The sequence below is a fragment of the Pseudomonas sp. NFACC14 genome (assembly GCF_900106885.1).
In the GTDB taxonomy this organism is placed as follows: domain Bacteria; phylum Pseudomonadota; class Gammaproteobacteria; order Pseudomonadales; family Pseudomonadaceae; genus Aquipseudomonas; species Aquipseudomonas fluorescens_AA.
The window spans coordinates 294,765-345,391 of the sequence record NZ_FNOA01000004.1 but is presented as its reverse complement, the minus strand read 5'-3'; the positions used below and the strand labels follow the sequence as shown (position 1 = coordinate 345,391).

47 protein-coding genes (1 of these 47 only partly in view) are annotated in these 50,627 nt (G+C 62.4%); 26 read left to right on the top strand and 21 right to left on the bottom strand.

Translation table 11 applies throughout. From position 1 onward, the window contains the following. Positions 1 to 143: 143 nt before the first annotated feature. From BLU85_RS10095 to BLU85_RS10075, 5 genes are all read right to left on the bottom strand, one after another. Positions 144 to 1,601 (bottom strand): amidase, encoded by a 1,458-nt coding sequence (locus tag BLU85_RS10095; protein ID WP_092198547.1) that lies wholly within the window; start codon positions 1,599 to 1,601, stop codon positions 144 to 146. A gap of 17 nt (positions 1,602 to 1,618) precedes the next feature. Then, complete coding sequence (locus tag BLU85_RS10090; protein ID WP_092198544.1) at positions 1,619 to 2,875, bottom strand: MFS transporter; 1,257 nt, start codon at positions 2,873 to 2,875, stop codon at positions 1,619 to 1,621. 12 nt (positions 2,876 to 2,887) lie between these two features. Beyond that, a complete protein-coding gene (locus BLU85_RS10085; RefSeq protein WP_092198541.1) occupies positions 2,888 to 3,820 on the bottom strand; it encodes a SphA family protein in 933 nt (310 codons plus the stop codon). Between the two features lie 69 nt (positions 3,821 to 3,889). Next, positions 3,890 to 4,882 (bottom strand): helix-turn-helix domain-containing protein, encoded by a 993-nt coding sequence (locus BLU85_RS10080; RefSeq protein WP_092198538.1) that lies wholly within the window; start codon positions 4,880 to 4,882, stop codon positions 3,890 to 3,892. A gap of 111 nt (positions 4,883 to 4,993) precedes the next feature. Then, complete coding sequence (locus BLU85_RS10075) at positions 4,994 to 6,001, bottom strand: ABC transporter substrate-binding protein (protein ID WP_092141298.1); 1,008 nt, start codon at positions 5,999 to 6,001, stop codon at positions 4,994 to 4,996. A gap of 204 nt (positions 6,002 to 6,205) precedes the next feature. Here BLU85_RS10075 and BLU85_RS10070 point away from each other — a divergent pair, with 204 nt between their 5' ends. The 8 genes from BLU85_RS10070 to BLU85_RS10035 all read left to right on the top strand — a co-directional run bounded on the left by BLU85_RS10070 (position 6,206) and on the right by BLU85_RS10035 (position 14,232). Next, positions 6,206 to 7,216, top strand: coding sequence for a GlxA family transcriptional regulator (locus BLU85_RS10070; protein ID WP_092198566.1), 1,011 nt, complete (start codon positions 6,206 to 6,208; stop codon positions 7,214 to 7,216). Positions 7,217 to 7,541: 325 nt separating this feature from the next. Further along, a complete protein-coding gene (locus BLU85_RS10065; RefSeq protein WP_092198535.1) occupies positions 7,542 to 8,993 on the top strand; it encodes a sensor histidine kinase in 1,452 nt (483 codons plus the stop codon). Beyond that, positions 8,990 to 9,649 (top strand): response regulator transcription factor, encoded by a 660-nt coding sequence (locus tag BLU85_RS10060; RefSeq protein ID WP_092198532.1) that lies wholly within the window; start codon positions 8,990 to 8,992, stop codon positions 9,647 to 9,649. Before BLU85_RS10065 ends, BLU85_RS10060 begins: the two co-directional genes overlap by 4 nt. A gap of 101 nt (positions 9,650 to 9,750) precedes the next feature. Next, positions 9,751 to 10,290 (top strand): kinase inhibitor, encoded by a 540-nt coding sequence (locus BLU85_RS10055; protein ID WP_092198529.1) that lies wholly within the window; start codon positions 9,751 to 9,753, stop codon positions 10,288 to 10,290. A 5-nt stretch (positions 10,291 to 10,295) separates the two neighbouring features. Further along, positions 10,296 to 11,114 carry a helix-turn-helix transcriptional regulator gene (locus BLU85_RS10050; protein WP_092198526.1) on the top strand — a complete coding sequence of 273 codons (819 nt, stop codon included), beginning with the start codon at positions 10,296 to 10,298 and terminating at the stop codon, positions 11,112 to 11,114. Positions 11,115 to 11,301: 187 nt separating this feature from the next. Continuing rightward, complete coding sequence (locus BLU85_RS10045; RefSeq protein WP_092198523.1) at positions 11,302 to 11,676, top strand: response regulator transcription factor; 375 nt, start codon at positions 11,302 to 11,304, stop codon at positions 11,674 to 11,676. A gap of 231 nt (positions 11,677 to 11,907) precedes the next feature. After that, positions 11,908 to 13,110 (top strand): NAD(P)/FAD-dependent oxidoreductase, encoded by a 1,203-nt coding sequence (locus BLU85_RS10040; protein ID WP_092198520.1) that lies wholly within the window; start codon positions 11,908 to 11,910, stop codon positions 13,108 to 13,110. A 210-nt stretch (positions 13,111 to 13,320) separates the two neighbouring features. Then, a complete protein-coding gene (locus BLU85_RS10035) occupies positions 13,321 to 14,232 on the top strand; it encodes a LysR family transcriptional regulator (RefSeq protein WP_092198517.1) in 912 nt (303 codons plus the stop codon). 154 nt (positions 14,233 to 14,386) lie between these two features. On the opposite strand, the gene BLU85_RS10030 is transcribed toward BLU85_RS10035, so the two are convergent. From BLU85_RS10030 to BLU85_RS10005, 6 genes are all read right to left on the bottom strand, one after another. After that, the gene (locus tag BLU85_RS10030) at positions 14,387 to 15,427 is read right to left on the bottom strand and encodes an ABC transporter substrate-binding protein (RefSeq protein WP_092198514.1); all 1,041 of its coding nucleotides are present in this window, start codon (positions 15,425 to 15,427) and stop codon (positions 14,387 to 14,389) included. A gap of 181 nt (positions 15,428 to 15,608) precedes the next feature. Further along, positions 15,609 to 16,778, bottom strand: coding sequence for an acetylornithine deacetylase (gene argE / locus BLU85_RS10025; RefSeq protein ID WP_092198511.1), 1,170 nt, complete (start codon positions 16,776 to 16,778; stop codon positions 15,609 to 15,611). Further along, a complete protein-coding gene (locus BLU85_RS10020) occupies positions 16,771 to 17,445 on the bottom strand; it encodes a DUF1028 domain-containing protein (RefSeq protein WP_092198508.1) in 675 nt (224 codons plus the stop codon). The genes argE and BLU85_RS10020 overlap by 8 nt, the downstream gene beginning before the upstream one ends. 10 nt (positions 17,446 to 17,455) lie before the next feature. After that, positions 17,456 to 17,866: a RidA family protein gene (locus BLU85_RS10015; protein ID WP_003182257.1), complete on the bottom strand. Its 411-nt coding sequence runs from the start codon at positions 17,864 to 17,866 to the stop codon at positions 17,456 to 17,458. After that, on the bottom strand, positions 17,866 to 19,191 hold the full coding sequence (locus BLU85_RS10010) for a flavin-containing monooxygenase (RefSeq protein ID WP_092198505.1): 1,326 nt from the start codon (positions 19,189 to 19,191) through the stop codon (positions 17,866 to 17,868). Before BLU85_RS10010 ends, BLU85_RS10015 begins: the two co-directional genes overlap by 1 nt. Before the next feature lie 224 nt (positions 19,192 to 19,415). Then, positions 19,416 to 20,330 (bottom strand): LysR family transcriptional regulator, encoded by a 915-nt coding sequence (locus BLU85_RS10005; RefSeq protein ID WP_092198502.1) that lies wholly within the window; start codon positions 20,328 to 20,330, stop codon positions 19,416 to 19,418. Between the two features lie 123 nt (positions 20,331 to 20,453). On the opposite strand from BLU85_RS10005, the gene BLU85_RS10000 reads away from it, so the two are divergent. From BLU85_RS10000 to BLU85_RS09965, 8 genes are all read left to right on the top strand, one after another. Beyond that, entirely contained in the window at positions 20,454 to 21,293 is an 840-nt protein-coding gene (locus BLU85_RS10000) for a pirin family protein (protein ID WP_092198499.1), read from the top strand. A 50-nt stretch (positions 21,294 to 21,343) separates the two neighbouring features. Next, the gene (locus BLU85_RS09995) at positions 21,344 to 22,429 is read left to right on the top strand and encodes an alkene reductase (protein ID WP_092198496.1); all 1,086 of its coding nucleotides are present in this window, start codon (positions 21,344 to 21,346) and stop codon (positions 22,427 to 22,429) included. 181 nt (positions 22,430 to 22,610) lie between these two features. Further along, positions 22,611 to 23,033: a nuclear transport factor 2 family protein gene (locus BLU85_RS09990; RefSeq protein WP_092198493.1), complete on the top strand. Its 423-nt coding sequence runs from the start codon at positions 22,611 to 22,613 to the stop codon at positions 23,031 to 23,033. Then, on the top strand, positions 23,030 to 23,785 hold the full coding sequence (locus BLU85_RS09985; protein WP_092198490.1) for an SDR family NAD(P)-dependent oxidoreductase: 756 nt from the start codon (positions 23,030 to 23,032) through the stop codon (positions 23,783 to 23,785). Before BLU85_RS09990 ends, BLU85_RS09985 begins: the two co-directional genes overlap by 4 nt. Before the next feature lie 3 nt (positions 23,786 to 23,788). Next, entirely contained in the window at positions 23,789 to 25,036 is a 1,248-nt protein-coding gene (locus tag BLU85_RS09980) for an NAD(P)/FAD-dependent oxidoreductase (RefSeq protein ID WP_092198488.1), read from the top strand. Next, on the top strand, positions 25,033 to 25,848 hold the full coding sequence (locus BLU85_RS09975; protein WP_092198485.1) for a DUF1365 domain-containing protein: 816 nt from the start codon (positions 25,033 to 25,035) through the stop codon (positions 25,846 to 25,848). The genes BLU85_RS09980 and BLU85_RS09975 overlap by 4 nt, the downstream gene beginning before the upstream one ends. Beyond that, positions 25,820 to 27,082 carry an SAM-dependent methyltransferase gene (locus tag BLU85_RS09970; RefSeq protein WP_092198482.1) on the top strand — a complete coding sequence of 421 codons (1,263 nt, stop codon included), beginning with the start codon at positions 25,820 to 25,822 and terminating at the stop codon, positions 27,080 to 27,082. Before BLU85_RS09975 ends, BLU85_RS09970 begins: the two co-directional genes overlap by 29 nt. A gap of 6 nt (positions 27,083 to 27,088) precedes the next feature. Further along, positions 27,089 to 27,577: a DUF2878 domain-containing protein gene (locus tag BLU85_RS09965; RefSeq protein WP_092198479.1), complete on the top strand. Its 489-nt coding sequence runs from the start codon at positions 27,089 to 27,091 to the stop codon at positions 27,575 to 27,577. Positions 27,578 to 27,597: 20 nt separating this feature from the next. On the opposite strand, the gene BLU85_RS09960 is transcribed toward BLU85_RS09965, so the two are convergent. The 4 genes from BLU85_RS09960 to BLU85_RS09945 form a co-directional block, all read right to left on the bottom strand. Then, positions 27,598 to 27,903 (bottom strand): DUF6482 family protein, encoded by a 306-nt coding sequence (locus BLU85_RS09960; protein ID WP_092198476.1) that lies wholly within the window; start codon positions 27,901 to 27,903, stop codon positions 27,598 to 27,600. Further along, the gene (locus BLU85_RS09955; protein WP_092198473.1) at positions 27,900 to 28,439 is read right to left on the bottom strand and encodes a DUF3833 domain-containing protein; all 540 of its coding nucleotides are present in this window, start codon (positions 28,437 to 28,439) and stop codon (positions 27,900 to 27,902) included. Before BLU85_RS09955 ends, BLU85_RS09960 begins: the two co-directional genes overlap by 4 nt. Then, positions 28,384 to 29,001 carry a chalcone isomerase family protein gene (locus tag BLU85_RS09950; RefSeq protein WP_092198470.1) on the bottom strand — a complete coding sequence of 206 codons (618 nt, stop codon included), beginning with the start codon at positions 28,999 to 29,001 and terminating at the stop codon, positions 28,384 to 28,386. Before BLU85_RS09950 ends, BLU85_RS09955 begins: the two co-directional genes overlap by 56 nt. A 121-nt stretch (positions 29,002 to 29,122) precedes the next feature. After that, complete coding sequence (locus BLU85_RS09945; protein WP_092198467.1) at positions 29,123 to 29,581, bottom strand: metallophosphoesterase family protein; 459 nt, start codon at positions 29,579 to 29,581, stop codon at positions 29,123 to 29,125. Between the two features lie 127 nt (positions 29,582 to 29,708). Between BLU85_RS09945 and BLU85_RS09940 the strand changes: the two genes are divergently transcribed. The 3 genes from BLU85_RS09940 to BLU85_RS09930 all read left to right on the top strand — a co-directional run bounded on the left by BLU85_RS09940 (position 29,709) and on the right by BLU85_RS09930 (position 35,484). Further along, complete coding sequence (locus BLU85_RS09940) at positions 29,709 to 31,277, top strand: sensor domain-containing diguanylate cyclase (RefSeq protein ID WP_092198464.1); 1,569 nt, start codon at positions 29,709 to 29,711, stop codon at positions 31,275 to 31,277. Positions 31,278 to 31,395: 118 nt separating this feature from the next. Next, positions 31,396 to 33,396 (top strand): peptidase U32 family protein, encoded by a 2,001-nt coding sequence (locus BLU85_RS09935; RefSeq protein WP_092198461.1) that lies wholly within the window; start codon positions 31,396 to 31,398, stop codon positions 33,394 to 33,396. 348 nt (positions 33,397 to 33,744) lie between these two features. Continuing rightward, complete coding sequence (locus BLU85_RS09930; RefSeq protein WP_092198458.1) at positions 33,745 to 35,484, top strand: dipeptidase; 1,740 nt, start codon at positions 33,745 to 33,747, stop codon at positions 35,482 to 35,484. A 207-nt stretch (positions 35,485 to 35,691) separates the two neighbouring features. Here BLU85_RS09930 and BLU85_RS09925 read toward each other — a convergent pair whose 3' ends face one another. The 3 genes from BLU85_RS09925 to BLU85_RS09915 all read right to left on the bottom strand — a co-directional run bounded on the left by BLU85_RS09925 (position 35,692) and on the right by BLU85_RS09915 (position 39,953). After that, a complete protein-coding gene (locus BLU85_RS09925; protein ID WP_092198455.1) occupies positions 35,692 to 36,876 on the bottom strand; it encodes a porin in 1,185 nt (394 codons plus the stop codon). 390 nt (positions 36,877 to 37,266) lie between these two features. After that, on the bottom strand, positions 37,267 to 38,541 hold the full coding sequence (locus tag BLU85_RS09920; RefSeq protein ID WP_092198452.1) for a glucarate dehydratase family protein: 1,275 nt from the start codon (positions 38,539 to 38,541) through the stop codon (positions 37,267 to 37,269). After that, positions 38,538 to 39,953, bottom strand: coding sequence for an MFS transporter (locus BLU85_RS09915; protein WP_092198449.1), 1,416 nt, complete (start codon positions 39,951 to 39,953; stop codon positions 38,538 to 38,540). The genes BLU85_RS09920 and BLU85_RS09915 overlap by 4 nt, the downstream gene beginning before the upstream one ends. Positions 39,954 to 40,043: 90 nt before the next feature. Between BLU85_RS09915 and BLU85_RS09910 the strand changes: the two genes are divergently transcribed. Beyond that, positions 40,044 to 40,940, top strand: a complete 897-nt coding sequence (locus BLU85_RS09910; protein ID WP_060742062.1) for a LysR family transcriptional regulator — start codon at positions 40,044 to 40,046, stop codon at positions 40,938 to 40,940. A 200-nt stretch (positions 40,941 to 41,140) separates the two neighbouring features. Then, positions 41,141 to 41,575, top strand: coding sequence for a nuclear transport factor 2 family protein (locus BLU85_RS09905; protein WP_092198446.1), 435 nt, complete (start codon positions 41,141 to 41,143; stop codon positions 41,573 to 41,575). 97 nt (positions 41,576 to 41,672) lie between these two features. On the opposite strand, the gene BLU85_RS09900 is transcribed toward BLU85_RS09905, so the two are convergent. Continuing rightward, positions 41,673 to 42,596, bottom strand: coding sequence for a LysR family transcriptional regulator (locus BLU85_RS09900; RefSeq protein WP_092198443.1), 924 nt, complete (start codon positions 42,594 to 42,596; stop codon positions 41,673 to 41,675). A 128-nt stretch (positions 42,597 to 42,724) separates the two neighbouring features. On the opposite strand from BLU85_RS09900, the gene BLU85_RS09895 reads away from it, so the two are divergent. Next, positions 42,725 to 42,931 (top strand): tautomerase family protein, encoded by a 207-nt coding sequence (locus tag BLU85_RS09895; RefSeq protein ID WP_092172994.1) that lies wholly within the window; start codon positions 42,725 to 42,727, stop codon positions 42,929 to 42,931. Positions 42,932 to 43,238: 307 nt separating this feature from the next. Beyond that, positions 43,239 to 43,973, top strand: coding sequence for an SDR family NAD(P)-dependent oxidoreductase (locus tag BLU85_RS09890; RefSeq protein ID WP_092198440.1), 735 nt, complete (start codon positions 43,239 to 43,241; stop codon positions 43,971 to 43,973). 387 nt (positions 43,974 to 44,360) lie between these two features. Here BLU85_RS09890 and BLU85_RS09885 read toward each other — a convergent pair whose 3' ends face one another. Further along, positions 44,361 to 46,502, bottom strand: coding sequence for a TonB-dependent siderophore receptor (locus BLU85_RS09885; RefSeq protein WP_092198437.1), 2,142 nt, complete (start codon positions 46,500 to 46,502; stop codon positions 44,361 to 44,363). 240 nt (positions 46,503 to 46,742) lie between these two features. Continuing rightward, positions 46,743 to 48,134, bottom strand: coding sequence for an aminotransferase-like domain-containing protein (locus BLU85_RS09880; protein ID WP_092198434.1), 1,392 nt, complete (start codon positions 48,132 to 48,134; stop codon positions 46,743 to 46,745). 137 nt (positions 48,135 to 48,271) lie between these two features. Here BLU85_RS09880 and BLU85_RS09875 point away from each other — a divergent pair, with 137 nt between their 5' ends. From BLU85_RS09875 to BLU85_RS09865, 3 genes are all read left to right on the top strand, one after another. Continuing rightward, positions 48,272 to 49,438, top strand: coding sequence for an MFS transporter (locus BLU85_RS09875; protein ID WP_092198431.1), 1,167 nt, complete (start codon positions 48,272 to 48,274; stop codon positions 49,436 to 49,438). A 106-nt stretch (positions 49,439 to 49,544) separates the two neighbouring features. Next, on the top strand, positions 49,545 to 50,216 hold the full coding sequence (locus BLU85_RS09870) for a GntR family transcriptional regulator (protein WP_060742054.1): 672 nt from the start codon (positions 49,545 to 49,547) through the stop codon (positions 50,214 to 50,216). 112 nt (positions 50,217 to 50,328) lie between these two features. Continuing rightward, on the top strand, positions 50,329 to 50,627 hold the 5' end (the start) of the coding sequence (locus BLU85_RS09865) for a 4-hydroxyproline epimerase (RefSeq protein WP_092198428.1). 634 nt of this gene lie beyond the right edge of the window; 299 of the gene's 933 nt are visible here — the first part of the coding sequence; the start codon lies at positions 50,329 to 50,331; its stop codon lies beyond the right edge, outside the window.

The window sequence follows — 50,627 nt, the reverse complement described above, 5'->3', positions numbered from 1 at the left end:
CCCGCAATCCCTTGTGGGAGCTGAGCTTGCTCGCGATAGCGGAGCGTCAGCAATGATGATGCCGACTGACCCAACGCCTTCGCGAGCAAGCTCGCTCCCACAGTTTTTCCGAGTCGTCCAAGGCATCCGCGACCACCACAGTTTCACCGCTGGCAGGCGTTGACCGCTGGGACGCGGCCGCGCCAGGGTTGGGCGCGTTCCAGTTGGGCGGCCAGGGCCAGCAAGGTATTTTCCTCGCCAAAGCGTCCGGCAAAGTGCGCCCCCATCGGCAACCCATAGGCACTCCAGGACAACGGTACTGACATCGCCGGCTGGCCGCTGGCATTGAACAGCGCGGTGAATGGCGAATAGCTGTGGTAGCGCTCGATCAGTTGATCCAGGCTCATGCACACATCCTGCAGGTCCAGCTCGCCAATCAGCACCGGCTCGCGAGTCAGGACCGGGGTCAGGATCACGTCGTAATCCTGCATGAACACCGCCAACTGCCGGCCGAGGGCATGAATCCATTCCACCGCCGCGGCATATTGAGCGCCGCTGACGTTGCCCTTGTCCCGCAAGATGATCCGGGTGCGCACCTCCAGTTCTTCGGCCTGCACGGCAAACCCACGCATCTGGCCCAGCAGGTCGACATAGTGACGAGAGCTGGCGCCAATGATGGTGAACACGTGGTCGAGAAACTCCAGCAACCCCACCGGCAGGCTCACCGGTTCGACACGATGCCCCAGGGCCTCGCACAACCGGGCCGCCTCGCCCACGGCCTGGAGACTTTGCGGCGTGGTGGGCCAAGGGCCGAGCTGTTCGACCAGGGCAATGCGCAGCGGCTTGGGATCGGCTTGCACCGCCATCGCATACGGCAACGCCTGGATCGGCGCGGCATAGGGCGCGCCCAGGTCCATGCCGGCGGTGGCGTCCAGCAACGCCGCACTGTCACGCACCGACAAGGTAATCGCATGGGGCGTGCCCATGCCCGCCCAGCCCTCGCCCACTATCGGCCCCGACGGCATCAGGCCACGGCTGGGCTTGAACCCGAACACACCACAGCAAGACGCCGGCACTCGCAATGAACCGCCGCCGTCGTTGCCATGGGCGAACGGCACCACGCGGGCCGCCACCAACGCCGCCGCGCCGCCACTGGAACCACCGGCGCTGTGCTCGCTGCTCCAAGGATTGCGGGTAGCACCAAAGCGCGCGGACTCGGTGGAGTACGACGTGCCGAACTCCGGCGAAGTGCTGGTGCCCATCACTTGGCATCCGGCACGGCGCAGGCGCGTCACGACTTCCGATTCGAAATCCGCCCGAAAGTCGCCCAGTGCGCGAGAGCCGTTGGTCATCGCCGCGCCGTGGACCGGCGAAAACAGGTCTTTGATCAAGGTCGGCACACCGGCGAGCAGGCCTTGGCCAACTTGTGGCGTGCGCGCTACTTGCCGGGCCGAATCGTACAGCCGCTCGGCCACCGCATTGAGCTGCGGCTCGACCCGCTCCAGGCGTTCGATAGCGGTTTCCAGCAGTTCGCCGGGCTGGACTTCGCCACGCCTGACCCACTCGGCCAGCGCCGTGGCGTCTTCACTGTCCATCAGATGGTGGATGTCTTGCATACCCATGTTTCAGATTCCTTATGTCACGACGATTGATGTGATCCGACGGTGCTCGCCTGCCCCTGGCCCCGTGCGCGCAGGCCGGCAATGACCCAGGGCAGTGCCAAGGCAAAACTGGCCAGGGCCAGCCACTGAATGGCGTGACGCAGGTCACCGGCGAAGACAACCACCAACGCCACCACCAGTGGACTGACGAATTGGCCGATGTACAGGCACGAGGTAAACCCGCCCAAGCCCCGGCCGCGGGTGCTGGCGGTCAAGGCATTCATCACCGGCGCCATCACGTTGGGCACCAGCAACCCGGCCCCCAGGCCCTGGATGAACACCGCCACCAGCACAGCGTTGTAGCTTTGCCCGCGCATCAGTAACCACAGCCCCACGCCCATCAGGCCGAGCAACAATGCGTTGCAACCGGCGATGCCGAAGCGACGGCGCAGCAACGGCCACATCAGCGAACCACCCAAGGTCGCCAACAGGCTCAGTCCCGCCGCCAGGCCGATCATCGTGCTGGAGGTGATGCCCAAGCTGACCAACAGCGTCGGCGCCTGGATCGGCATGATGAACGTCAGGACCATGCCGCCCAGGATCATCAGGTAGCCGACCAGCAGTGGTAGTACGGCGACCTTCGCCGCAGCCGACTCATCGACGTGCTGCTCGATCTTCTGCCGCTTCGCCACCGGCGGTTCCCAGAGCACTTTCATCATGGCCGGCACCAGCAGCAGTGGCAGCAGATACAACAGGAATGGCGCACGCCACGAGTGCTCCCCGAGCACACCGCCCACCACGAAAAACAGCGCCCCCACCAGGCCGATCGTCACCACCTGCCGGTTGACGTAGCGCAGTCGCTCCTCGCCCTGCCAATAGTCGGCGATCAGCGTCGCGCAGCAGGTCATCACCGCCGCCTCCGTGCACCCGAACAACAGCCGCACACCGACAATCGAAGGCAGGTTATCGAGCAGGGCCGGCAAGGCGCCGAGCAAGGCGTAGAGCACCGTGGCAATCACCAGCAAAGCCTTGCGTCCAACCCGGTCGGCCAACCAGCCAGCCAACGGCGCGCACACGGCAATCGCCAGGGCCGGACCGGTAATCGCCAACGGCACCAACAGATCGCCGCGCGGTTCCAAGGGACCGAATTCGGCACCCAACCGGGGCAGGATCGGCGTGACCATCACCGCGCCCATGATCGTCAGGCTGCTGCCCAGCATCAGCACCCCGCCTTCGCGCCAACTGGCCTGGCGCGACGGGATGGCCGCCGTTGAAACGGAACTTGATTGGTTCATGACGAGCCCCTTTTAGAAACTGTGGGAAATACGCAGCGCCGCGGTATAGCCCTCGGCGCGGTTGCGCGCATCGAGCTCCTTGTAGACATGCAGCCACACCGGTGGAATGCCGGGTTTGAAGTAGCTCACCGCCGGCCCGACGGCCAGCACCCGGGCGCGATTGCCGGTTTCCAGCCCCGGCGCGTCATCATCGGTGAACTGACGGTAGTAGTACCCGCCCACGCCCAAGGTCCATGGCCCGACGTGCTGGCCCACGGCAAATTCGTGACGGTACTCGACGCCGTTCTTGTAGTCGGTGGCGTGGTTGCGGGTGTTGATGTCGGCTTCAAAGCTCGAAGACACCTCGAAGCCGCTGTCGGAGATGTATGTGGCGTTGAGGATCGGCGAAAAGGTCCAGTGGTTGAGACCCGGCGAGATCAAGCGATCCTGGTCGTAGTCGCCGGTGGGCGCCTGGATCTGGAACTGGGCATTGACGAACAGGTTCGGCGAAAGGGTCCACTGCAGGATCACCGGCAGCACCTGCATGTCGGCCATGCGAAACGGATCGGCCTCCAGGTTCAGTGGGCCGACAGGAGTCTGCACCTGTAGCGACGCGTCCATCTGGAAGAACGGTACGACGGCACCGAAGCCATACTTGGCGCCCAGCACGGTGTAATCGGTCATGCGCATGTAGGCGACGCCGATGGACAAGACATCCAGGGAGAAATTGTTGTCCACGGACTTGCCGTGGCGATCCTTCTGCACGTTGGCCGAATAGAACGCAGTACGCAGGCCGACGGTGCCAAAGGGCGTGGCCGGCGGCATCATGCCCGCGCCGAAATCATAGACCCCGACCGCCGTGGTCGGCGCGCCGTTTTCGGTGCCATGGGCAGCGGTGCAGGCACCGATCAGCCCCAGGGTCAACCACGTACAGTGCCAGACGTTTGTTTTTTTGTTTTGGTACATCGAATGCCCCTCCGACCATGTGGTGTTGGGGTCATCCTAGGGAGCCGGTCGGTCAGCCGTTATCCGTTTTCAGCACAGATGCGTGCGACGCAAGGTGTGTGACGGGGTTTCACCAAACAGGGTCCGGTAATCACTGGAAAACCGGCTCAAATGCCAGAACCCCCAGCGTGCCGCCACCTCCTGCACCCCCAGCCCCTGATCGCCATTGCGCAGCTCACGGCGCACCGCATTGAGGCGCAACGCCCGCAGATAAGCCACCGGATTGATGCCCAGGGTCTCTTGGAAGCAATACTGCAGTTTGCGTCGGCTGGCACCGATGTGGTTGCACAGGTCGAGGATCGACAGCGGCTCATCGACATGGGCCAGGGCGTACTCCCGGGCGCGGTCGACCATGCGTTTGCGCGCCGTGGGACTGAGCGGCGGCGCCTCGTCCGGCGCCACCAGTTCCAGTATGTGCAGCATCACCGTGTCACGCAGGCCCCGGCGAATCGACTCGTACCCCAGCAACGAATCACGCCCCTGCTCGCCCCCTTCAAGCTCATCGAACAACGCCGCAAGCTCGGCGGGCAGCGTCGAGTTGCCAAGACGGTAACACTTGGGAAGATCGGTAATTCGAAAGCGACTGCCTTGCCGCTCCAGCACATGCTCCAACGCCTGCTCGTCGATGGCGACACCGAGCAGATCCAGATGCTGGGGCGTGCGCAACTCAGGCAGGTTATGCCCATGGGCGACCAATAGGCTGGGTTCGACAATCGGGTGCCCGGAGCAAAAGACCGGCCCATCCGCACTCAGTGGCACGCTGAAGGTGATGGCGCCCTCCCAGGCCATGCCTTGCTTGGTCAGGGCCTGATTAGAGCGGTCGCGCACCAACTGCATCCAATCCGAGCGGAACTCGATCAACTCGCCGTCGAAGCGACCGGGGGTCAACTGGTCATAGCAAACCTGCCAGCCCCCCATGTTGCGGGCGTGCTCGTCGATGTCCGTGGTACGAAACCGATTGATCGGCAGCATCGGCAACCCATCCGACGAGACCGCTGGCTGCGCCATGTTGTCATTGTTCATTGACCCGACCTTTGATGATTCCAGGGCTTATGGGTCAAAGCTCAGGCAAGTTCCATTCCGCCCCGTGGAGCGGTCGTGCAATTGTGCCAAAAACGGATAACCGGCCCGGATTCAGCTGCCGGCGTCGGCATGGGCCTCTTCGAAGAAATAGTCCTTCCAGCTGTCGGCCTTGTTTTTCAACACGCCCAGTTCATGCAGTTTTTCGGCATAGATGTAGGTGCGTTGCGGAACGACGGTGAAGTCGATTTCGGGGTCGGTGACGATTTTTTCCACCAGCGCCAGCGGCAACTTGGACTGTTCTACGCGGATGTAGGTCTGGGCAGCGGCCGGCTTGTCGGCCTTGATGATGCCCTGCGCCTCCACCAGGGCATCGTAGAACGCCTTGTAGGTCTTGGGGTTTTCGTCGTGGAATTTTTCCGTGGTGTAGAGCACGTTGAACGTCGCCGGCCCGCCCAGCACATCATAGGAACTGAGCACCTTGTGCACGTTGGGGCTTTGCAGGGCCTGGTACTGGAACGGTGGGCTGGAGAAGTGCGAATTGATCTCCGACTGGCCGGCGATCAGCGCCGCCGTCGCATCCGGGTGCGGAAGGCTGACCGAGATGTCGTCGAATTTCTTGAAGTGATCGTTGCCGAACACCTTGGCGGTTTCGATCTGCAACGTGCGCGACTGGAATCCGACCCCTGCGGCCGGGACAGCGATCCGGTCCTTGTCGGTGAAGTCCTTGAGGCTCTTCACGTTCGGGTTGTTGGTCAGCAGGTAGTTGGGCATCGACCCCAGCGAGGCGATGGCCTTGACGTTCTGCTTGCCGCGGGTCCGATCCCAGATCGTCAGCATCGGTGGAACGCCTGCCGACACCACATCCAGGGCGCCGGTCAGCAAGGCTTCGTTCATCGCCGTCGCGCCGGAAATGCTGTTCCAGTCCACTTTGATATCCAGGCCCTGGGCCTTGCCATGCTTCTCGATGAGCTGCTGGTCACGCACCACATCCAGGATCAGGTAGCCGATACCGAATTGCTGGGCGATGCTGATCTTGCCCTCGGCGTGGGCCAAGGGATTGAGCAGCGCGGTGGCCGCCAGGGAAACCAACAAGGTGAGCGCAGGACGCTTGAAAGCCATGGTCTGGTGAACCTCACAGTAGGTGAAAGACTGAAGACTACGACTTTAAAGCTATAAGAATATTAATTTAAATACCTTAATAGCATATCAATAGCACCTAAATGTCCGGCATCCGAGCCCATGAATCGCCCTCATGGGCACGTTCCCTTGATAACCTTGCAGACCTCCCCTGACGAACACCAGCGCGAAGCGAACATGAACGAGATGAGCCTGGATATCGGCATCGCCGCCGAGTCCGTTTCCCAGCCGCGCACCCTGGTATTCCTGGCTTACCCGCAGATGGGTTTGCTGGACCTGACCGGGGCCCAGACCGTGTTCTGGGCCGCCACCAAAGCCATGACCGAGCGCGGCCTGCCCGGCTACGCCATGCACACCGCGAGCCTGGCCGGCGGGTTGATGCAAAGCGCCGAAGGCCTGGTCGTGGACACCCGTGCCCTGCATGAGCTCGACGGGACACTCATCGACACGCTGATCGTCCCCGGCGCACCGGACATTCGGCAGGCGATGATCGACTGTGTCGACCTGGTGCACTGGCTGCGCAAGGCCTCGGTCCAGGCCAGGCGCACCGCATCGGTGTGCAGCGGCACCTTCCTCATGGCCCAGGCCGGCTTGCTGGACGGACGCCGTGCCGCCACCCATTGGGCCATGTGCGAGATGCTCAAGAGCGGTTTCCCGTCGGTTGAGGTGGACCTCGATGCGATCTTCGTCCAGCAGGGCAACGTGTGGACCTCGGCCGGTGTCAGCGCCGGCATCGACATGGCCCTGGCATTGGTCGAAGCCGACTGTGGTCGCGATGTGGCCTTGCAGGTGGCCCGTGAGCTGGTGGTGTTTCTCAAGCGCCCCGGCGGGCAGGCGCAGTTCAGCCAACTGTTGCAATTGCAGATGCAAGAGAGCGCCGGCTTCGATGAACTGCACGTGTGGATTTCCCAGCACCTGGACGACAACGACCTCACCGTCGAACGGCTGGCCCGGCAGGCCAGGATGAGCCCGCGCAATTTTGCCCGTGTCTATAAACGCCAGACCGGCCGGACCCCGGCCAAAGCCATCGAGATGTTCCGCCTTGAAGCGGCGCGTCGAATGCTCGAAGACTCCCCGCGCAACATCGACCAGATCGCCCGATCCTGCGGTTTCGGTGACGAGGAACGAATGCGCCACACATTTCAGCGCCATCTCTCGATATCCCCCCGGGAGTATCGCAGCCGGTTTTCTCGCTGAGTGCGAAACCCTTGCGCAACTGTCCGTCAGGCTACTCGCCTGGATTGGGGCCGACGGCAGAAGTGGCGAGGGAGCTTGCTCCCGCCGGGCCGCGCAGCGGTCCCCTCTCTTTGGCACCGCTTGGCGGGATTTCAGGGTTTTATGTCCTACCTCAGGCAAAGCGGCGCTTCTAAGATACGAACCGATGCTCTGTCGCCCCGACATCCCAGAGCGAGACCACGTAAAAAACCAAAGGTCTGCCAGCGTGCCCCTACCCTCCGCGATGCTCAAGAACGTCTATGACAGCCTTCGATACAGCCCAAGCCAGAGCGGGCCTCGGCCGTCGATGGGAATCAGCACCCACCCACTGGTGAACGCCCTCGGCTGGGCGGTGGGCCTGGTGGTGGCCTGCGGCATTGTCATCATCAACTCCCAAACCCATTCCGACCTGGCGCCAACCCTGCTGTACATCACCTTGCTGTTGATGGCGGCCAACCTGTTCTCCATCAATCTGGTGATCACCGTCGCGCTGATGTGCATGGGCTTGCTCACCGCGATGTTCCTGTTCAACGGCGGCTATCACCGCTGGGAATCGACCACCGGCTTCTTCCGCTGCCTGACCGCACTGTCCGCCATTGCTTTCCTGGCCCTGCGCAGCAAGCAGGCTTCCGACAGCCTGCGGCACAACGAGGCTTACCTGACCGGCGCCCAGCGCCTGAGCCAGACCGGCAGCATGGGCTTTCGCGGTGATCGACAAACGTTGTCCTGGTCGGAGGAATCGGCACGGATTTTCGAGTACCCGCCCAGCAAGACGCCAACAGTGTCGATGATGCTGGAGCGCACCCATCCTGAAGACCTGGAGTTGGCACGCGGGGTTTTCCAGCAGGCCATCGCTGGCGAACCGCAGATCGAGGTCAAGCTGCGGCTGCTGATGCCTGATGGGCGCATCAAGCACATCCACATGATCGCCAGCCCCCTGCTCGTCCAGCATGGCCGTTTCCAGTATCTCGGCGCACTCATGGACGTGACGGCCAGCAAGCAGGCCGAAGAAGCATTGTTTCGCGCCCAGAGCCAACTGGCCCATGTCACTCGCTTGACCTCCCTGGGGGAAATGGCCGCGTCCATTGCCCATGAGGTCAACCAGCCACTGACGGCCATCACCAGCAGCGGCGAGGCCTGTCGCCGCTGGCTCAAACGCCCGGAACCCGATCTCGGGGAAGCCCTGGATTGCCTCGACCGAATCGTCGCCAACGGCTGTCGCGCCAGCGAGGTCATCAGCGGTATCAGGGCGCTGTCGCGCAAGTGCGACCCGTTGCGCCAGCCCGAGCGACTGGACGACATCGTCCGCGAGACCCTGAACCTGGTCCAGCAGCAACTGGCTCATCATAAAGTCCGGGCCAAGGTGGACCTGGCAGCGCCAAACGACCAGGTCAGCGCAGACCGGGTGCAACTGCAGCAAGTGATCATCAACCTGATCATCAATGCCTGTCATGCCATGGACGGGGTCAGGGTATACGCACGAACCCTGCATATACGCACCTGGACGGAGAGTGACGAAGTGCTGCTGGAGGTGACTGACCACGGAACCGGCATTGCCCCCGAGGACCTGCCGTCCTTGTTCAATGCGTTTTTCACCACCAAGGAAAACGGCCTGGGCATGGGCCTGTCCATCTGCCGGTCCATCATCGACTTCCATGACGGCAGGATCTGGGCAACCAGCGAGGCCGGCCAGGGCACCTCGTTCAGGTTCGCGCTGCCGCGGCTCACCGGCACCGCTCTGTCGGGGAGCGGACTATGACCTCCAGACAGTCCTCAAGCCCGATCATCGACAACGCCCCCATCGTCTATATCGTTGATGACGACGCACCGCTGTGCCAATCCCTCGGCAGTCTGCTGCGCTCCATCGGCTTGCAGGTCCATCTGTTCGGTTCGGTTGCGCAGTTCATGAACCATCCCAGGCCCGACCAGCCCAGTTGCCTGGTCCTGGATGTACGCCTGCAAGGCACCAGCGGCCTGGATTGCCAGCGGGAGCTGGCCGCCGCCAACATTCGACTGCCGATTGTGTTCATGACCGGTCACGGTGACATCGCCATGACCGTGCGAGCGATGAAGGCCGGTGCCGTGGATTTCCTCGCCAAACCGTTGCGCGAACAAGACCTGATCGACGCGGTGACTGCCGCCCATCACCAGGACCGCCAGCGGCGCGACGCCGAACGTGGCCATCAGCAAGTGCTTGGCCGCTACGCCACATTGACGCCCCGGGAGCAGCAGGTCATGGCACTGGCGGTGTCAGGCCTGATGAACAAGCAGATCGCCGGGGAACTGGGCTTGAGTGAAATCACGGTCAAGATTCACCGTGGCCAGGCCATGCGCAAGATGTGCGCACCCTCGTTTGCCGATCTGGTACGCATGGCCCAGGTGCTGGAATGGCGCCTGGCTGACACAGGCCGATAGTCAATCGAGCATTTCGGCACTTTGTCCGAGCGTTTCGGCACAGTAACCACTCTTTGTTCAACTTAGACTCGAATTTCACTCAAGACCCGGATGGAATCACGATGAAAATCAGATCAATCCTGCCTGCACTTACCCTGGCAGCAGCATTCAGTGGATACGCTGCCGACTTCTCACTGACCAGCCGGGATATTGCCGACAACCGTCCGCTGACCAGTCGCGAAGTGTTCCAGGGCTTCGGTTGCGAAGGTGGCAACACGTCCCCTGAACTTTCCTGGACAAACGCCCCCGCAGGAACCAAAAGCTACGCGATCACGGTCTACGATCCCGATGCGCCGACTGGGAGCGGTTGGTGGCATTGGACGGTGGTTAACCTGCCCACTTCTACCCATAGCTTGCCAAGCGGAGTGGGAGCGAACCTGCCTGCCGGTGCAGTACAAGGGCGAACCGATTATGGCCAGCCAGGATTTGGCGGGGCTTGCCCACCTGTAGGGGATAAACCCCATCGCTATCAATTCACCGTATGGGCATTGAAAGTCGATAAGCTACCCCTCGACGGCGAGGCCAGTGGCGCCTTGGTTGGGTACATGCTCAATGCCAATGTCCTGGCCAAAGCGACGATCACTTCAACTTACGGACGTTAAAAACGATGCGCCCTTGTGACGGCATACAGCACCGGGAAAACATTATCGATGCGTGTGTCATACAGGCGCGACAGCCCCTTACCTTATCAAGGGTACCGGTGTTCGTAACCACCCTGTGTCGAGTGCGACAGGGGGAAAAACTGTTGCAATGGGATGATCGGGAGATGCGCGCGGGGCCACAACATCTGATTCTGATGCCGGCCGGACGCGAGCTTGGTATCTCGAACTTCCCCGGCCCTCACGGCCACTACATCGCCGATGCGATCACCTTTCCCCTCTCGACACTGCGTAACTTCAGCAGCCGATACAGCCAACAGATCATCAGCCGTCGCGGTGCACTGAAGACCGATCTATGCATCCCTCTGGACAAGCACACGACACAGGCATGGAATCAGCTGTTGGCCTCTATCAATGGGAACGCGCCGGGCGCGTTACGCACGCTCTATGGGGAAGCGGTTCTTCTGAGCCTGTGCCTTGGTGGCCAGATCGGCCCTCTGCTGATGGGTCGCAACGATCCCATTTGCGAACGTGTGCAACAGATGGTGATGGGCAGCCCGGAGAGAGACTGGACGGTTGCGAGCGTTGCACAGCAACTTAACCTGGGTGAGTCGACGTTGCGCCGCCAACTGGCGAATGAAGGGGACAGTTTCAGGAGCATCCTGGAGGGCGTTCGACTGGCGACGGCATTGCAATGGTTGCAAACGACGTCTCGTCCCATCGGTGAAATTGCCGGAGCCTGCGGTTACGCCTCGGCCTCACGTTTTGCGGTGCGCTTTCGCTCACGCTATGGCCTGTCGCCACGTGAATTGCGGGCAACGATTTAAGCATTCCAGTGAGATTCCTCCGCTCGACATAACCGGGCCCACCATCGGTATCTTCGGGGCGGGGGAATGGCGCGGCGAGCAGTTGAAAGTTCATACACACGTATACTTGGCGGGGCCATTGGACAGCGTATCTTGCAGTGACACGGGCGCCTTTATGGCTACCTGATATCAAACTCCAGGTATCGACATGTCCAGCACTGCAATCATTTCAATCATTGATGACGATGAGTCAGTTCGAATTGCATTGGATGGTTTGTTACGTTCCCACGGATATCGGGTTAAAACATACGCCAGCGCCTTGGATTTCTTATCTTCCTGCGAACTTGAAAACACAGCGTGCCTGATATCGGATATTCAAATGCCTGGCATGACGGGCATCCAGATGTACGATCGATTGTCGACCCTGGGCATTCATCCTCCGATCATCTTCATCACCGGATACCCTGGCGTGCCCCCCCGTGTCAGCGCCGGTACGCCCGAGCCGGTGGCGTTTTTCCCGAAACCCTTCGACTGCGCCGAATTGATCGCCTGCATCGAAGCGGTACTTGCCCGGTCTGCTTGACTGCGTCGCGCCCTCATACCTTCGTATAGATCCCTCCTACCCAGGCATAGGCGCGATGACCTTATGTAGAAGTGTTAACCACAGGTCCTGCCAATAAGCTTCCCTACAGCGAACCGAAACTGAATGTGCTCGATGGCAACTCATTGCAGCCAGGCGATTTTGGAGTACTTCGCGACACGGTCACGCTGAAACAGTTGAACCATTCAACGATTTTGTCTTCGGGAGCTCATCATGAAACAACGTATTCTGGTCGTCGGCGCAGGTTTCGGCGGGGTCTGGAGCGCATTGAGCGCGGCCCGGCTGCTGGACCGACACGGTCGTCATGACGTGGAGATCAGTGTCCTGGCCCCCCAGGCTGAACTGCGCATTCGTCCTCGTTTCTACGAGCCGGACGTCCACACCATGGCTGCGCCGCTGGATAGTCTGTTCGACGCGGTGGGCGTGAAATTCGTACAAGGCTCGGCGAGCAGTATCGATGTCGACAACAAACGGGTGGGCTATGTGGATGTGTTCGGTACCCAGGGCACCCTGGGCTATGACCGACTGGTGCTCGCGGCAGGCAGCCAGTTGGTTCGTCCCGAACTTGAAGGCATGATCGAGCATGCCTTCGACGTTGATGAAATCGAACAGGCTACCCGTCTCGAAGCCCATATCAAGTCGCTGAAAAATCTGCCGGACAGCCCGGCCCGTAACACCGTCGTGGTGGCCGGTGGCGGCTTTACCGGGATCGAAACCGCCACCGAAATGCCCGCACGCCTGCGCGCGGTCCTCGGCGAGGACGCGGACATCCGGGTCATCGTGGTGGATCGCGGGCCGCAGATTGGCGCAGCGTTGGGCGACGGCATACGTCCATCCATTGTCGAAGCGTCCGAGCACCTGGGTATCGAGTGGATCCTCAACGCCTCGGTCGAATCGGTGGACGCCAGGGGTGTCACCCTGTCGAGCGGCCAGCGTATCGAGTCCCATACCGTGATCTGGACCGTGGGGTTCCGCGCCAGTCCGTTGACCCAGCAGGTACCCGCCACCCGCGATCGCCAGGGTCGCCTGCACGTCGATGCCAACCTGAAAGTCCTGGGCCAGAACGACATATTCGCCAGCGGTGACGTGGCCTACGCCGCCACCGACTCACTGGGCAACTATGCGGTGATGTCCTGCCAGCACGCCATCGCCCTGGGCCGCTATGCCGGCAACAACGTTGCGGCCGACTTGCTGGGCGTCGCGCCGATGGCCTACAGCCAACCCAAGTATGTGACCTGCCTGGACCTGGGTGCCTGGGGCGCGGTGTACACCGAAGGCTGGGATCGCCAGCTCAAGTTGGTCGGGCAGGAAGCCAAGGAGCTCAAGACCCGGATCAACACGGTGTGGATCTACCCGCCCGCGGCTGATCGCGCAACCGCCCTGGCCGCCGCCGACCCGTCGATCCCGGTAGCCTGAAACCCGTTTCCGCCCCCGGCCAGTCCCTCCTTTCTGCGCCGGTCTTTCCCGGAAGCCTGCCAACGATCCTTGGGCAGGCGTTTTTTTCGGCGCTCGTCACCAAGCCAGCCTGAATATCGTCACTGCCCAGCAAAATCCGTATCAATGCCCGCCCACCGCCCTCCGTACACAAGGTAAGGTAGGCAGAAATCATCCGGATCGAGGTGTGCCGTGGCGTCCTATTCCTTGCGTCAGCTGAAGTACTTCGTCACCACCGTCGAATGTGGCAGCGTCGCCGAAGCCTCTCGCAAGCTGTACATCGCCCAGCCGTCGATCGCCTCCGCCATCAAGGGCTTGGAAGACAGTTTCGGTGTGCAATTGCTCATTCGTCATCACGCCCAGGGCGTATCGCTGACGCCCGGCGGCGCGCGCTTCTATCGCAAGGCCCAGGAGCTGTTGCGCATGGCCCGGGAATTCGAGCAGAACGCGCTGGCCGATAACGATGTGGTCAGCGGGCAGATCGACATCGGCTGCTTCGAAACCGTCGCCCCGCTCTACCTGCCACGGCTGATCGCGGGCTTTCGCCAGCGCTTCCCGGGGGTGGAAATCCGCGTGCAGGATGGCGAGCAACAGGAGCTGGTGCAAGGCCTCACGGGGGGGCGTTTCGACCTGGCGATTTTCTATGAACACGACCTCGACAGCACCATCGAGACCGAAGCATTGACGGCGCCGCAACGCCCCTACGCGTTGTTGCCGGCGGGGCATCGCTTCGCCGATCAGGCCCAGGTATCGCTGCGCGACCTGGCCCTCGAACCGATGATCCTGCTGGACGTGCAGCCCAGTCGCACCTATTTCGTGAGCATTTTCGAGGAGCTGGGCCTGACGCCCAACATTGTCTTCAGCTCGCCGTCCATCGAGATGGTGCGGGGCATGGTCGGCCAGTCCTTTGGTTTTGCCGTACTGGTGACCCGGCCGCAGTCCGCCTGCACCTACGATGGGCAACACCTGGTGTGCGTCGACATCGCCGAGGACGTGACCGGTTCGGCGCTGGTGGCAGGCTGGCTCAAGCGCGCGCACCTCACCAAACCGGCGCAGTTATTTGTGGACTACTGCAAGGAACAGTTCAGGCAATGGCTGGCCTGAGGGCGTAGGAGCTGGCGAAGCCTGCGATCTTTTGATCTTTCGCTTGAGATTCAAGTGTCTGGGGAAAGATCGCAGCCTCGTTGCACTCGTCAGCTCCTACACAGCTCCTACACGACCTCTGCGCGTCCCTGCGCGAGCAAGCTCGGTTCGGTGTCTAGCGAGCCGCCCAGGCGTTGAAGCGTTGTTCCAGTTCCTCGCCATGGTCGACCCAGAACTCCGCGTCCACGGCTTGGGCTTCAGCCAGGTTGGCCTCGGCGGTGGGCAACTGTTCCTGTACCGCCGTCGGCAACAGCGCCAGTGTCTTGCGGTGCACCGGCCCATAAGGGATGTTTTCCGAAAACACCTTCTGGGTCTGCGGCTGGCTGGCAAAGGCAATGAACTGCTCGGCCAGGGCCTTGTTCGGCGTGCCCTTGACCACGGCCCAGTACTCCGGGTCGTAGAGGCTCTGCGGCCAGACGATGCTCAGTTTCATGCCTTCTTTCTGCGCCGACGCGATGCGCCCGTTGTAGGCCGCACTCATCGCCACGTCCCCCGCCACCAACCACTGGGCCGGTTGCGCGCCGGCTTCCCACCATTGGATGTTCGGCTTGATCTGGTCGAGCTTGGCGAATGCCCGGGACACGCCTTCCGGGGTGTTCAGTACTTTGTACAAGTCCTGCGCCTTGACCCCGTCGGCCAGCAAGGCGATTTCCAAGGTGTACTTGGCGCCCTTGCGCAGGCCGCGTTTGCCCGGATACTCGGCAACGTTCCAGAAATCCGCCCAGGACTTGGGCGCCTTGGCGAGCTTGCTCTGGTCATAGGCCAGGACCATCGACCAGACGTAGGTGGCGACCCCACATTCATTGAGCGCTCCCGGCACATAGTTCGCCGGGTCGCCAAGGCCTGCCAGGTCGAGTTTCTCGAACAGCCCCTCCTCACAACCACGCAACAGCTCGGGGCTCTCCACTTCGACAACGTCCCAGCTGGTGTGGCCGGCGGCGACCATGGCCTTGATCTTCGACAATTCACCGTTGTATTCGCCAGCCACGATGTTTCCCGCGCCGCTGGCGTTGAAAGGTTGGAAGTAGGCCTTGTCCTGGGCCTGCTTGGTGGCGCCGCCGAAGGAAATCACGGTCAGGCTCTGTGGCGCGGCCAGGACACTGGTACTCAGCAACGCCAGGGCACACGCAATATTGCAACGCAAGGATCTGGACATGAAGCGGTTCCTCGAAAATACCGGCTCGCCCGCACGAGCCGGTGACGGGACTCAAAAGTGACCGTAAATACGGGCGGCAAGGTCTACAGCAAAGGCTCTTGTCGGCCTGTTCATGGGTGTCGCCTGGCTGACCGCGAGGAATCTCCTTCCATTGAAATCGTCCTCCTCAGGCACCTTGCGGTCAGCAATCATTGGGCTCACAGAGATAGCTCGCCAGCCGATCCATCAAGCGGTCGCAGGCGGCCATTTGTTCAACGCTTACGTATTCGTCGGGCTTGTGCCCCTGGTCCATGCTGCCGGGGCCACAGACCACCGTTGGCACCCCTGCCTGATGGAACAGGCCGCCTTCGGTGCCAAAGGCGACAGTGCCGAACGCGTCGCTGCCGCACAGTTGCGCAACCAGTCGGGCGGCCGCGCTGTCAGGCGAAGTGGCCAGGCCCGGGTAGGCCGACAACGGTTCGAAGCGGATCGCCGTATCCCCCGCCACCGCCTGCATGGCCGGCAGCAGGGTCTGCTCGGCATAACCTTGCAATTGCTCAGCCACCACAAGGGGATCGAAATCCGGCAAGGCGCGCACCTCGAAATCGAAACGACAGTCCGCCGGAACGATGTTCAGCGCCGTGCCGCCGTGGACCACCCCGACCTGCACTGTGGAAAACGCCGGGTCGAAGCGCGGGTCGTGCCGCGAGGGTTCGGCCAGCTGCGCGCCGATCTCGCCCAACCGTCCGATCAGGCGCGCCGCCTGTTCGATGGCGTTGACCCCGTAAGGGGCATAGGCCGAATGACAAGCCGCCCCCCGGACATGACAACGCATCGCCAGCTTGCCTTTGTGCCCCAGCACCGGTCGGAGTTGGGTGGGCTCGCCAATCAGGCACAGGGCCGGTTGTGCAATCCGCCGGACCAACGCCTCCAGCAAGCTGTGAACGCCCAGGCAACCCACCTCTTCGTCATAGGAAAACGCCAGGTGCACCGGTCGCCGAAGCGGGCTGGACAAGAACACCGGCACCGCCGCGAGCACCGAGGCCAGGAACCCCTTCATGTCCGCCGTGCCGCGCCCGAACCATTTACCGTCCATCTCGGTCAGGCAGAACGGCTCGACCGTCCAGGCCTGCCCGTCCACCGGCACCACATCGGTGTGCCCGGACAACACCACGCCACCGGGCACCGCTGGGCCAATGCTCGCCAGCAGGTTGGCCTTGGTTCGCTCGGCGTTGTAGATCAGCTCGCTGTTCACGCCCAGCCCTTGCAAGTAGTCGCGCACGAACTCGATCAAGGCCAGGTTCGAATCGCGGCTGACCGTGGCAAAGCTCACCAGCTCGGCCAGCAGCGCGCGACTGCGCGGCTCACTCATCGCCCGGCACTCCATAACTCGGCGCCAGGGTCGGGTTGAGCGCACGGGTCAGGTAATCCTGCAATTGCGGCTGATAGGCGAGCCAGAGTTTTTCCAGCTCGCCGATGGGATTTTCCTCGGCCCAATCCACCCGCAGATCGACGATGGGCCAGGTCAGGTCATCGACCACCGAGAGCGCCGCCGAATGCACCGCCCCGGCCTCCCCGCCCGCCGCCTGCCCGGCCTGCAACGCGCTCATCAGGCGTGACGCTAGACAACCACCGCCCTGCTCGAAGGCCGTGACCATGGCCTCGATCACCGCAGCGTTGGCCAACAGATTGCCGGCCGCCACGCATTGCTCACCGGTCACGGCGTTGTGGGTGCCCAGGGTATGCTCGCCGCTGAAAATCGCCGTGCGGCCCTCGGCATCGATCACCGCCACTTGCCGGTATTGGCTGTAGCCGTTGCGCGCCAAGGTCCGCTCCAGCGCCGCTTGCGCCGCCAGGCCGCCCGCCAGTTCATCGAGAACCTGCGGGCCCAGGGCCGGCAGAGTAATGTTCTGGCTCGACACCGCGCCGACGCCCGCGCGCAACCAGGGGCAACGGGCACCGACGGCAATGCTCGAGGAACTGATGGCGATGCCCAACTGGCCGGTTTCGGCACAGCGTCCAACGATGGAAAAGGTCATGTTCTGTTCCTTACTCAGGGATCACCGCGATCACGTCGATTTCCATCAGCCACTGCGGCTGGCCCAGGGCACTGACCACCAGGCCGGTGGAAATCGGAAACACGCCCTTGAGCCACTTGCCGACCTCCTGGTACACCGGCTCGCGATAGCGCGGGTCGATCAGGTAGGTCGTGGTCTTGACGATGTGGCTCAGGTCGCTGCCGGCCTCTTCCAGCAATTGCTTGACGTTGCGCATGGCCTGCTCGGCCTGGGCGCGAGGATCGCCCAGCCCCACCAACTGGCCGTCGAAATCGGTGCCGACCTGGCCGCGCACATAGACGGTGTTGCCGGCGCGCACGGCCTGGCACAGGTCGTTGTCCAGCGTCTGGTTCGGGTAGGTGTCCTTGGTATTGAACATGCGAATACGCGTGTGAGTAGGCATCAACGAACTCCCGTGAGACCGGTTTTCGAACGGTGTGAATCGCTGTCGAGTGCCGAAGCCTGGCGCTGGGCAGCATCTTGATAGGCGAGGTAAATGCGTTGTTTCACGATGTGGTCGGCAATATGCCGGGCGTCATGCCAGACGCCCCAGATGAACGCCGAACCCCGTCGCGACAGCCAGGGCAAGCCGACGAAATACAGGCCCGGTTCACTGGAAACACCACGCTGATGCCGAGGCTTGCCATTGGCGCCAAGAGCGTCGACCTTCAACCAGCTGTAATCCACCGAGTAGCCGGTGGCCCAGATGACACTGGTCACGCCGGCGGCGACCAGGTCCAGTTCCAGGATCGGCTGGGTCAGGCATTGCGGATCAGGCAGCCGGTGACGAGCTTCAGGTTCAAGCGGCAGGTCCAGGCCGTTGCGGGCGATGTAGGCGTCGGCGGCATCCAGCAGCGCCAGGTAGTTTTCGTCGCCGCGGGCGATGTTCTCGGCCAGGTTGTCTTCGAAGGTCACCACGCTGCCCTTGAACGCTTTCGTCAGGCCCACCAAGGTGATGCCTTCGTGGGCCAGCCGACGGAAATCCACGGTATGCCCACCACGGGCACCGCTTACCGCGATGGTGACGTGCTCCTTGCCAGGCTTGACGGCCTCCGCATCCCATTCGCCGAGCACGCCCAGCCACCAGCAGAAATCGCGGTTGCGATAAGCCCGGGGCGGACGATCGTGAGCCCCTACCGAGAGATAGACCTGCTTGCCGGCGCGCTGCAGTTCGTCGGCGATCTGCACCCCCGACGACCCGGCACCCACCACCAACACAGCCCCCTCGGGCAATTGCCCGGGGTTGCGATATTGAGCCGAGTGAAGCTGGGTGACCGTCGCCATGTCCGGCGCAATCGGTGGAATCACCGGCCGCTGGAAGGGTCCGGTGGCGACGACCACGTGGATCGCTTCGATCAGGCCTTCGGAGGTTTCAACGATGAAGCCCGGACGGCCGATATTGCGCTCGACTTTCCGGACCTCCACGCCGGTACGGATCGGTGCGTTGAACTGACGGGCATAGGCTTCGAAGTAATCGGCCACCTGGTCCTTCGTCGCGAAGGCATCCGGGTCGAGCCCTTCGAATTCCAACCCCGGAAAGCGGTCGTGCCAGGCCGGCCCATTGGCCACCAGCGAATCCCAACGCGCCGTGCGCCAGGCCTCGGCAATCCGGTCGCGCTCGACCACCAGGTGAGGCACGCCTTGCCGGCTCAGGTGCTCACTCATGGCCACGCCGGCCTGGCCGGCGCCTATGACGAGCGTATCGATGTGTAGGGTCTCTTCGGGCATATCTGTGCACTTCCGGCAGTGGATTCAGTTCAGGTCGGCATGGCGCCGCCTCGGTTTTCCAATGTGTTGTCGTTCTGTGGTCAGGGTGTCGAGGCGATTGTGTTGGCAGGCGGGAATTTGCGAAACGAGGGTTTTTATCGTTGCTGGGAAGGAAAAAACTGCCAGGAGCAGCGCCGACAGAGGATGTCGACGCGATGGTTCAGCAGCGGATGTGAGGCCGACGTCTAATTCACCCGCGCCGGAAACGCCTTGAGCTCCAGCTTTTCCATCACCAGCGCAATGAACGCCGAGACCGCCAGGGGCAATTGCCGCCGACTGGGATAAAGCACATTCAGGCCAAAGCCGATGCGCCGGTACTGTGGCAGTACACGCACCAGCCTTCCGGCTTCCAGGTCGACGCTGCTCACCGCCGAAGGCAGCACGGCGATGCCCAGGCCCGCCACCGCCGCCTTGCGCAAGGCTTGAGCGGTGTTGGCGTTGAAACGGCTGGGGACCTGCACCTCCTCTTCGGTGCCGTCCGGACCAATGAGCCGCCAGTGACTCAAGCCGCTGGGATGGGCGAAGCTCACGCTGTCGTGGTGAGCCAGGTCCTGTAACGCCGCAGGCATTCCCCGTGCGGCGAGGTAGGCAGGGCTCGCGACCATGCCGTCGCCTTCGTTGCTCAGCAGTTGGCGACCGACATACCCGGAGTCCTGTAGCGGGCCGCCGCGAAAGGCCACGTCGATGCGGTCGGCAATCAGGTCGACACGATCGTCGCTGAGGACGAAATCCAATTGCACTCGCGGATGGGCAGCGAGGAAATCGGCCACCCATTGCATCGGGAAAAAATCGAAGAAATCCGCCATCGCCGCGATACGCACCAGGCCACTGGGCTCATCGCTGCCCTTCATCAGTTCCTGCCCCGCCTCGGTCAACCCGTCCACAGCGCCGACGCAGCGCTCATAGAACCCCTGCCCCACCTGAGTCAGCGTGAGTTTGCGGGTGGAGCGTTGCAGCAGTCGCGTCCCCAATTGCGTCTCCAACTGCTGGACGCGCCGGCTCACGGTATTGGACGGCATGCCCAGCCGCCTGGCGGCTTCGGCAAAGCTGCCGCTGCGCACCACCTGAACAAACAGGGCGACATCATTCAGATCGAGCATCAGGTCGCCATTCCTTCATTTCTTGGATGAGTTCAATCCGATTGTATCGACTAATCAATCTATTTCCAGGCACTTATCCTGCTCGCATCGAGGCCACCAACGCTCAAGCATCCGAGGTCACCTATGAACAGCATCGTCGCAGCGCCATCGCGCACCATTGTCCACCGCACCCGGGGCAACCGCCACGGGCCGATCACCCGCCTCATGAGTCCGGGCGACCTCGGCCAACTCTGCAAGCCCTTTGTGTTTCTCGACCTCTTCGCCTTCAAGGCCGACGCCATGCACAGAGGTTTCGGCATGCACCCGCATTCCGGGATCGCGACGCTGACCTACATGATCGAAGGTCAGGTGGCCTACGAAGACACCACCGGGCAATCGGGTGTACTGCCCAGCGGTGGCATGGAGTGGATGCAAGCCGGTAACGGCGTATGGCACGACGCCCGGCCGGTCGGCAGCTCGTCGATCCATGGCTTCCAGCTTTGGGTCGCACTACCGGCCGCTGCAGAAAACGCTCCAGCCCACAGCGTCTACCTGGCACCCGCCGATATCCCCCGGGAAGGTCCGGCGCGGGTGTTGCTCGGTCAACATGGCGCGGCTCGCAGCAGCGTTGCAGCCCCGGCGGGCATGAACTACCTGGCCGTGCAGTTGAAAGACCAGGAACGCTGGCGCTATACGCCACCGGCTGGGCACACCGTTGCCTGGCTGGCGGTCAACGACGGCAGCCTCGACGCCGGCGGTCGCGTCAATGCCGGGGAAATGGTGGTCTTCGAAGAGTCCGGCGCAGCCATCGACATCATTGCCCGGGGCGCGACCTCCTTCGTGCTCGGCTCGGCGGTCAAGCATCCCCACGACTTGGTGATGGGTTATTACTCCGTGCACACCAGCGAGGCAGCCCTGGAAAAAGGCGAGCAAGAAATCCAGCGCATCGGCGCCCTTTTGCAGCAAGAGGGTCGGTTGGGCTGACCGACCCTCGACTCAATACCTGTCCATCCCCCATTCCTTAGAGGTGCATCATGACTGACATCGGTCTCGATCTTCTGCTGTCCCGTGTCCAACTCGGCAAGCTGTCCCTGAAAAACCGCATGATCATGGCGCCGATGACCCGCAGCCGTGCAGGTGCGGGTGACGTGGCCACGCCGCTCATGGCCGAGTACTACAGCCAACGCGCCAGCGCCGGCCTGATCGTCAGCGAAGGCTCCCAGGTCTCGGCCCAGGGCAAGGGCTACCTGCGAACGCCCGGCATCTTCACCAGCGAACAAGTCGCCGGTTGGAAGCAAGTGACCGACGCGGTCCACGCCCAAGGCGGACAGATGTTCCTCCAGCTGTGGCATGTGGGCCGGCTCTCCCATCCGCTGGTGCAGCAGGACGGCGCACTGCCGGTAGCGCCCTCGGCGATCAAGGCCGATGGCGAGATCTACACCGCCGAAGGCCTCAAGCCCTACGAACTGCCACGGGCCTTGGCCCTCGATGAAATTAGCGAAGTAGTGGCCGACTTCCACCAGGCCGCTGTCAACGCGAAGCTGGCCGGCTTCGACGGCGTGGAGATCCATGGCGCCAATGGCTACCTGATCGACCAGTTCCTGCGTGACGGCACCAACCAACGCACCGATGCCTACGGCGGCTCGGTCGAGAATCGTGCCCGCTTCCTCAAGGAAGTGGTCGAGTCGGTGATCGAAGTCTTCGGGGCCAGCCGGGTCGGCGTACGCCTGTCGCCGATCTTCAGTTACTTCTCGATGAGCGACAGCAACCCACAGGCGACATTCGAATACGCAGCCCGGATGCTCAGCCGTTATGGCCTGGCCTACCTGCACATCGTGGAACTGGGTGAAGGCCCGTTCGACTTCCTCGAACTCAAGCGCCGCTTCGGTGGCCCCTACATTGCCAACGGCGGTTACAGCGCGGAACGTGCGGGCAATGCCATCGGTCGTGGCGAAGCGGACCTGGTCGCGTTCGGAACCCCATTCCTGGCGAACCCGGACCTGGTGGAGCGCTTCAAACAGGGTGAGTCATTGAACACACCCGACGCAGCGACCTTCTACCAAGGCGAAGAACGTGGCTACACGGATTATCCGACCCTGGCCGAAGCCCGGGCGCAATGATCCAGTAGAACGGGAGCCCGCAAGACGCAAAGCAGGGCTTGCGGCGCCCTGCTCTTGTCTCGACTAGAATTGTACAAATTTGCATTTTCTTGTACAAAAAACTTTCAAATGTACAACTCCTGAAGTAGGCTGCTAAAACTTGTACAGAAATAGTCTTCTGTACAATATTTCGGAGCCTAGCATGTCCGCCTATCTCCAGCGTTTCGCCCAGGCTTTCGCCAAGCTGGACGCCCGTCGCCTCGGCGAGCTCGATGAGCTCTACAGCGTCGACATCCATTTCCAGGACCCCTTGCACCGGATCGAAGGCCTGACCGCCTTGCGCGAGTACTTTGCGCAGTTGTATGCCAACGCCAGTGACGTGCGCTACGACTTCCACGCGTTCGATGAGGTCGATTCCGGTGAAGGTTATCTGCGTTGGACCTTGCATTTTCGGCACCCACGCCTGGCAGGCGGCGCCCCCATTGCCTTGCAGGGCTGCAGCCATTTGCGCTGGACGGATCGTGTCTACCATCACCAGGATTTCTTCGACGCCGGCGCCCTGCTCTACGAACACCTGCCATTGCTGGGACCGGCGGTCCGCTGGCTCAAGCGGAGGCTGGCATGAGCCGCATCTGGCTGACCGGAGCCAGCAGCGGCATTGGCGCGGCCCTCGCGGCGCAGTTGCTGGAACAAGGCCATCACCTGGCATTGAGCGCGCGCCAGGCAGAACCCTTGCAGGCGTTGGCGGCCCGCTATCCGGACCACGTGCTGGCACTGCCGGGCGACCTGACCGACCCGAGCCAGGTCGCCCTGGTCTGCCAGCAGATCGAGCGTGAATGGTTGACGCTGGATCTGGTGATCCTCAACGCCGGGACCTGCGAATACCTGGAGCCTGGGTATTTCGATACCCGCCTCGTCGAACGTGTCATCACCACCAACCTGCTCGGCACCAGCCATTGCCTGGAGGCGGCCTTGCCCTTGTTGCGCCGGGGCCAACGCCCGCATCTGGTGGTGGTGGGCAGCGCGGTCACCTGGCTGGCCCTGCCGCGCGCTGGCGCCTACGGTGCCTCGAAGGCGGCGTTACGCTACCTGGTGGAATCCCTGCGCATCGACCTGGCCGCCGAAGGCATCGACGTCACGCTGGTGAGCCCCGGTTTCGTCGATACCCCGCTGACCCGGCGCAACGACTTCCCCATGCCCATGCGCTGGTCAGCGCAACGGGCCGCACGGCATATCGCCCGGCGCTTGCCGGCACGGCCGCTGGACATCGCTTTTCCCTGGGCCTTCACCGCCGTCCTGCGCCTGCTCGGACAGTTGCCCGCCCGCTGGCGGCTGGCCCTGGGCCGGCGCCTGGCACGCCCCTCCAAGGAATCTTGAGACATGCGCATCGCAATCATCGGCAGCGGTATTTCCGGGTTGACCTGCGCCTACCTGTTGAACCGTCGCCATCAGATCACCCTTTTCGAGGCCGACGGCCGGATCGGGGGCCACACCCATACCGTAGAGGTCGATTGGCAAAGCCGACGCTATGGCGTGGATACCGGTTTCATCGTGTACAACGACTGGACCTACCCGAACTTCATTCGCCTGCTGGACCAGTTGGGTGTCGCTTCGCGCCCTACGGAAATGAGTTTCTCGGTGCACGACCCGGCCACCGGGCAGGAATACAAGGGCCACACCCTGAGCAGCCTGTTCGCCCGCCGACGCAACCTGCTGTCACCCGGTTTCTGGGGCATGCTGCGAGACATCCTGCGGTTCAACCGGCAGGCAACGGCCGATCTGCAGGCGCAACGCATCGACGGCGCCACGCGGCTCGGTGACTACCTGCACAGCCGCGGTTACGGCCAGCGTTTCATCGATCACTACATCGTGCCCATGGGTTCGGCGATCTGGTCGATGTCGCCGGCCCGGATGCTGGAGTTTCCACTGCAATTCTTCGTGCGCTTCTGCCACAACCACGGCCTGCTGTCAGTCAACCACCGTCCGCAATGGCGCGTGATCGAAGGCGGCTCGAGCGGTTACATCACCCCGTTGTGCGCCGGGTTCCGCCAACACATCCGACTCGACTGCCCGGTGCAATGCGTCAGCCGGGACGCCGCCGGGGTCAGTGTGACCAGCGCCGCAGGCACCGAGCGCTTCGACAAAGTGGTGTTCGCCTGCCACAGCGATCAGGCCCTCGCCCTGCTCGAGGCTCCCAGCGCTGAAGAAACCGAGGTCCTCGGTGCCTTGGCCTACGCCAGCAACGAAGTGCTGCTGCACACCGATACCCGACTATTGCCAAGGCGGCGCCAGGCCTGGGCAAGCTGGAACTACCGCCTCGGCGGACCACCCCAGGCACCGGCCGCGCTGACCTACAACATGAACATCCTCCAGGGCCTGGACGCGCCGGTGACCTTTTGCGTGAGCCTGAACCAGAGCGATGCGGTCGACCCGGCCCTGGTGCTCGCACGCTTCGATTACGCCCATCCCCAGTACAGCCTCGCCGGCGTCGCCGCACAGGTCCGCCAGGGTGAGTTGCAAGGGCAGCGGCACAGCTATTTCTGCGGAGCCTATTGGGCCAACGGTTTTCATGAAGACGGTGTGGTCAGCGCACTCCACGTCGCGGAGCATTTCGGAGAGCACCTGTGAACAGCAGCCTGTGTCGCGGCTGGATCGACCATCGGCGTCATACCCCGCGCGTCCACGCCTTTCGTTATCCGATCGGGATGCTGTACCTGGATCTCGCCGAACAGCAGAACGTGCTGGGCCTGTCGCGCCTGCTGCAACCATGGATCCTGGCGCCGCTGTGCTGGCGCGAGCGCGATTACCTGCCAGCGCGCACCCACCTGGGCGTCCCCCTGGTCGACGCTGTGCGCGAGATCCTCGCCGAAAGCCTGGGCGCGGCTCCGCAAGGTGCGATCCACCTGCTGACCCAGCCACGCAGTTGGGGCCTGTCGTTCAACCCGGTGAGTTTTTATTTCTGCCACGAAACCGATGGCCGCCTGTCAGCGATCCTCTGCGAAGTGCGTAATACCCCATGGCGCGAACGCTACCACTATGTGCTGCCCGTGCGCCCGGGCGAGCCCCAGGCATTCCAGGTGGCCAAGGCGTTCCATGTTTCACCGTTCCTGCCCCGGGACATGGACTACCGCATGCGTTTCCTGGTCCAGGACGCCCGTATCCGTGTGCACATGGAGAACTGGCGCGCCGGGCACAAAGTGTTCGAGGCCCACCTCATGCTCAAGCGCCAGCCTCTCGATGGCCGGTCGCTGCGCCGTCATGTCCTGGCATTCCCATGGATGAGCCTGCGCACCGTCAGCGCCATCTACTGGCAGGCCCTGCGCCTGCTGTTCAAACGCACCCCCCTGCACGCACACCAGGCCAGCCAGGGCGACCTGAGTATTGGCGAAACAGCCCACAAGGACTCCGACCATGCCCGAACCCACCCTGAGCGTCACTAAGGCCGGCAGCTTCTGCCTGTTCAACGGCGGCTTCTTCAAGCAGGCCGTGCTCGGCCAATTGCGCCGCCTGCGTCACGGCCACCTGCGCCTGACGGTCGATGGCGCGCCGCTGAGTTTCGGCGACCTCGCCAGCCCATTGGTGGCCGAGGTCGAGATTCTCGACGACGCCACCTGGGGCATGATCGCCGGCAACGGTTCCATCGGTGCCGGCGAGGCTTATATCCGCGGCTACTGGCGCAGCGCCGACCTGAGCGCCGTGACACGCCTGTTCGTGGCCAACCTGGAAGTGCTCGACGCCATGGACAGCGGCCTGGCACGCCTCAGCCGCCCGCTGATGCGTGGGTTGCACTGGCTCAACCGCAACAATCGCCAAGGCTCGCGGCGCAATATCATGGCTCACTACGACTTGGGCAATGAGTTGTTCGAACGACTGCTCGATCCCACCATGATGTATTCCGCCGCGCTGTTCGAAAGCCCCGAGCAGAGCCTGGAAGACGCCCAGCGCAACAAGCTGGAGCGCATTTGCCGCAAGCTTGACCTGCGTCCCGGCGACCACTTGCTGGAAATCGGTACGGGCTGGGGCAGCCTCGCGATCCATGCGGCGACACACTATGGTTGCAAGGTCACCACCACGACCTTGTCCGACGAGCAATACCGCCATACGTTGCAGCGTGTCGAGGCGCTGGGCCTGCAAACGCGTGTGCAGGTGCTGCGCCAGGACTACCGCGACTTGCAGGGACGCTACGACAAGCTGGTGTCCATCGAAATGATCGAGGCCGTCGGGCATCGCTACCTGCCTGAGTATTTCCGCTGCTGCGCCGCACGACTCAAGGATGACGGTTTGATGTTGCTGCAATCGATCACCATCCGTGACCAGCGCTATGCCCAAGCCCGGCGCTCGGTGGATTTTATCCAGCGCCATGTCTTTCCCGGCGGCGCCCTGCCATCGCTGTCGATCCTGTTGAGCACCGCCAGCACACAGACGCCACTCAACCTGCTGCACCTCGAGGATTTCGGTGCGCACTACGCCCGCACGCTGCGCCACTGGCACGAGAACTTCCGCCAATCGCGCCAGGCTTTGTCGGAGTTGGGCTATGACGAAACCTTCCAGCGCCTGTGGGAGTTCTACCTGTGCTACTGCGAAGGGGGCTTCCAGGAACGTGCCATCGGCGTTGCCCAGTTGTTGTTCGCCGGTCCCGCTGCCCGCCCGTCGTTCCTGCCGGAACAACGGTAAAGCCCGATGAGCCGCAGCGGCCTGCTGATCAACGCGCTCTGGCTGCAACTGGGCTGGTGGGGCTGTGTGGCCGGTGCCCATCAGCCGGGCTGGCTGCTGGCTGTAGCCGGTGGCCTGCTCGCCCACCTGGCATTCAGCCCGGCGCCCAGGGCCGAGTGCCACGCGGTGATCAGCGTCGGCCTCTGCGGCATGTTGCTGGACTGGAGCCTGGGTGCGCTGGGCGTGTTCGTGTTCGAGCAAGGTCCGTTGCCATTTTGGCTGGCGCTGCTCTGGCTGGTCTTCGCCACCGGTTTGCGCCATAGCCTGGCCTGGGCCACAAGACCGGCCTGGCGCGGTGTGCTGGCGGGGATGGTTGGCGGGCCGCTGGCCTATTGGGTGGGCGCGCCGCTGGCCGGGGTGACGCTCCCCCTCGGCCCCCTCGCAACCGCTCTGCTCCTGGCACCACTGTGGGGCTTATGGCTGCCGCTGGCGTTGCGCCTGGCCGAATCGCGCTGACCCAGGGCGCCAGCGAGACGCTACCAGGGTTCGTCCAGAAACAACGGGATGCGCAATGGCTCGACGACGCCCTCACGCTGACCACACATCTCATCATGGACCACCTGTTGCACCAACATGCACGGCAGGCGCGGCACGAAACGCAGCAATGCCCTCAGGTGGGTGGTGGAGCGTACCGGCAACGTCTTGCCCGACTCGTCGAGCAGCCTATGCCATCCGCTGTCCATCCGGGCGCGCAATACGTAGAGCCCGCCTTCCAGGGACAAGAGTTCCAGTTCGTGGATCCGGCCATCAACGGCCAGGTCGGTCAAGTCCTGCAAGGTCATGGCATGCCTGCGGCCTGACGCCGGAAAAACAGGGTCACCTGGCCCAACTCGACACCCAGCTTGCTCATGCTCGAACGGTTGATCAGCGTGTCGTCATCCATCAGGTACATCCAATCATCGAAGGTCACTTCATAGGTCGAACCGTCCACCGGCAGGTTCAATCGATACTGCCAGCGCAGTGCATTGCCGGCCACTTCTCCCCGGGCTTCACCGATCACGTCGTCGGCACGCCCGCGCCAGCGTCCGGCCCCCTCGGGTGTCAACGTCCAGACCCGCCGCTGACGCGTGCCGTCGCTGTAGAGGAAACGCTCATCCAGAATCAATCGATCCCCCTCGTGGTGGCTGGCAATGTCCACCTCGAAACGCTTGATCACTTCACCCGAGCGTTTTTGATAAATGCCCCAGGCCTTGACGGGCTGACTGAAAAAACGCGCCAGGTCCAACCGGGGTTGCTGGTCGGCGTAGCGGTCGACATCGACATTACCGCAACTGGTCAGACCCAACATCACCAGCAACGCCAACATAAAACGGGTCATGGGCGACTCCTGTATCACGTGAAGTTTGAAGCCCAAGTAGCTGACTCCTAAGCTTTTTATCCTTGCTCGCCGGGTCAAGCCAAATGGCGAAGAAGGCTCGGGCGAATGCTGGGTCCATTACCTCGTGGGACAGCTGCCCATTCACATAGAAACGGCAACCGCGCCCCGGCAGGTTGACGCCGGTAATGCGACTTCCCGGCTTTACGTCGACAAAGGCCTGCTGCATGTGACCTCGCCATGCTTCCAGACGCCCGGCGTCCAAGGGCGCGCCCCTGATGCGTTGCATTTCCGCAAGGCTGGTCTCGACCAGGGTTTGCGCGCTGATGGCGCGCCGGTAATCGAGTTCCAAGGCAAACGCCGTTTCAAGGCCGGGCTGCAAGGCTGCGCTCCATAATCGCGCCTGATACACCTCGAACCCGAACCAGGTGAAATCGGCCTGCCCGACCAGCCGTGTGCCCGGCAGTGCGGCCCGCCAATCGGACAAGGCATGGGCGCAATACAGTACAAGCAGGCCAACCATGCATCGGACCAGGCTTTTCCTGAACGCGAACGACCTGATCATGGGCACGCCACCAGTTTCTCGAGGACGCCCCAATAATTGTACAGAGATATGTATTTGTACAGCTTTTCTGTGCCAACGAGAAAAGACGAGGGCTACACGCCTTCAGGCAAGACTCCGCCGGTCATTCCAGTAACTGAACGATCCGCGGCTCGATCAGCCCAGCCTCCACCTCAACCAACGCCAGCGTCACCGGCAGCTTGAAACGCCGCCGGCCAGCGCTGCCGGGGTTGAGGTAAAGCCGTTCGCCGCGCCATTCGATGCTCGGCTTGTGGGAATGGCCGGTAATCACCCACTTCACGGCCGGGTCCAGTGCAGCCTGGACATCGGCGATGTCATGCACCAACAGGACCGGCCAGCCGTCCAGTTCGAATTGCAGGCGATCGGCAAGCTGCCCCGCCCACTCGGCACCCCGGTCGTTATTGCCACGCACCACGTACAACGGAGCGAGGCATGCCAGTTGCGCCAGAATATCGGGGCTGCCGATGTCACCGGCATGAATGATCCGCTCACAGCCTTGCAGCGCGGCAAGCGCTTCGGGGCGTAGCAGGCCGTGGGTATCGGAAATGACACCGACTTTCATGAAACCTTTCTCCCCGATCGTGTGTCGCCGCTCGTACCTGCCTCGTCGCAGTCAGCTAACATGCTGAATTCGAATAGGATAGGCTGCGCCGTGAAAAGTGCGGACCCGTCGTGGAAAGGATACGTCAATGCTCGGACGCAAGCAGCCAGAGCCCAAGATCGAAAGCCCCGATGAGGCCTTCTCCCAGCAAGCCGTGCGGGCAGGAGCGGCATTCCGGCTGACCGTGAGTTTCATGCTCGTGGTCGTCATCGCCTTCCTGGCCGTCGAAGGCTGGCGGGCCTGGCGCGACTACCGCGCCGCTTTTGCGTCTGCCCGGGATTCGGTGACGAACCTGGCGCGGGCGACGGCCCAGCACGCTGAAGATACCATTCGACAAGTGGATGTGGTCACCGCCGCCCTCGCCGAACGGGTGGAGGGCGATGGCCTGCAGAACATGGACATCCCGCGCATCCATAAGCTATTGGTGCAGCAGGCCGCCATCATGCCGCAACTGCACGGGTTGTTTATCTACGGCCCGGACGGCCAATGGCTGGTGACGGACAAGGAAACGATCCCGGAAATGGCGAACAACGCCGACCGCGACTACTTCCAATACCACCGTACCCACGAGGATCAAGGCGTGCGCATCGGTGACGTCGTCAAGAGCCGCTCCACCAACGACTTGATCATTCCCATTTCCCGCCGCCTGAACAACCCTGATGGCTCGTTTGCCGGCGTATTGCTGGGAACCGTGAAGGTCAGCTATTTCGTCGACTACTACGGCGACTTCAAAATCGATGGCAAAGGCGCACTGGTCCTGGCCAAGCGCAGCGGAACGATCCTGGTCCGACGTCCCTTCGTCGCTTCGGTGATTGGCAAGAGCCTCGTCAACAGCGTGATTTTCAGGGAACATTTACCCACCTCCAACCAAGGGGTCGCCGAAGCCAAGGCCGTCGTCGACGACACCGAGCGCCTGTACGGCTACCGGGCCCTGACCACTTATCCGCTGGTGGTGGAAGCCGGCTTGTCCCGCGAATCGATCATCGCGCCCTGGCGCCGCGACCTGTTCAAGACCGGTCTGGTGCTGATTTTCCTGATCGCGATCCTGGTGGGCTTCGGGCTCATCGTGTTGAGCCAGCTGCGCTATCGCATGGCCATGGAGAAGCAGATTCGCAGCGCCCACCAGGCCATGCGCGACATGGCGCTGACCGACAGCCTGACCGGGCTGGGCAACCGCAGGCGGCTGGACATCGCCCTGGCCGATGAGCTCCGCCTGGCCAGGCGCCAGGGTTCGTCCCTGGCCCTGATCATGCTCGACGTCGATTACTTCAAGCGTTTCAACGACAGATACGGCCATGCCGCCGGGGACGATTGCCTGCGGGCGATTGCAGCCGCGCTCGGGCAGACCATCAAAAGGCCGGGCGACCTGGCGGTCCGCTACGGCGGTGAAGAGTTCACCGTGCTGCTGCCAAACACCGACAGCACTGGGGCCATCAAGGTCGCGCAGCAGATCCTCGAAGCGGTCAGGGCCTTGAACATTGAACATGGCGACCATCCCTTGGGCATCGTGACCATCAGCGCGGGCGTCACCACCTGCCAGCCAAGCGGCGAGGACGTTACCCCGGCCATGCTGATCAAGGCCGCAGACGCCTTCTTGTACCTGGCGAAAAACACCGGGCGAAACCGCTGGTGCAGCGCCGACTCGACGCCGGGGTGAACGCCGCGGGAGCGCCGCGCATCGGTCAGGATCGTGCAAAACCAAGTCCACAGGTGCCGGCGAGGCGCCTGGCGGCTACAATGCGCGCTTCGACCGTGACCAGCCTGACTAAAAACAAATGTCCTTGCCCAAACATCATCTGGAATTGCTCAGCCCCGCCCGCGACGTGACCATCGCCCGCGAGGCCATCCTGCATGGCGCCGACGCCGTGTACATCGGTGGCCCGAGTTTCGGCGCGCGTCACAACGCCTGCAACGAGGTGGGCGATATTGCCCGGCTGGTGGAGTTCGCCCACCGCTACCACGCCCGTGTGTTCACGACCATCAACACCATCCTGCACGACAATGAACTGGAGCCGGCCCGCCAGCTGATCCACCAGTTGTACGACGCCGGCGTCGACGCGTTGATCGTCCAGGACCTCGGGGTGATGGAGCTGGATATCCCGCCCATCGAGCTGCACGCCAGCACCCAGACCGACATCCGCACCCTGGCCCGGGCAAAGTTTCTCGACCAGGCCGGTTTCTCGCAACTGGTCCTGGCCCGTGAGCTGAACCTGCAGGAAATCCGCGCCATCGCCGACGAGACCGATGCGGCCATCGAGTTCTTCATCCACGGTGCGCTGTGCGTGGCCTTTTCCGGCCAGTGCAACATCTCCCACGCCCAGAACGGCCGCAGCGCCAACCGTGGCGACTGCTCCCAGGCCTGTCGCCTGCCCTACACCCTCAAGGATGACCAGGGCCGGGTGGTCGCCTATGAAAAACACCTGCTGTCGATGAAAGACAACAACCAGAGCGCCAACATCCGTGCCCTGGTCGAAGCCGGCGTACGTTCGTTCAAGATCGAAGGGCGCTACAAGGACATGGGCTATGTGAAGAACATCACCGCCTATTACCGCCAGCGCCTGGACGATGTCCTCGAAGACCGCCCGGACCTGGCCCGCGCGTCCAGCGGCCGCACCGCGCACTTCTTCGTCCCCGACCCGGACAAGACCTTCCACCGCGGCAGCACCGACTATTTCGTCAGCGAGCGCAAGATCGACATCGGTGCCTTTGATTCGCCAACCTTTACCGGCGTGCCGGTGGGCGTGGTGGAAAAAGTCGGCAAGCGCGACCTGCAAGTGGTGACCTTCGATCCGCTGTCCAACGGCGACGGTCTCAACGTGCTGGTCAAGCGCGAAGTGGTCGGTTTCCGCGCCAACATCGCCGAGCCCAAGGGTGAATTCGAAGAGGACGGCCAGAAGCGCTACCGCTACCGCGTCGAACCCAACGAAATGCCGGCCGGCATGTACCAGCTGCGTCCCAACCACCCGTTGAGCCGCAACCTGGATCACAACTGGCAGCAAGCGTTGCTCAAGACCTCCTCCGAGCGCCGGGTCGGCCTGGCCTGGGTCGCGCGCCTGCGCGAAGAGCGCCTGGAACTGACCGCCACCAGCGAGGAAGGCATCAGCGCCAGCATCGCCCTGGACGGGCCGTTCGGCCTGGCCAACAAGCCGGAACAGGCCCTGGAGCAACTGCACGACCTGCTCGGCCAACTGGGCACCACCGAATACCACGCCACCGCCATCGAGCTGGATGCGCCCCAGGCATTCTTCATTCCCAACTCGCAGCTCAAGGCATTGCGCCGCGAAGTCATCGAAGCCCTGACCGCCGCCCGCATCGAAGCCCACCCACGCGGTGGCCGCAAGGCCGAGACCAGCCCGCCGCCGGTGTACCCGGAGTCGCACCTGTCGTTCCTGGCCAACGTCTACAACCAGAAAGCCCGGGACTTCTATCATCGCCACGGGGTCAAGCTGATCGACGCGGCGTTCGAGGCCCACGAGGAAACCGGTGAAGTGCCGGTGATGATCACCAAGCACTGCCTGCGCTTCTCGTTCAACCTCTGTCCCAAGCAGGCCAAGGGTGTCACCGGCGTGCGCACCAAGGTCGCGCCGATGCAACTGATACACGGCGATGAAGTGCTGACGCTGAAGTTCGACTGCAAACCCTGCGAGATGCATGTGGTCGGCAAGATCAAGGGACACATCCTTGACCTGCCATTGCCCGGCAGCACGGCGCAACCCGTGGTGGGCCATATCAGCCCTGAGGACCTGCTCAAGACCATTTCGCGCGCACCGCATTAAACAACACCCACCCGCTTTCCCTGTGGGAGTGGTATTCACCACAGATACCCTGTGGGAGCGAGCTTGCTCGCGATGGCGTCAACAGGATCAGCATGGATGCAAGCTGACCCACCGCTATCGCGAGCAAGCTCGCTCCCACATTGGGTTACGGGTGTTCACAAAGCGTGTGCCCCGCTCCCACACTGAGTGTCGGCTGGTTGGAATGGATTTTTCATTTCTGCGCCGTTTTCGCTTTTCCGGGCGACAAATTCTGTTCAAGGGCTCCCCCGCCGCGGGTTCGGGGTGTTAGGTTGTAAGTGATTGTTTCATCAACCGACACTTCTCCCCTGCAAAGGAATGCCTGCCAACATGAACTTTCCGTTCAAGCGTCTTGCCGTTGCCACCCTCGTACTGTCCAGCCTGTCGTCATTCGCTATGTCGGCCAACGCCAATATCACCGCACAACAAAGCGCGACCCTCGTCAAAACCTTCTCCGACACTTCCGTCACCGATTTCCGGCAGTTCCTCGCGGAAGTGGCCAAAAGCGACCTCGCCAAAACCGCGAACCTGGGCCCGGCCATCAGCGCCTTCCAGGACAACAAAACCCTGTCGGCTGAACAACAGAACGAAATTCATCGCCTGCTGGGTCTCTACGCCCGGGTGAAATACGGCAAAGCCGCCACCGAGACGCTGAAGGAACTGGTCGCCATCCCGACCTTTCGCAAGGACGGTGTAGCCCAGCACGAGAATCCGGAACTCCTCAAGATCGCCGACAAGATCAAGAGCCTGGCCGAGGCGTTCAAGCTGAACTTCCGCAACATCGACAACCGCGTCTATGAGATTTCCCTCGAAGGCAGCGGTGACGAAGTCGTCGGTATCCATGCCCATGCCGACGTGGTGCCGGTCACGCCGCAAAACTGGGTGTTGAAAGACGGCACCCGCCTCGATCCGTTCAAGGTCACCCTGGTGGGCGACCGCATGTATGGCCGGGGTACCGAGGACGACAAGAACGGCATCGTCGTGGCCCTCTACGCCATGAAGATCATCAAGGAAGAAAAACTGCCACTGGCGCGCAACTTCAAGCTGCTGGTCGACACCACCGAGGAAACCACCGGCGACGCCATTCCCTATTATTTCGAGCGCAACCCGACGCCCAACTACAACCTGGCGCTGGATGGCGGCTACCCGGTGGTGATTGCCGAGAAAGGCTACGGCACCGTCATGGCGAACTTCGCCCGGCGTACGGCACAGGGCAAGGGCGCGCAAATCACCGCATTGACCGGCGGCCTGGCGACCAATCAGATTCCATCGACCTCCGTGGCCACCTTCGCCAGCGACAAGCCTGCCGAACTGGCTGCCGAGCTGCTCAAGGCCGCGACCGACTATGCCAAGCGCAACGGCGGCAATTTCGAAGTGGGCACCCAGGTCGTCGGCAAGGACGTGCAACTGACCTTCACCGGCGTATCCGCCCACTCCTCCGAGCCCGAGTCAGGCGTCAACCCGGTCGCGCGGATGCTGGACTTCATCAATGGCCTGGACGGCAAGGTCGCGCTCAAACACAACCACATCACCGACGCCGCCCGCTACGCCGCCGACAACTGGGGCCTGGACTATCTGGGCAACAAACTGGGGATTGGCTTTTCCGATGCCTTCATGGGCCCGCTGACCGCATCCCTGACCTTCGTCGGGATGGATGAGAAGACCTTCAAACTGGCGGTCAACCTGCGGGTACCGGTCGGCAAGCCCACCGAAGCGATCAAGACTGACATTGCCGACAAGCTGGCCGCCTGGAGCAAGAAATCCCACATTGCGGTGGCTTTCGACTATTCCATCGACGAGCCGATGTACCGCAACCCCGAGGGAGAATGGGTCAAGGCGCTGTTGGCCGTGGCCAGCGAGAACCTGGGCATGGAACACAAATACGGCACCTCCGCCGGCGCCACCTCGGTCCATGACCTGCCCAACGGCGTGCAATTCGGCCTGGCGATGCCCGACGTCAAGTACACCGGCCACAACGACAACGAGTTCAAGACGGTGGAGCAGTTCCTGCTGGACTTGCAGATCGTGACCGAGATGATGGGGCGGATCGGGCAGTTGCCGAAGTTGTAAAACACACACCGCCAGATTGCTCCCACAGGCTTAGCGCTGTGTAGGAACCGTGTAGGAGCTGTCGAGTGCAACGAGGCTGCGATCTTTCCCCAGACACTTGAGTCCCAAGCGAAAGATCAAAAGATCGCAGGCTTCGCCAGCTCCTACAGACCCCAGCGCGAACAAGCTCGCTCCCACAGGGTCATGTGCGCAGCCTGGGGGTCACCCTCACCAGGTAAGCACCGCACCTACTGCAAAGGTGTCGGTGTCTTCGTTCTGGGCACTGGTGTCGTGGCCGTTGATTTCGAACTGGTTGTACTCGGCCACGAGCTTGAGATTGTCGTTGATATCGTGGAACAGCGCGATGCCCCGGGTTTCGTAGTCGGCGCCACTGCCTACCACGCCGTTGCCGTCGTCATCGGTCTTGCCGTAGGACAGCGCCAGGCGGTTCTTGCCCAGCTTGTACGAGCCCTGCAACAGGTAGCCCTTGCTGTCGACATTGCGCAGGGTGGCTTCACCGGCGTTGTTGGTGAAGAACGGGTTGATGCCCTTGGCCTGGAACCCCGAGCCGGTGAGCGACAGACCGCCCATCTTGGCCTGCACGCCATACCCCAGACCTTTGGAAGTCACCGACTCGACGGTGGAATCGGTGTTGTCCGAGGTCTGGTAGCTGCCATTGAGCCAGCTGTAGATCTTCGCCCCGCCCAGGTCGAACTGGTAGGTGATCTCGCTCTCGGTGCGCGGGTTTTCCTGATAGGCCTTGCCGGTAGCGCTGTTGTCGTTGGTGTCCACCGGATCCATGATCCCGACCGCCACCCGCAGCCCGTCCATCACCGGCGTGCGGTAGGTGATCTGCGAGGTCGGGAACGGATACGGATAACCACTGCCGATGTTGCCGAACGAGACGCCACCACCGTCCACCAGCCCCAGGGAGTCGCTGACCTGACCATAACCGGCCAGCAGTTCGTCCAGCAGGATGTTGGAGCGGGCAAACAGGCCGAAGTCCTTGCCGATCAGCACTTCGCCCCACTCCGGATTGGCCACGGTGCCGTAGAACTGGCGCACGTCGATGGCGGTGTCGGTGCCATTGGTTTCACTGTCGTTGATGGTCACCCAGAACGAAGCCCGGGCGCCGAGCTTGAGGTCATCGACCTGCTTGCCCATGTTGAAGCCCAGGTAGTTGGGCAAAAAGCCCATTTTGACCCGCGCCTGCCGACGGTCGTACTGATCACCCGCGCGATCCACGTCGCTGTTGACGTAAAAGGCGTTGATGTAGCCATCGGTGGAAAAGGTGGTTTGGTCCTTGTCGTACAGCATGATTTCAGCGTTGGCCCAAGACGTCAGGCCCAGACTGGAAAGGCCGGCGATGACCGCAGGCAAAAAACGCAGGCAGGTATTCTTATTGTTGTGCATGGCGCGCTCCGCAACAGGGGACGGGATGTCGGAGGCGATTATCGAAAGGCGCCAGGGCGCGTCATACGCTGCCTTGGAGGCAATTGGCGAATGCTTTGGCAGCGCCGGCCCGGCGCGGCAGTTTGGGTGTAAGACGGCGAGGACGAGGGGCGCGACAGCTTGGGTGTAAGACTGCCTTGCCGACGGCTGCGATACTTTGGGTGTGGGCCGGTTGTCCTGCTTATTGTGGGAGCGAGCTTGCTCGCGATGGCGGCGAGTCATTCAACAATGCGGTTGGCTGACACAGCGCTATCGCGAGCAAGCTCGCTCCCACAGGTTTGCACTGTGTTGCTGTTGTGGCGAGGGAGCTTGCTCCCGCTGGCCGGCGCAGCAGGCCCCCTCGCTATCAGCTCAGAACCTCGGCTTGACGGTCTTCCACTCCGGCCGGTAGCGCTGCATCTGCCGCACATCGTCGCGCTGGCGGATGCCGCAACTGAGGAACTGATCATGCAGCTTGCCCAATTGATCCCGGTCCAATTCCAAGCCAAGGCCCGGCGCCCGGGTGATCTTCACGCAGCCGTCGACAATCGGCAGTTTGCCGCCCTTGATCACTTCTTCATCCGGCTCCTGCCACGGGTAATGGGTATCGCAGGCGTAGTCCAGGTTCGGCACCGCGGCCGCCACGTGGGCCATGGCCATGAGGCTGATGCCCAGGTGCGAGTTCGAATGCATCGATACGCCCAGGCCGAAGGTGCTGCACATTTTCGCCAGGGCCTGGGTGTCCCGCAGCCCCCCCCAGTAATGGTGGTCGGCCAAGACGATCTGCACGCTGTCCAGGGCCACGCTGCGGCGGAACTCATCGAAATCGGTGACCACCATATTGGTCGCCAGCGGCAGCCCCGTGCGTTTGTGCAGTTCGGCCATGCCTTCGAGCCCTGGCGTCGGGTCTTCGTAATACTGCAGGTCATCCCCCAGCAACTCAGCCATGCGAATCGAAGTTTCCAGGGACCAGTTGGCATTGGGATCGATGCGCAACGGGTAGCCGGGAAAGGCCTGTTTCAGCGCCTTGATGCAGGCGACTTCATGTTCCGGATCGAGGGCGCCGGCCTTGAGCTTGATGCTCTTGAAGCCATAGTCCTGGATCATCCGCCGGGCCTGGGCGACGATCTGCCGTTCGTTGAGCGCCTCGCCCCAACTGTCGGGCGGGTACGGCGAATCGATGTGCTCGGCGTATTTGAAAAACAGGTAGGCACTGAACGGGATCTCGTCGCGAATCGCGCCGCCCAGCAGGTCCACCAGCGGCACGTTCAGGGAGTGGGCCTGCAAATCCAGGCAGGCCACTTCGAACGCCGAGTAGGCATTGCTCACCGCCTTGCTCGCGTGGGAGCCCGGTGCCAGTTCGGCACCCGCAACGCTGGCCGGTTTCTGCGCGGCGACGGTCGCCTGGACGATGGCCCGCAACTGATTGAGGTTGAACGGGTCCAGGCCGATCAACTGGTTCTGCAACTGCTGCTGGATCGCCAGGGCCGGTGCATCGCCGTAGCTCTCCCCCAGGCCGATATAACCGTTGTCGCTCTCGATCTCGATGATCGAGCGCAGCGCGAACGGCTCATGGATGCCGCTGGCGTTGAGCAAGGGTGGATCGCGAAAAGCGATGGGTGTCACGGTGACGCGTTTGATCTTCATACAGCGGCTCCCGATGGGCCAGGGTTCAAGGCTTGGTTTTTTTCCGGCTGATTGGCTTCGACAACGGTTTCGGGCCGGCCGGACAGTGAGTTCGGGGTATCGCGCTTCGGTGTGGTGCGGGCGAAAAAGATCACCACGGCGGCGACGAGCGAGGTGGCGGCCAACCCATACAGGCCACCCTCGATGGAGCCGGTGGTCTGCTCCAGGAAACCGAAAGCCGTGGGCGCGACGAAGCCGCCGAGGTTGCCGATGGAGTTGATCAGGGCGATCACCGCCGCCGCGATGCGCGCATCCAGGTAACCCTGGGGGATCGGCCAGAACAACGCCGACGCCGCCTTGAAACCAATCGCTGCGAAACAGATCGCCACGAAGGCGAATATCGGCCCGCCGGTGGTGGACATGAACATGCCGAACGCGGCGACCACCAGCGTCACCGCGACCCACGCCTGCTGGAATTTCCATTTGCCGGCCAGGGCCGCGAAGCCGTACATCGCGACGATGGAAATGATCCATGGAATGGAGTTGAGCAAGCCGACCTGGAAGTCCCCCAGGTTGCCCATTTTCTTGATCATGCTCGGTAGCCAGAACGTAGCGCCGTAGATGGTCAGGGCGATGGAGAAGTAGATGAAACAGAACAACGCGATCTGTCGGTCGGCCAGCAACTTGAACATCGACGGCTTGATCACTTGCGCCGCTTCCCGGGCCCGCTGCTCTTCGGCGATGGCGGCGATCAATACGGCTTTCTCTTCAGCCGTCAGCCATTTGGCCTGGCTCGGGTGCGATTGCAGCCAGAACCAGACAAACCCGCACAGCACGATGGAGGCGAAACCTTCGATCAGGAACATCCACTGCCAGCCATGCAGGCCCATCCCGCTGATGTGCAGCAAGGCGCCAGACACCGGGCCGGAAATCACCGAGGCGATGGCCGAACCGCTGAGGAAGATCGCCATCGCCTTGCCGCGCTCGTTGGCGGGCAGCCACTGGGTGAAGTAGTAGATGATGCCGGGAAAGAAGCCCGCCTCCGCCGCGCCGAGAATGAAGCGCAGCACATAGAAGCTGGTTTCACCTTGCACAAAGGCCATGGCCATCGCCGCCGCGCCCCAGGTGAACATGATGCGCGTCAGCCAGGCCCGCGCGCCGTAGCGTTGCAGCAGCATGTTGGACGGGACTTCGAACAGCGCGTAGCCGACGAAGAACAACCCGGCGCCCAGCCCATAGGCGGCAGCGCCGATGCCCAGGTCGGTTTCCATATGGCTGCGCACGAAGCCGATGTTGACCCGGTCGATGTAGTTGACGATGAACATCACCACCACCAACGGCAGTACATGACGTTTGACCTTGGCCGCCGCGAGCGCCAGGGTGCTGTCATGGGTGGAGTCCGTTACGTTATTCAAGGGGTGCCTCCCGATCATTGTTTTTGTGGGGAACGGGACGATGATGGACGCGGTGGATTGTTCCCGTCTAATCTAACTTGGCACTTGATTGATACCTGGATTGAATCAATGTTTGAACTGGCCCAGCTGCGCTGCTTCACCACCGTGGCGACCGAACTCAACTTCCGGCGCGCCGCCGAACGCCTGAACATGACCCAGCCACCGCTGAGCCGGCAGATCCAATTGCTGGAACATCACCTGGGCGTCGAACTGTTCACCCGCAGCACCCGCAGCGTGGCACTCACCGCCGCCGGCCGGGCGTTTTTCATCGAAGCGCAGAACCTGTTGGAACAGGCGCAACAAGCCGCCGTGGCGGCCCGGCGTTTCGCCCAGGGCGACATCGGTTCGGTGACCATCAGCTTCGTCGGCAGCGCAGTGTACGAGTTCTTGCCCAAGGTGATCGCCGAGGCCCGGCTGAAACAGCCCCAGGTCAAGATCGTCCTCGCGGAGATGAACACCTACCAGCAGCACGAAGCCTTGCGGGCACGGCGCATCGACCTGGGGATCGTCCGCTCGCCGCTGCTGGAAACCGGCTATGCCACTGAATGCCTGGTGCGCGAACCCTTCGTGCTGGCGGTCCCGGCCGGGCATCCCCTGGCGACTGCCGACACGGTGAGCGTCCAGGACCTGGACGCCCAGCCGTTCCTCATGTATTCCCACTCCGCCTACCCGCCCTTCAACGAACTGCTCACCGGCATGCTCCGCTCGGCCCGGGTCGCGCCGCAATTCGTGCAATGGCTGGGGTCGTCGCTGACGATCCTGGCCCTGGTCAACGCCGGCATGGGCCTGGCCCTGGTCCCGCGTTGCGCTACCAGCGTGGTGTTCAAGCAGGTGGTGTTCCGCGAGATCGACCTGGGTGAAGGGGTGCAGAGCGAATTGCACCTGGTGTGGCGCGAGGACAACGACAACCCGGCGTTCACCATGTTGCTGGAGGGGATTAGGGGAGCGGTTCGCGAAGGGTTGTGAATGCGCCATCACGGCTAAAGCGTCTCTTGTGGCGAGGGAGCTTGCTCCCTCGCCACAGGGGGCGCGGTCCCCACTGATTTGACGCCTTCAGAAATTAACCGGCGCATCGGCTATTCCCGGCTTCCTCTCCAGGTTGTACGATGACCGACGAGCATGTGACGCTCGTCCTTCTCCGATACAACAAAAACAAGGAACCTCCCATGAAGAAGACCACACTCGCCATCAGCTTCCTGTGCCTGTTCAGCGGTTACGCAGCGGCCGCCACTTCATCCGCCGAGCAGGAAGTGGCCCAGGCCGTCGACCACCTGACCCAGGCCATGCTGCATAAAGACATCCCGCAACTCCAGGCCCTGGCCGCCGAAAACCTGACCTACGGGCACTCCAGCGGCAACATCCAGGATAAGAAAGCCTTCATCGCCGACATCGAAACGGGCAAGAGTGCGTTCAAGACCCTGGAAATGCAAAACCAGAAGATCACCTTGTCCGGGGACACTGCGCTAGTGCGCAATCACTTCTCGGCACAGGCGCTCAAAGGCACGGAAGTGGTACCGACGGAAATCGAGAACTTCCAGATCTGGCAGAAGCAGAAGAATGGCAAGTGGTTGCTGATCGGTCGTCAGGCGTTTCGGTTCTGATGGAGAAATTTTCTGCGCAAAGCGTCCTGTCAACTTGAAGACGCTGTGATTCATTGTGTCGAGGGGATTTATCCCCTCGCCACAGATCACAATCACCTCAATCCGCAGCCCACTGTGCGCGGTGCTGCAACAGGAAATCCACAAATGCCCGCACCCGTTGCGGCACATACCGGCCATGGGGATACAGCAAGGTAAACGGACGCGAGCGCCCCGCAAAAGGCGCAAGTACCTCCACCAATTGCCCATTGGCCAGCTCCTGCTCCACGATGAACTTGTAGGTCTGGAACAAGCCGGCGCCATGTTTGGCCAGCGTCACGCCGCCGAGCACGTCGTCCGAACAGCAATACCCTCCTTCGCCGAATATCTCCTTTTCCTTGCCCTCGACATTGAACAACCAGGAAATCCGTCGCCCGCTGCTGGGCAATTCGAACTGGATGCACTCGTGGTCGTCCAGGTCTTCAAGAACCTGCGGCGTGCCGGCCTTGCGCAGGTAATCCGGAGACGCGACCACCACCAGTTTCGCGTCTTCCAGCAGCCGGGCGATCATCGACGAATCCGGCTGGGCCCGCACCCGGATGGCGAGGTCATAACCTTCAGCGACGAAATCGATATTTCGATTGCTCAGGTGCAGGTCCACGCTGACTTGCGGATACAGCGCCCGAAAGGCCGGCAGCAACGGCAGGATCCGATGATGCCCGTAGGTGGTGGGCAGGCTGATGCGCAGTTGCCCGGACGGCACCGATTGGGCGCCCATCATTTCCTGTTGCGCCTCGACCAGTTGCGTCAGCGCTTGCCGGCATTGTTCGAAATAGGTCTTGCCGGCTTCGGTCAGGCGGATGCTGCGGGTAGTGCGTACGAAAAGCCGTGAGCCCAGGCGCTCTTCCAGGCGAAAGATCGAGCGGCTCACCGCCGCCGGGGTAACCCCCGCCAACTGCGCCGCGGCCGTGAAACTGCCCGCCTCCGCCGCGAGGCAGAACAGTTCTATGCTGCCCAACTGCAGGTCTTCGAAATGCCGCTTCATGATTCGTTACACCGCGTATCAACTGAAGTTTCCAAAGGCCTGTTTATCAGCCCATGGCGTATAAATACAGTGGCCTTGCAACATGCGGGCGTTGTCCTGCGTTCATTTCCCACCAGTTGGAGTGCAACATGCCTTTCGTCAACGTACGAATTACCCGAGATGGCGTCACCCGTGAACAGAAAGCCCAGGTGATTGCCGAAATCACCGAAACCCTCCAGCGCGTGCTGGGCAAGGACCCTCACTTGACCCATATCGTGATCGAGGAAGTGGATACGGATAACTGGGGTTATGCGGGGATGACGACCACCGAGTATCGAAGTCTTCCCAAGGAGTAGCGCTCCACCCTTGCGAGCCCGGTCCGACTGACCGGGCTTTTTTCTGCCTGCCAACCCGACAACATTGTGGGAGCGAGCTTGCTCGCGATGGCGGCGTGTCAGTCAACATCACTCCCGACCGACCTGACGCCATCGCGAGCAAGCTCGCTCCCACAGGGGGGGACGTGTTGCCCTTGTCATTGATTACATGACGTATCAACTCAAGTACCAGAAGCCTTATTTATCAAACCCTGTGGCATCAATACCCTGAGCTCAACCACCGCCATACAGGCGCATCGGTTCCATTCAATGTGATCAGGAGTCAATCATGAGCCTCAATAAAACCGTCATCATCACCGGCGCTTCCAGCGGGATCGGCCTGGGTTTGGTCAAGGCGTTCCTGGCCCGGGGGTATAACGTGGTGGGCAATGCCCGCTCCCCGTCCGGACTGGATGCTGCCGCCGCCCAGCTCGGTCACCCGGCCGGTTTCATGGGTGTGGCCGGCGACATCGCCGACCCGGCCACTTCAACCGCCCTCATCGCCCAAGCTGTCGGGGCATTTGGCGCCGTTGACGGGCTGGTGAACAACGCCGGTTTCTTCCTGCCGAAACCCTTCGTCGAATACAGCCCCCAGGACCTGGACGCGCTGCTGGACACCAACCTCAAGGGCCTCGTCTACGCCAGCCAGGCCGCTGCCGCGCACATGATCGGCCGCCAGCGCGGCTTCATCATCAACATTTCAGCCGCCGTGGCCCTGCAGCCGAACATCCAGGTCCCGGCTGCGCTGCCCGTGTTGATCAAGGGCGGCGTCAACCAGATGACCCGCGCCCTGGCCCTGGAACTGTCGCCCCACAACATCAAGGTCAACGCGGTCGCCCCCGGCATCATCGACACGCCCATGCACGACCCGGCGCACCGCGACTTCCTCGACAACCTGGCCCCGGCCGGGCGCGTGGGCACCATCGAGGAAATTGCCGAAGCCGTGTTGTACCTGGCGGGCGCTGATTTCACGACGGGCGCGATATTGCCGGTGGACGGCGGGATGAGCACCGGCAAGTGGTAGGAAAAACTGTGGGAGCGAGCCAGCTCGCGATGACGTCAACACATCCCACATCGCTGCAAACTGATCCTCCTCTATCGCGAGCAAGCTCGCTCCCACAGAGGATGGGTGGTGACTGCGAAGTCTGTGAACGCCCGGCAAAACTGTGGGAGCGAGCTTGCTCGCGATGACGTCAACACATCCCACATCGCTGCAAACTGATCCTCCGCTATCGCGAGCAAGCTCGCTCCCACAGAGGGTGGGTGGTGACTGCGAAGTCTGTGAACGCCCGGCAAAACTGTGGGAGCGAGCTTGCTCGCGATGGCGGTGTGTCAGTCAACGTCAATCCCGATTGACCCGACGCCATCGCGAGCAAGCTCGCTCCCACCTGGACTGCGACTGCCCGCGACTTCAAAGGGTGTAGGAAATCCCGGCCTGTACCGTCCGCGGTGCACCTGGGTAGGCGTAGACGTTCCCGAAAGCGCCTTCTTCGTAGTCGGCATCGAACAGGTTCTTCAGGTCCAGGTTGAGGCGGATCCGCTCGTTGACCTTGTAGTAGCCGAGCAGGTCCACCACCGTGTAGCTGTCCATGGAGAATGCATTCGCCGCAGTCTGGCCGGCCCGTTCATCCACATACTTGGCGCCCAGCCCCAGGCCCAGCCCTTTGAGGCCGCCCTCCTGGAACTCATAGACGTTCAACAGGCTGAAAGTGTTCTTGGGCACGTTGAGCAAGCGGGTGCCGGACGGGATATTGATGTCCTTGGTCACTTCGGCATCCACATAGGCGTAACCACCGATCAGGCGCCATTGCGGTGTCAGGTTGCCCGCCACGTTCAGGTCAAAGCCACGGCTGCGCACTTCGCCGGCGGCCACGCTGAAGGTGGAATCCACCGGGTCGGTGGTGAGTACGTTGCGTTTTTCGATCTGGTACACCGCCGCATCGACGCTCAACTGACGATCCAAGGCTTCCCACTTGATCCCCATCTCATAGGACTTGCCCTCTTCCGGCTTGAACCCGCCACCTGCGCGACTGGCACCGTTGTTGGGCTTGAACGAGCGTGCGGTATTGGCATAGACCGCCACGGTGTCGGTCAGGTCGTAGATCATACCCAGGCGCGGGGTGACGGCGCTGTCGGTGACGTCCCAGTTGCGACTACCAGGCGGGTTCTGGGGGACGAAACTCTCATACTGATGCTCGAATCGCTCAAACCGCGCCCCCGCCAGCAACTTCAAACGCTCCGTCAGCGCCACCTGATCCTGGACGAACACGCCAAACGTCTTGAGGTTCTCCTGGTCATCGGTGGGCGTACGCGTCAAAGCCGGGCGTGGCTGGCCATACACCGGGTCGAAGATATCGATCGGGTAGGCACCGGTGCCCGCGGCGGAACGCTGGATGATGGACTGGTAGTCGTAGTCTTCATACTCGACGCCCGTCAACAACGTGTGCTCGAACCCGCCCGTGGAAAAATGCCCGGTGAGGTTGAGTTGGGTGTCCCGATCGGTCCACTCCAATTTGCGGTAGTTGAAGTTACGCCCCAGGGTGCGGCCATCGGCGGCGATACCGTTGCCCTCGATGGCATTGCCCTGCAAGGTGCCGTCGAGCCACTGGGTACCGCCAGCCAGGGTCCAGTCGTCGTTGAGCATGTGCTCGAAACGCACCTGCAGCATGTTGTTGTCGTTGTGCAGCTTGCCGGCATCCTTCTCGCCGAAGAAGGTATCGCGCGAGGCGGTGCCGCGCTGGCCGGCGTAATGGGTCAGCCCACGATCCAGCGGCGCATTGTTGCGCATGAAATCACCTTCGAAAATCAGGCGCGTGGTGTCGTTGACCTGCCAGGCGACCACCGGCGCGACGCCGTAGCGCTCGGTCTCGACGTGGTCGCGGAATGTATCGCCGCCCTCGCCGATCACGTTCAGGCGATAAGCCAGGCGCCCTTCTTCGTCCAATGGGCCGGACGCATCCAGCGTACCGCGACGCATCCCCTGGTCGCTGACCTGGCTGCCCAGGGTCACCGTGCGCTCGGCCAACGGCTGCTTGGACACCACGTTGAAGGTACCGCCCGGATCGCCACGGCCATAGAGCATGGTGGCCGGGCCGCGCAGGACCTCCAGCCGCTCGATGGTGTTGGCGTCCGGCATGTTCGGGTAGCCACGGTTGATCGGGAAACCGTTGCGGTAGAACTCCCCGGTGGTGAAACCGCGCACAGTAAAGGTGGTCAGGCCCTGGCCGCCAAAATTGTTCGCCCGGCCCACGCCGCCGGCGTAATCGAGGGCATCCTGCAAGCGTGTGGCGCTCAGGTCTTCGACCACATCGCGGGACACGACGGAAATGGATTGCGGGGTTTCATGGATCGCCGTGTCGGTACGGGTGGCACTGGCCGAACGGGTGGCGTGATAGCCCTTCACCGGTCCCTGTGCCGATTCATAGTCGGCATTACCGACGATATCCGTGGCTTGCAACTCAAGGGAAGCCGGCTTGGCAGGGACCGGCTGTTCGGCCCAGGTGGAAACGGAATAAGCCTGGAGCACACACAGTGAAACGAGAATCCGACGCATCGATGCACAATCCTAATGGAAAAAAGCCTCCACATCGGGAGGCTGACAAGAATGTGTCGCGAAAGATACAGCAACTCATTGCTGTTTGATATTTATTCCCATTAACGCTGATATTTTTTGTGACTGATCAGTCCGTCATCGCGAGCAAGCTCGGTCCCACAGGGATCTTCGGTGGCCCTCCGGCTCTCCTCTGTGGGAGCGAGCTTGCTCGCGATAGCGCCAGGACAATCTCCCCACGCTCTACTGGCCCGCCACAATCGACTCCTGCGCCACCCGCTGGAAGAACACCTGCGCACGATGATCCTGAGCATAGGCGACATTCAACCGCAACCAATCGCACGCCTCCCCCTGGGGCAGGAACGTCGAGCCCTGGGACAGTTGGATCTGCAACTCCCGGGCGATCTGCTGCACCCGTTGCGGCGCCAGGCACCGAGGCCTGGCCCAGACGAACATCCCCCCCATCGGCTCGGCAAACACCTCCCAGTGGGCCGGGTCCAGTTGGCGCAGCGTACTTGCCATCTGCTTGTTCAGGCGCTGGCGCAAGCGCTGGATCAGCTTGCGATAAGCACCGTTGGCCAGCAACGTCGCTACCACGTTTTCCGCCAGCAGCGAACAACCGATGCCGGTAATCATCTTGACTTCGGCCAGGCGCCGGATGATGTCGGGCTGGGCGACGACATAACCGATGCGCAGCGAACTGGACAAGGTCTTGGAAAAGCTCGCCAGGTAGATCACCCGGTCCAGGGCATCCAGGGAGGCCAGGCGGGACGTCGGGCCATTCTGGAAATCGGCGTAGATGTCGTCCTCGATGAGGCGAAAGTCATGGGCCGTCGCCAGTTGCAGCAGACGATAGGCCACGCTCGGCGCCAGGCTGGTGCCGGTGGGGTTCTGGTACATGCTGTTGATGAAGAAATACGAGGGTTTGTGCTCCCCGAGAAGCTGTTCCAGGCGGGCGATATCCGGGCCTTGGGCGGTTCTCGGCACCGCCACGGTCTTGACCCCCTGCAGCCTCAGCAGATTGAACAGGTTGTAGTAGCCGGGGCTTTCTACCAGCACCAGGTCGCCAGGCTTGAGCAGGGTTCGCACCAACAGGTCGAGGCCCTGGCTGGCGCCTTGGGTGGTGATGATCTGTGCCGGGTCGACGTGAATGTCGATCAGGCCCAGGCGTTTTTGAAGGTGCAGGCGCAGATGAGGCGACCCCAACGGGGTGCTGTAGTTGAACAATGCGTGGTTGTCGCTGCGCACCACCTGGCGGATCGCCTGGCCCAGGTCGGTGTCGTCGCGCCAGGCGTCGGGCAGCCAGCCGCAACCGAGCTTGAGCTGCGTCGACTCATTGTCGAACAACCGCCACGAGGGGTTATCCGTTTCAGCTATCGGCTCCACTGGCCGGGCCAATTGCTGCGCGACAAAAAAGCCCGCGCCATGCCGAGACTCCAGCACCCCGCTGGCAACCAGTTGATCATAGGCCTTGATCACGCTCGACAGGCTCAGGCCATTTTCCCGGGCCAGTTGGCGAATGGACGGCATTCGCGCTCCAGGGCGAATGCCATGGACGTTGATCCAGCCCGTGAGGTGCGTCACGAGCTGCCGGATCATGGGCTCGGCAGTGTTGCGATCAATCTTCAGGTCCACGGCGGGCACTCTTGGCCAAGTGTTCTCGATTTTCTAGAAAACAGTTAAACACAAATGGCCGGCGTCTGTTCCTTGTTTGCGTTGTGCCCGGCGGTGATAGTCCCCGGGACTTCATGCGCACCCTTTAAGGAACACTCTTGAACCCACAGCATCGACATGCCTGGGGGCTGGCTTTCGGCCTCTGCCTGATCACCCTCGCGGTCAACCTGCAGGCGCCGCTGTACACCACCTACGCGCAGTTGTCCGGCTCCGGGGCCGGGGCCACGGCGGTGGCGTTTTCCGGTTATGTGCTGGGGGTGTTGCCGGTCCTGCTGGCGTTCGGTGGACTGGCCGACCGGGTGGGCCGCAAGCCGTTGATCCTGGTCGCGCTCGGGCTGTCGATGCTGGCGACGCTGGTGACGTTGCTCTGGCCGAACCTGGTGGCACTGGGCGTGGCGCGCTTGATGATGGGGGTCGGCACGGGGCTGGCCTCGGCCACGTCGACCGCCTATATGACAGAGCTCATGGCAACCCGCGATACCCGCTCGCCGGCCAACCGAGTCACCGCCAGCACCTCCCTGGGCTTTGGCCTGGGGGCCGCGTTGACCAGTCTGTTCCTGTTCGTTCATCCCAGCGCCACGCCCGGCAGCTTCTGGTTGCAACTGCTGTTGGCCGCCCTGGCGATTGTCGTGGTCTGGCGGCTACCGGACCCGGCGTTGAAAATCACAGACGCGCCGCTGCTGCGCCTGCCTTTGTTTCCCGCCGGCAGCCTGCCCTACAGCTTTTCCATGCTGTTGGCCTGGGCGACTTCGGGCCTGGTCATCGCCATATTGCCGTCGGTGCTGGCAACCCACGATTTGCAGCGTTGGTCGGGCCTGTCGACCTTCACGGTCATCAGTTGCGGCCTGCTCTTCCAGCCTTGGGTGCGGCGCATGTCGCCGGCCAGGGCCACGGGCTTGGGGCTGTTGATCCTGCCGCTGAGCTATGCGTTGCTGGCCTGGGGTGCCAGTGTCGGTTCCCTGCCCGCCGTACTGCTTGGCGCACTGGGCGCCAGCAGTGCGTGCTATGGCTTCCTGTACCTGGGCGGGTTGTCTGCCGTCACCGCCATGGCCGGCGTGGAGAAGGCGCGGGTCAGCGCGGGGTTCTTCCTGTTCGCCTATGTGGGCTTCAGCATCCCGGTCGTGGTGACCGGGTTGTTGGCGGATGGCTTCGGCGCCAATGTGGCGTTGATACTGTTTGGCGTAGCGTTGAGCGCCGGAGCGTGCATCACCGGGCTGATCATCGTTCGGACGCAGGCCCGCGTGACCAGTTTCTCCCATGGATAAACACAGAAACCTGTGAATTGGGGTCGGCTTAGCAGCTCATAGCCCCAACGACCGTCCCGGCAAAGTCGTATACCATATCCCCACCTAAGCCGAACGACCCGCCGCCGTGACTTTATCCAAGTTCAACCTGCCTGACCTGGGCAACACCCCTTCCACGTCGGAAATCATCACCCGCCATCTGCGCGACGCCATCGTGGCTGGGCATTTTGCCGAGGACGAGCCGATTCGCCAGGATGATATCGCCCGCCAGTTCAACGTCAGCAAGATTCCCGTGCGCGAGGCCCTCAAGCGCCTGGAGGCCGAAGGCCTGGTGATGTTCCAGCGCAATCGCGGGGCGATGGTGACGCGCATTTCCGAGGCGGAGCTGGCGCAGATGTTCGAGGTGCGCATGCTCTTGGAAGACAAAGTGCTGCGCCTGGCGATTCCCAACATGACCGAAGACACCTTCGCCCGCGCCGAAAGCATCTGCCGGGAGTTCGTCGGTGAAGACGACGTCGGGCGCTGGGCCGAACTGAACTGGCAACTGCACGCCTGTCTCTACGAACCGGCCCAACGGCCGTTCATGGTGAGCCTGATTCGCTCGGTCCACGACAAGCTGGAGCGTTACTTGCGCATGCAGATGAGCCTTTCGGCCGGTAAGGACCGAGCCGATCACGAGCACCGGGAAATCATCAAGGCCTGCCGCGCCGGTGATGTCGAGCGGGCCGTGGCGCTGCTGGACGAACACATTGCCGGGGTCTGCGAGACCTTGTTCAAGTTCCTGCCTTCCAGCCATTGATGGGCCAACGCTGTGCCGATTTCGTCATCGGCGACAGATAAAACCATCAAGCCTTCAGCCCTGGGCGCGGGCCACGCTTACCGTCACTCACCTGAACGGACGTGGCCCTCCCATGAAACGCATCACCGTGATCGATTCCCATACCGGCGGCGAACCGACCCGACTGGTTACCGACGGTTTTCCTGACCTGGGCCAGGGCAGCATGGCCGAGCGCAAGCAACGCCTGGCCACCGAGCATGACGCGTGGCGCACCGCCTGCGTGTTGGAACCCCGGGGCAGCGATGTGCTGGTGGGGGCGCTGCTCTGCGAACCGGTGGACCCGAGCGCCTGTGCCGGCGTGATCTTTTTCAACAACAGCGGCTACCTGGGCATGTGCGGCCACGGCACCATCGGCCTGGTGGCGTCACTGGC

What these genes read in the sequence shown, in the direction of transcription:
- BLU85_RS10095 (WP_092198547.1), bottom strand. Translation starts at nt 1,601, where the DNA reads ATGGGTATGCAAGACATCCACCATCTGATGGACAGTGAAGACGCCACG.
- BLU85_RS10090 (WP_092198544.1), bottom strand. Translation starts at nt 2,875, where the DNA reads ATGAACCAATCAAGTTCCGTTTCAACGGCGGCCATCCCGTCGCGCCAG.
- BLU85_RS10085 (WP_092198541.1), bottom strand. Translation starts at nt 3,820, where the DNA reads ATGTACCAAAACAAAAAAACAAACGTCTGGCACTGTACGTGGTTGACC.
- BLU85_RS10080 (WP_092198538.1), bottom strand. Translation starts at nt 4,882, where the DNA reads ATGAACAATGACAACATGGCGCAGCCAGCGGTCTCGTCGGATGGGTTG.
- BLU85_RS10075 (WP_092141298.1), bottom strand. Translation starts at nt 6,001, where the DNA reads ATGGCTTTCAAGCGTCCTGCGCTCACCTTGTTGGTTTCCCTGGCGGCC.
- BLU85_RS10070 (WP_092198566.1), top strand. Translation starts at nt 6,206, where the DNA reads ATGAGCCTGGATATCGGCATCGCCGCCGAGTCCGTTTCCCAGCCGCGC.
- BLU85_RS10065 (WP_092198535.1), top strand. Translation starts at nt 7,542, where the DNA reads ATGGGAATCAGCACCCACCCACTGGTGAACGCCCTCGGCTGGGCGGTG.
- BLU85_RS10060 (WP_092198532.1), top strand. Translation starts at nt 8,990, where the DNA reads ATGACCTCCAGACAGTCCTCAAGCCCGATCATCGACAACGCCCCCATC.
- BLU85_RS10055 (WP_092198529.1), top strand. Translation starts at nt 9,751, where the DNA reads ATGAAAATCAGATCAATCCTGCCTGCACTTACCCTGGCAGCAGCATTC.
- BLU85_RS10050 (WP_092198526.1), top strand. Translation starts at nt 10,296, where the DNA reads ATGCGCCCTTGTGACGGCATACAGCACCGGGAAAACATTATCGATGCG.
- BLU85_RS10045 (WP_092198523.1), top strand. Translation starts at nt 11,302, where the DNA reads ATGTCCAGCACTGCAATCATTTCAATCATTGATGACGATGAGTCAGTT.
- BLU85_RS10040 (WP_092198520.1), top strand. Translation starts at nt 11,908, where the DNA reads ATGAAACAACGTATTCTGGTCGTCGGCGCAGGTTTCGGCGGGGTCTGG.
- BLU85_RS10030 (WP_092198514.1), bottom strand. Translation starts at nt 15,427, where the DNA reads ATGTCCAGATCCTTGCGTTGCAATATTGCGTGTGCCCTGGCGTTGCTG.
- argE (WP_092198511.1), bottom strand. Translation starts at nt 16,778, where the DNA reads ATGAGTGAGCCGCGCAGTCGCGCGCTGCTGGCCGAGCTGGTGAGCTTT.
- BLU85_RS10020 (WP_092198508.1), bottom strand. Translation starts at nt 17,445, where the DNA reads ATGACCTTTTCCATCGTTGGACGCTGTGCCGAAACCGGCCAGTTGGGC.
- BLU85_RS10015 (WP_003182257.1), bottom strand. Translation starts at nt 17,866, where the DNA reads ATGCCTACTCACACGCGTATTCGCATGTTCAATACCAAGGACACCTAC.
- BLU85_RS10010 (WP_092198505.1), bottom strand. Translation starts at nt 19,191, where the DNA reads ATGCCCGAAGAGACCCTACACATCGATACGCTCGTCATAGGCGCCGGC.
- BLU85_RS10005 (WP_092198502.1), bottom strand. Translation starts at nt 20,330, where the DNA reads ATGCTCGATCTGAATGATGTCGCCCTGTTTGTTCAGGTGGTGCGCAGC.
- BLU85_RS10000 (WP_092198499.1), top strand. Translation starts at nt 20,454, where the DNA reads ATGAACAGCATCGTCGCAGCGCCATCGCGCACCATTGTCCACCGCACC.
- BLU85_RS09995 (WP_092198496.1), top strand. Translation starts at nt 21,344, where the DNA reads ATGACTGACATCGGTCTCGATCTTCTGCTGTCCCGTGTCCAACTCGGC.
- BLU85_RS09990 (WP_092198493.1), top strand. Translation starts at nt 22,611, where the DNA reads ATGTCCGCCTATCTCCAGCGTTTCGCCCAGGCTTTCGCCAAGCTGGAC.
- BLU85_RS09985 (WP_092198490.1), top strand. Translation starts at nt 23,030, where the DNA reads ATGAGCCGCATCTGGCTGACCGGAGCCAGCAGCGGCATTGGCGCGGCC.
- BLU85_RS09980 (WP_092198488.1), top strand. Translation starts at nt 23,789, where the DNA reads ATGCGCATCGCAATCATCGGCAGCGGTATTTCCGGGTTGACCTGCGCC.
- BLU85_RS09970 (WP_092198482.1), top strand. Translation starts at nt 25,820, where the DNA reads ATGCCCGAACCCACCCTGAGCGTCACTAAGGCCGGCAGCTTCTGCCTG.
- BLU85_RS09965 (WP_092198479.1), top strand. Translation starts at nt 27,089, where the DNA reads ATGAGCCGCAGCGGCCTGCTGATCAACGCGCTCTGGCTGCAACTGGGC.
- BLU85_RS09960 (WP_092198476.1), bottom strand. Translation starts at nt 27,903, where the DNA reads ATGACCTTGCAGGACTTGACCGACCTGGCCGTTGATGGCCGGATCCAC.
- BLU85_RS09955 (WP_092198473.1), bottom strand. Translation starts at nt 28,439, where the DNA reads ATGACCCGTTTTATGTTGGCGTTGCTGGTGATGTTGGGTCTGACCAGT.
- BLU85_RS09950 (WP_092198470.1), bottom strand. Translation starts at nt 29,001, where the DNA reads ATGATCAGGTCGTTCGCGTTCAGGAAAAGCCTGGTCCGATGCATGGTT.
- BLU85_RS09945 (WP_092198467.1), bottom strand. Translation starts at nt 29,581, where the DNA reads ATGAAAGTCGGTGTCATTTCCGATACCCACGGCCTGCTACGCCCCGAA.
- BLU85_RS09940 (WP_092198464.1), top strand. Translation starts at nt 29,709, where the DNA reads ATGCTCGGACGCAAGCAGCCAGAGCCCAAGATCGAAAGCCCCGATGAG.
- BLU85_RS09935 (WP_092198461.1), top strand. Translation starts at nt 31,396, where the DNA reads ATGTCCTTGCCCAAACATCATCTGGAATTGCTCAGCCCCGCCCGCGAC.
- BLU85_RS09930 (WP_092198458.1), top strand. Translation starts at nt 33,745, where the DNA reads ATGAACTTTCCGTTCAAGCGTCTTGCCGTTGCCACCCTCGTACTGTCC.
- BLU85_RS09925 (WP_092198455.1), bottom strand. Translation starts at nt 36,876, where the DNA reads ATGCACAACAATAAGAATACCTGCCTGCGTTTTTTGCCTGCGGTCATC.
- BLU85_RS09920 (WP_092198452.1), bottom strand. Translation starts at nt 38,541, where the DNA reads ATGAAGATCAAACGCGTCACCGTGACACCCATCGCTTTTCGCGATCCA.
- BLU85_RS09915 (WP_092198449.1), bottom strand. Translation starts at nt 39,953, where the DNA reads ATGATCGGGAGGCACCCCTTGAATAACGTAACGGACTCCACCCATGAC.
- BLU85_RS09910 (WP_060742062.1), top strand. Translation starts at nt 40,044, where the DNA reads ATGTTTGAACTGGCCCAGCTGCGCTGCTTCACCACCGTGGCGACCGAA.
- BLU85_RS09905 (WP_092198446.1), top strand. Translation starts at nt 41,141, where the DNA reads ATGAAGAAGACCACACTCGCCATCAGCTTCCTGTGCCTGTTCAGCGGT.
- BLU85_RS09900 (WP_092198443.1), bottom strand. Translation starts at nt 42,596, where the DNA reads ATGAAGCGGCATTTCGAAGACCTGCAGTTGGGCAGCATAGAACTGTTC.
- BLU85_RS09895 (WP_092172994.1), top strand. Translation starts at nt 42,725, where the DNA reads ATGCCTTTCGTCAACGTACGAATTACCCGAGATGGCGTCACCCGTGAA.
- BLU85_RS09890 (WP_092198440.1), top strand. Translation starts at nt 43,239, where the DNA reads ATGAGCCTCAATAAAACCGTCATCATCACCGGCGCTTCCAGCGGGATC.
- BLU85_RS09885 (WP_092198437.1), bottom strand. Translation starts at nt 46,502, where the DNA reads ATGCGTCGGATTCTCGTTTCACTGTGTGTGCTCCAGGCTTATTCCGTT.